Annotated in this window: 54 protein-coding genes, 2 tRNA genes and 1 other RNA gene (2 of these 57 running past the window's edge); 16 read left to right on the forward strand and 41 right to left on the reverse strand. The window is 39.1% G+C overall.

The genetic code is table 11. The features are described 5' to 3' along the window. From H3U73_RS04755 to H3U73_RS04840, 18 genes are all read right to left on the reverse strand, one after another. A protein-coding gene (locus H3U73_RS04755; RefSeq protein WP_144363217.1) for a hypothetical protein crosses the window boundary here: on the reverse strand, nucleotides 1–26 show its 5' portion. The gene continues 1,180 nt to the left of window position 1, outside the view; 26 of the gene's 1,206 nt are visible here — the first part of the coding sequence; it begins with the start codon at nucleotides 24–26; its stop codon lies beyond the left edge, outside the window. Further along, nucleotides 26–604: a phage tail protein gene (locus H3U73_RS04760; protein WP_084551588.1), complete on the reverse strand. Its 579-nt coding sequence runs from the start codon at nucleotides 602–604 to the stop codon at nucleotides 26–28. Before H3U73_RS04760 ends, H3U73_RS04755 begins: the two co-directional genes overlap by 1 nt. Further along, a complete protein-coding gene (locus tag H3U73_RS04765) occupies nucleotides 597–1,742 on the reverse strand; it encodes a baseplate J/gp47 family protein (protein WP_198190130.1) in 1,146 nt (381 codons plus the stop codon). Before H3U73_RS04765 ends, H3U73_RS04760 begins: the two co-directional genes overlap by 8 nt. 2 nt (nucleotides 1,743–1,744) lie before the next feature. Then, the gene (locus H3U73_RS04770) at nucleotides 1,745–2,110 is read right to left on the reverse strand and encodes a GPW/gp25 family protein (RefSeq protein ID WP_084551590.1); all 366 of its coding nucleotides are present in this window, start codon (nucleotides 2,108–2,110) and stop codon (nucleotides 1,745–1,747) included. Nucleotides 2,111–2,193: 83 nt separating this feature from the next. After that, the gene (locus tag H3U73_RS04775; RefSeq protein ID WP_084551591.1) at nucleotides 2,194–2,823 is read right to left on the reverse strand and encodes a phage baseplate assembly protein V; all 630 of its coding nucleotides are present in this window, start codon (nucleotides 2,821–2,823) and stop codon (nucleotides 2,194–2,196) included. Then, the gene (locus H3U73_RS04780) at nucleotides 2,807–3,904 is read right to left on the reverse strand and encodes a phage late control D family protein (RefSeq protein ID WP_084551592.1); all 1,098 of its coding nucleotides are present in this window, start codon (nucleotides 3,902–3,904) and stop codon (nucleotides 2,807–2,809) included. The genes H3U73_RS04775 and H3U73_RS04780 overlap by 17 nt, the downstream gene beginning before the upstream one ends. Next, nucleotides 3,892–4,113, reverse strand: a complete 222-nt coding sequence (locus tag H3U73_RS04785) for a tail protein X (protein WP_025330549.1) — start codon at nucleotides 4,111–4,113, stop codon at nucleotides 3,892–3,894. Before H3U73_RS04785 ends, H3U73_RS04780 begins: the two co-directional genes overlap by 13 nt. A gap of 2 nt (nucleotides 4,114–4,115) precedes the next feature. Beyond that, nucleotides 4,116–5,012, reverse strand: a complete 897-nt coding sequence (locus H3U73_RS04790) for a phage tail protein (RefSeq protein WP_084551593.1) — start codon at nucleotides 5,010–5,012, stop codon at nucleotides 4,116–4,118. Beyond that, nucleotides 5,012–7,537 carry a phage tail tape measure protein gene (locus tag H3U73_RS04795; protein WP_198190131.1) on the reverse strand — a complete coding sequence of 842 codons (2,526 nt, stop codon included), beginning with the start codon at nucleotides 7,535–7,537 and terminating at the stop codon, nucleotides 5,012–5,014. The genes H3U73_RS04790 and H3U73_RS04795 overlap by 1 nt, the downstream gene beginning before the upstream one ends. A gap of 166 nt (nucleotides 7,538–7,703) precedes the next feature. After that, on the reverse strand, nucleotides 7,704–7,910 hold the full coding sequence (locus H3U73_RS04800) for a GpE family phage tail protein (protein WP_080690445.1): 207 nt from the start codon (nucleotides 7,908–7,910) through the stop codon (nucleotides 7,704–7,706). Next, nucleotides 7,852–8,136 (reverse strand): phage tail assembly protein, encoded by a 285-nt coding sequence (locus tag H3U73_RS04805; RefSeq protein WP_025330546.1) that lies wholly within the window; start codon nucleotides 8,134–8,136, stop codon nucleotides 7,852–7,854. Before H3U73_RS04805 ends, H3U73_RS04800 begins: the two co-directional genes overlap by 59 nt. Nucleotides 8,137–8,257: 121 nt before the next feature. Continuing rightward, the gene (locus H3U73_RS04810) at nucleotides 8,258–8,773 is read right to left on the reverse strand and encodes a phage major tail tube protein (RefSeq protein ID WP_025330545.1); all 516 of its coding nucleotides are present in this window, start codon (nucleotides 8,771–8,773) and stop codon (nucleotides 8,258–8,260) included. A 9-nt stretch (nucleotides 8,774–8,782) separates the two neighbouring features. Next, nucleotides 8,783–10,186, reverse strand: coding sequence for a phage tail sheath subtilisin-like domain-containing protein (locus tag H3U73_RS04815; RefSeq protein ID WP_198190132.1), 1,404 nt, complete (start codon nucleotides 10,184–10,186; stop codon nucleotides 8,783–8,785). Between the two features lie 8 nt (nucleotides 10,187–10,194). After that, nucleotides 10,195–10,701, reverse strand: a complete 507-nt coding sequence (locus H3U73_RS04820; RefSeq protein WP_172397401.1) for a Gp37 family protein — start codon at nucleotides 10,699–10,701, stop codon at nucleotides 10,195–10,197. Nucleotides 10,702–10,964: 263 nt separating this feature from the next. Further along, a tRNA-Ser gene (locus H3U73_RS04825) sits at nucleotides 10,965–11,055 on the reverse strand. 68 nt (nucleotides 11,056–11,123) lie between these two features. After that, a complete protein-coding gene (locus H3U73_RS04830) occupies nucleotides 11,124–11,579 on the reverse strand; it encodes a DUF441 domain-containing protein (RefSeq protein WP_037475441.1) in 456 nt (151 codons plus the stop codon). Between the two features lie 111 nt (nucleotides 11,580–11,690). After that, complete coding sequence (locus H3U73_RS04835; RefSeq protein ID WP_198190133.1) at nucleotides 11,691–12,188, reverse strand: DUF1841 family protein; 498 nt, start codon at nucleotides 12,186–12,188, stop codon at nucleotides 11,691–11,693. Between the two features lie 815 nt (nucleotides 12,189–13,003). Next, nucleotides 13,004–13,228 carry a BPSL0067 family protein gene (locus H3U73_RS04840; protein ID WP_198190134.1) on the reverse strand — a complete coding sequence of 75 codons (225 nt, stop codon included), beginning with the start codon at nucleotides 13,226–13,228 and terminating at the stop codon, nucleotides 13,004–13,006. A gap of 133 nt (nucleotides 13,229–13,361) precedes the next feature. On the opposite strand from H3U73_RS04840, the gene ssrA reads away from it, so the two are divergent. After that, nucleotides 13,362–13,722: a transfer-messenger RNA gene (gene ssrA, locus H3U73_RS04845) on the forward strand. A gap of 471 nt (nucleotides 13,723–14,193) precedes the next feature. Here the strand turns inward: ssrA and H3U73_RS04850 are convergent. The 4 genes from H3U73_RS04850 to H3U73_RS04865 form a co-directional block, all read right to left on the reverse strand. Further along, the gene (locus H3U73_RS04850; protein WP_198190135.1) at nucleotides 14,194–14,628 is read right to left on the reverse strand and encodes a M15 family metallopeptidase; all 435 of its coding nucleotides are present in this window, start codon (nucleotides 14,626–14,628) and stop codon (nucleotides 14,194–14,196) included. 45 nt (nucleotides 14,629–14,673) lie between these two features. Next, nucleotides 14,674–15,015 carry a hypothetical protein gene (locus tag H3U73_RS04855; RefSeq protein ID WP_084549714.1) on the reverse strand — a complete coding sequence of 114 codons (342 nt, stop codon included), beginning with the start codon at nucleotides 15,013–15,015 and terminating at the stop codon, nucleotides 14,674–14,676. Nucleotides 15,016–15,018: 3 nt separating this feature from the next. Then, the gene (locus H3U73_RS04860; RefSeq protein ID WP_078474179.1) at nucleotides 15,019–15,507 is read right to left on the reverse strand and encodes a hypothetical protein; all 489 of its coding nucleotides are present in this window, start codon (nucleotides 15,505–15,507) and stop codon (nucleotides 15,019–15,021) included. Between the two features lie 298 nt (nucleotides 15,508–15,805). Further along, a complete protein-coding gene (locus H3U73_RS04865; RefSeq protein WP_084549712.1) occupies nucleotides 15,806–16,708 on the reverse strand; it encodes a phage antirepressor N-terminal domain-containing protein in 903 nt (300 codons plus the stop codon). A 362-nt stretch (nucleotides 16,709–17,070) separates the two neighbouring features. Between H3U73_RS04865 and H3U73_RS04870 the strand changes: the two genes are divergently transcribed. Further along, the gene (locus tag H3U73_RS04870; protein WP_198190136.1) at nucleotides 17,071–17,661 is read left to right on the forward strand and encodes a LexA family transcriptional regulator; all 591 of its coding nucleotides are present in this window, start codon (nucleotides 17,071–17,073) and stop codon (nucleotides 17,659–17,661) included. A 490-nt stretch (nucleotides 17,662–18,151) separates the two neighbouring features. Here H3U73_RS04870 and H3U73_RS04875 read toward each other — a convergent pair whose 3' ends face one another. After that, nucleotides 18,152–18,580: a hypothetical protein gene (locus tag H3U73_RS04875; protein ID WP_198190137.1), complete on the reverse strand. Its 429-nt coding sequence runs from the start codon at nucleotides 18,578–18,580 to the stop codon at nucleotides 18,152–18,154. A gap of 381 nt (nucleotides 18,581–18,961) precedes the next feature. On the opposite strand from H3U73_RS04875, the gene H3U73_RS04880 reads away from it, so the two are divergent. From H3U73_RS04880 to H3U73_RS04900, 5 genes are all read left to right on the forward strand, one after another. Then, the gene (locus tag H3U73_RS04880; protein ID WP_198190138.1) at nucleotides 18,962–19,579 is read left to right on the forward strand and encodes a LexA family transcriptional regulator; all 618 of its coding nucleotides are present in this window, start codon (nucleotides 18,962–18,964) and stop codon (nucleotides 19,577–19,579) included. 646 nt (nucleotides 19,580–20,225) lie between these two features. Beyond that, the gene (locus H3U73_RS04885) at nucleotides 20,226–20,903 is read left to right on the forward strand and encodes a S24 family peptidase (RefSeq protein ID WP_198190139.1); all 678 of its coding nucleotides are present in this window, start codon (nucleotides 20,226–20,228) and stop codon (nucleotides 20,901–20,903) included. Nucleotides 20,904–21,348: 445 nt separating this feature from the next. Then, entirely contained in the window at nucleotides 21,349–21,570 is a 222-nt protein-coding gene (locus H3U73_RS04890) for a hypothetical protein (RefSeq protein WP_078474571.1), read from the forward strand. Nucleotides 21,571–21,952: 382 nt separating this feature from the next. Next, nucleotides 21,953–22,216, forward strand: a complete 264-nt coding sequence (locus H3U73_RS04895) for a hypothetical protein (RefSeq protein ID WP_198190140.1) — start codon at nucleotides 21,953–21,955, stop codon at nucleotides 22,214–22,216. 350 nt (nucleotides 22,217–22,566) lie between these two features. Beyond that, the gene (locus H3U73_RS04900) at nucleotides 22,567–23,301 is read left to right on the forward strand and encodes a hypothetical protein (protein WP_198190141.1); all 735 of its coding nucleotides are present in this window, start codon (nucleotides 22,567–22,569) and stop codon (nucleotides 23,299–23,301) included. Nucleotides 23,302–23,470: 169 nt separating this feature from the next. Here H3U73_RS04900 and argH read toward each other — a convergent pair whose 3' ends face one another. Next, nucleotides 23,471–24,853 (reverse strand): argininosuccinate lyase, encoded by a 1,383-nt coding sequence (gene argH / locus H3U73_RS04905; RefSeq protein ID WP_084552748.1) that lies wholly within the window; start codon nucleotides 24,851–24,853, stop codon nucleotides 23,471–23,473. A gap of 123 nt (nucleotides 24,854–24,976) precedes the next feature. Next, nucleotides 24,977–26,092: a tRNA guanosine(34) transglycosylase Tgt gene (gene tgt, locus H3U73_RS04910; protein ID WP_084550784.1), complete on the reverse strand. Its 1,116-nt coding sequence runs from the start codon at nucleotides 26,090–26,092 to the stop codon at nucleotides 24,977–24,979. Nucleotides 26,093–26,332: 240 nt separating this feature from the next. Here tgt and thrS point away from each other — a divergent pair, with 240 nt between their 5' ends. The 9 genes from thrS (at nucleotide 26,333) to H3U73_RS04955 (ending at nucleotide 34,429) form a co-directional block, all read left to right on the forward strand. Further along, nucleotides 26,333–28,240: a threonine--tRNA ligase gene (gene thrS / locus H3U73_RS04915; RefSeq protein WP_078474576.1), complete on the forward strand. Its 1,908-nt coding sequence runs from the start codon at nucleotides 26,333–26,335 to the stop codon at nucleotides 28,238–28,240. Nucleotides 28,241–28,262: 22 nt separating this feature from the next. After that, nucleotides 28,263–28,781: a translation initiation factor IF-3 gene (infC, locus tag H3U73_RS04920; RefSeq protein WP_110414147.1), complete on the forward strand. Its 519-nt coding sequence runs from the start codon at nucleotides 28,263–28,265 to the stop codon at nucleotides 28,779–28,781. Between the two features lie 287 nt (nucleotides 28,782–29,068). Next, on the forward strand, nucleotides 29,069–29,266 hold the full coding sequence (gene rpmI / locus H3U73_RS04925) for a 50S ribosomal protein L35 (RefSeq protein ID WP_025330522.1): 198 nt from the start codon (nucleotides 29,069–29,071) through the stop codon (nucleotides 29,264–29,266). 12 nt (nucleotides 29,267–29,278) lie between these two features. Further along, nucleotides 29,279–29,635, forward strand: coding sequence for a 50S ribosomal protein L20 (gene rplT / locus H3U73_RS04930; protein ID WP_025330521.1), 357 nt, complete (start codon nucleotides 29,279–29,281; stop codon nucleotides 29,633–29,635). Between the two features lie 277 nt (nucleotides 29,636–29,912). Further along, entirely contained in the window at nucleotides 29,913–30,902 is a 990-nt protein-coding gene (gene pheS, locus H3U73_RS04935; protein ID WP_078474578.1) for a phenylalanine--tRNA ligase subunit alpha, read from the forward strand. Nucleotides 30,903–31,244: 342 nt separating this feature from the next. After that, nucleotides 31,245–33,602, forward strand: a complete 2,358-nt coding sequence (gene pheT, locus H3U73_RS04940) for a phenylalanine--tRNA ligase subunit beta (protein ID WP_084550787.1) — start codon at nucleotides 31,245–31,247, stop codon at nucleotides 33,600–33,602. Nucleotides 33,603–33,704: 102 nt separating this feature from the next. Continuing rightward, nucleotides 33,705–34,007: an integration host factor subunit alpha gene (locus H3U73_RS04945; protein WP_084550790.1), complete on the forward strand. Its 303-nt coding sequence runs from the start codon at nucleotides 33,705–33,707 to the stop codon at nucleotides 34,005–34,007. After that, nucleotides 33,991–34,317, forward strand: coding sequence for a hypothetical protein (locus tag H3U73_RS04950; protein WP_078474580.1), 327 nt, complete (start codon nucleotides 33,991–33,993; stop codon nucleotides 34,315–34,317). Before H3U73_RS04945 ends, H3U73_RS04950 begins: the two co-directional genes overlap by 17 nt. Nucleotides 34,318–34,352: 35 nt before the next feature. Further along, nucleotides 34,353–34,429 (forward strand) — tRNA-Pro (locus tag H3U73_RS04955). Between the two features lie 78 nt (nucleotides 34,430–34,507). On the opposite strand, the gene tssE is transcribed toward H3U73_RS04955, so the two are convergent. From tssE to narH, 16 genes are all read right to left on the reverse strand, one after another. Continuing rightward, nucleotides 34,508–34,915, reverse strand: coding sequence for a type VI secretion system baseplate subunit TssE (tssE, locus tag H3U73_RS04960; RefSeq protein ID WP_084550793.1), 408 nt, complete (start codon nucleotides 34,913–34,915; stop codon nucleotides 34,508–34,510). A gap of 112 nt (nucleotides 34,916–35,027) precedes the next feature. Beyond that, nucleotides 35,028–35,768: a type VI secretion system lipoprotein TssJ gene (gene tssJ, locus H3U73_RS04965; RefSeq protein ID WP_078474582.1), complete on the reverse strand. Its 741-nt coding sequence runs from the start codon at nucleotides 35,766–35,768 to the stop codon at nucleotides 35,028–35,030. Then, entirely contained in the window at nucleotides 35,769–36,731 is a 963-nt protein-coding gene (locus H3U73_RS04970) for a type VI secretion system baseplate subunit TssG (RefSeq protein WP_084585984.1), read from the reverse strand. Further along, the gene (gene tssF / locus H3U73_RS04975) at nucleotides 36,728–38,488 is read right to left on the reverse strand and encodes a type VI secretion system baseplate subunit TssF (protein ID WP_100153020.1); all 1,761 of its coding nucleotides are present in this window, start codon (nucleotides 38,486–38,488) and stop codon (nucleotides 36,728–36,730) included. Before tssF ends, H3U73_RS04970 begins: the two co-directional genes overlap by 4 nt. A 9-nt stretch (nucleotides 38,489–38,497) precedes the next feature. Next, on the reverse strand, nucleotides 38,498–40,075 hold the full coding sequence (locus tag H3U73_RS04980) for a TssA family type VI secretion system protein (RefSeq protein WP_198190142.1): 1,578 nt from the start codon (nucleotides 40,073–40,075) through the stop codon (nucleotides 38,498–38,500). Next, entirely contained in the window at nucleotides 40,065–43,307 is a 3,243-nt protein-coding gene (locus H3U73_RS04985) for an ImcF-related family protein (protein WP_084550807.1), read from the reverse strand. The genes H3U73_RS04980 and H3U73_RS04985 overlap by 11 nt, the downstream gene beginning before the upstream one ends. Nucleotides 43,308–43,328: 21 nt before the next feature. Then, on the reverse strand, nucleotides 43,329–44,450 hold the full coding sequence (locus H3U73_RS04990; RefSeq protein ID WP_084550810.1) for a hypothetical protein: 1,122 nt from the start codon (nucleotides 44,448–44,450) through the stop codon (nucleotides 43,329–43,331). Further along, on the reverse strand, nucleotides 44,437–45,075 hold the full coding sequence (locus H3U73_RS04995; RefSeq protein ID WP_025330509.1) for a tetratricopeptide repeat protein: 639 nt from the start codon (nucleotides 45,073–45,075) through the stop codon (nucleotides 44,437–44,439). The genes H3U73_RS04990 and H3U73_RS04995 overlap by 14 nt, the downstream gene beginning before the upstream one ends. A gap of 13 nt (nucleotides 45,076–45,088) precedes the next feature. Further along, nucleotides 45,089–45,862 (reverse strand): DUF4123 domain-containing protein, encoded by a 774-nt coding sequence (locus H3U73_RS05000; protein ID WP_078474588.1) that lies wholly within the window; start codon nucleotides 45,860–45,862, stop codon nucleotides 45,089–45,091. A gap of 3 nt (nucleotides 45,863–45,865) precedes the next feature. Continuing rightward, a complete protein-coding gene (locus H3U73_RS05005; protein ID WP_084585988.1) occupies nucleotides 45,866–48,295 on the reverse strand; it encodes a type VI secretion system Vgr family protein in 2,430 nt (809 codons plus the stop codon). A gap of 536 nt (nucleotides 48,296–48,831) precedes the next feature. Further along, nucleotides 48,832–53,235 carry a DUF2235 domain-containing protein gene (locus H3U73_RS05010; protein ID WP_198190143.1) on the reverse strand — a complete coding sequence of 1,468 codons (4,404 nt, stop codon included), beginning with the start codon at nucleotides 53,233–53,235 and terminating at the stop codon, nucleotides 48,832–48,834. Between the two features lie 23 nt (nucleotides 53,236–53,258). Further along, a complete protein-coding gene (locus tag H3U73_RS05015; protein ID WP_198190144.1) occupies nucleotides 53,259–54,014 on the reverse strand; it encodes a DUF3304 domain-containing protein in 756 nt (251 codons plus the stop codon). Between the two features lie 131 nt (nucleotides 54,015–54,145). After that, nucleotides 54,146–54,898, reverse strand: a complete 753-nt coding sequence (locus H3U73_RS05020) for a DUF3304 domain-containing protein (RefSeq protein WP_198190145.1) — start codon at nucleotides 54,896–54,898, stop codon at nucleotides 54,146–54,148. Nucleotides 54,899–55,449: 551 nt separating this feature from the next. Then, nucleotides 55,450–56,139: a respiratory nitrate reductase subunit gamma gene (gene narI / locus H3U73_RS05025; protein WP_110414138.1), complete on the reverse strand. Its 690-nt coding sequence runs from the start codon at nucleotides 56,137–56,139 to the stop codon at nucleotides 55,450–55,452. Between the two features lie 12 nt (nucleotides 56,140–56,151). Beyond that, a complete protein-coding gene (gene narJ, locus H3U73_RS05030) occupies nucleotides 56,152–56,787 on the reverse strand; it encodes a nitrate reductase molybdenum cofactor assembly chaperone (protein WP_037488732.1) in 636 nt (211 codons plus the stop codon). Nucleotides 56,788–56,796: 9 nt separating this feature from the next. After that, nucleotides 56,797–57,671, reverse strand: partial view of a nitrate reductase subunit beta gene (gene narH / locus H3U73_RS05035; RefSeq protein ID WP_198190146.1) — the 3' portion only. It continues 679 nt past the right edge of the window; the window shows 875 of its 1,554 coding nt (coding positions 680–1,554); the start codon falls outside the window, past its right edge — the gene reads right to left on this strand; it ends in the stop codon at nucleotides 56,797–56,799.

Consider the following 57,671-nt stretch of genomic DNA (forward strand, 5'->3'; position numbering starts at 1 on the left):
AACGAAGATTCTTTTAAATTTGCCATTAAGCAGTTCCTTTGTTAAATGAGCCATCCCGCTGTGCCTTTCCGTTATGCTGTAGTGGTACAGCAGTATAATCGAGACTGGAAAGCACACAGCGTGCCGGAGCAAAAGCAGCCAGAGTTTGACGTAATAAAGCTGCCTGTTGATTGGTAATCGGGTGATTCAGTAAAATACGGTAATGCGCCCAGTAACTATTATGTCCGTGTACATAGATACCATCGCGCTGAATATTACCGTTGTGCCGCTGGTGATTGAGCCCTTCAATAATCGTTATTTCACCAAAGCCAAGGCGGCGGACAATCTCCCGTAACGACCAGGGTGTTCCCTTGTTACGGTGAAGCTCGTATGCACCTTTAATCAATTGCCTTTTAGCTTGATCGCTTTCTGCCAGCCAGTATCCGTTTACTCCGAGAATACAATGGCTTTCAGCCAGAAGTTCAAGATGATCGGTCAATACCAGTTCTACTAGCCGAGGCATAAGCTGTGGTGTAGACACCAAATCAAGACGTAATCCCAGAGCAGCCAGTGCCCGCATCCGCTGATCACGCTCAATTACTGCTGCATAGGTCAGCTTAGCCATCCACTGCCTCCTCAGCTATGCTCAGGATCAGATCAGTACAGTGTGCCCATGTATCAGCAGCAACCTTAGTCAGCACTAAATCCGGTGTAGCAACGTTATAAACACCATCAACTTTTAATAATGACTGTATAACTAACGGGACTACATCTACTCCGAGTCGTTGCTCCTGACTAATCTGATATTGCTGCCAGGCAGCTCGAACTGCTGCAAGTACAGCTCTTGCGTCAGTGCCTATATACAAAGTTAATATTGCATTTACCTGATAAGTAAACGTTTTCGGAGCCCGTACAATCACCTGATCACATAGTGGGCGTACCCGCTCATCAGACAAAGCTGACTGAACCTGATTAACTAGTTCTGCTGAAGGCAAGCCGGTTTTTGTAAGCAAATTCACTGCAACAACACCTCCCAAGGGTTTACCTTGTTTATCAGTATCATTGGTTACAAAAACATCAATGATGTCCTGACTAACTTGTCTGGCAAAATATTCATAGGCTCCTACAGGTCCGGCAACTGAAAATGATTCAGGAGCAAGCAGAATACGTACCCGATAAGCATCATCGCTTTCAACATCTACTCCGCCACTTGATGTCGTGACATTGCTGACCTTAATTTCAGTAATATCGGTCAAATGATCAGCTAAAGTGTTTATCTGGCCTGGTGACCAGCCATTTCCTATGATTCCCGTTGCCTGACAGACAGCATTGAGCTCAATGCTGGGAGTGGTTGCGGTAAGCATACCTGCTGCTGTAGTAGTAAATATCAGCGAATCCACTGTAACTCTGGTTTCTTTCGGGATCACAATCTGCTCTTTACCTTTTAGTACAGCCTGAAAGCGCAGTGTTGTTTGTGCCGGCTGGGCCTGTAATCGCGGAGTGTTAACATCATCACCACATAAATCCAGCATCAGGCCGGTAGCAAAACGAACATGCTGCTGCCTGTAGGCTTCATTTATCTGTTGACGGGTTAATGCCTCACGATAGGCGTAAGTATTAATCAGTAAGCGTTCAATATGCGCCGGCTGTAGTGTTTTGCCCGTACGATTCTGATAATCATTTATGGTATCGGCCAGAATCGTTGCCAGATCGTCCTCAACTATTTTTACATCTGTTCGTGAAAGCTTAGTTAAATCTGTCATTTTTATACCAACCCAATATTTGTTTGATAAATTTCACCGGCTACCTCTTCTGCGATCCGCCAATGAACAGTTATCGTCAGTTCAGGTGCGTGACCAGTAAAAGAGACCTGCTCCACTACCACACGCTTTTCCCAGGTTTGAATAGCGAGAATCACTTCACGCGTTACTCCCGGAATAAAGACATCTTCTGGTGTATCCAGATAGTCCAGATGGTCTGAACCAAAAGTCGGCCGGGTTACATCTGTCCCTTTACGGGTTATTAAAATATTCAAAATACATTGATTAATATCATCAATACCGGTAACAATATCGCAGCCACTATCCAGTGGCGCTAGCTGCCAGTGGCGGGTACGCGGTGTTATGGTCATAGCGGTTTTCCAAAAATAAAAAATCCCTGTCAGAATGAACAGGGATATAAAAAATAAGAATTAGCAGAGCGTTTCGCTGATTATCAGTTTGGTTTGCCCGTATTTCCACCTGAAGTCAGATCAGGATGAGTATGACTCTTAAGACTTTTACCATCGGCTACCACATCTCCGTTTTCAACCTTAATTGTGCCGGTTATTGAGGCTGCCGTACCACCACCGCCGGAACCGGCCATTCCGCCCTGATAGGTCAGTTGCCCCTGTACCAGTAAGCTGCCGGTAGCAGTAGTAGTAGGTGCATCAAGAGTAATATCACCTGCTTTAACCAGTACCGTATCTGCTTCTACAATTACTGCTCCACCAGTCTGAACACATACTTCACCACTATTGCGATTATGGCTGATCACCGTACCATTGCTGAATTTTTTCATCCAGACATTATTATTATTTACCGGTGTACTATCTGTCTGATTGTATAAGGCACCCAAAACCACACCATTTTCTCCCCGTGCATCCAGAATACAGGCGACCAGCTCTCCTCTGTCAGGCAGTGAATAAAAACTGTTTCCGCCTGCAGCAGCAGTCAGCATTGGCAGCCAGTCAGTCTGAATATTTTCTAATGCCGGTAAACTGACTTTAAGCATATGCCGTCCGGCATCTATGGATTCAACAATACCAAACTGTAAAGTCGCACCAAATTCATACAGTTTCTGCATGCGTATCACCATCTGCGTCATCAGCAATATATTCAATCATATTTATTTCCAAAGACGTTACATAACCTGAACTGCGGCTCAAATTATGGCTTGCCTGCTTAATCTGGTAATTTCCCGACATTTTGCCATAACCCCTCAGACGAATAATCTGACCGGCTACCAGCTTGACATTACCAAAAAGATCCAGACTGCCGGTTACCTGACATTTGCGTGCATCGGCCAATGCAGCATCTGCACGTGCAGCTAATTGCTGCTGTGATTCCCCTTTATTAGCCACAATTTTCAGCTGGTCACCGCTTGCACCCTGTTTACTTTGCGGGCGTAACGGCTGTCCTTTACGCTTAACCGTACGTACTTGTTTAGCCTTAGGGTCGTAGCCCGAAGCAACCACTTCATTAGGAACGCCTTTGATCTGATCGCGAAAACTGGCTGACTCAATATCTTCTGGCAGCAACTCCAGTACCGGTTCCTGTGCAGTTAATTCCGTATTAGCAATAAAAGCCAGAGTCTTATCAACAATTTTAAAAGTATAGCCAAACTGTTTTGCTAGTCGCGCCAGAAATTCAACATCACTTTCCTGATACTGTGTGATACGTTCAATTTCCAGCTTGGCAATCGGATTTTTAACCACCAGTTGTAATCGTGCAGCTACTGTCTGTACAATTTTTTCCAGAGTGGTTTTTTCATACGCCTTAGGCTGTAAAGTCCGGCTGGCCGAAGTAATTCCAGTTGAAAGTGCTTTCAGAGTAATCACATTTGGTTTAAATGCATAATCGATATCCGCAATCTCAAAATTACCAAGATTCACCAGACCGGTAAACTGATCACCGAGAGAAAATGACAGCAAATCACCCTGTTCAGGATACCAGTTACGCAACCATCTGCCATCTGTATCTTCAAACGACACAGACAGCTCATCTGATTGTTCGCCCAGATAATCCGTATAACTAATGCTGATAAGATAAGGTTTAATTGCTAATGTAATGTCTTTTTTTTCATATCCGATAATAAAATCCGGCATAGTAACCGGATGTGTTTTGCTTAAGCCGGATAATCCTTTTAGCATATTTACCGCATCCATGGTGGCATATCCTCCTGAGCAGCATGAGTATCAGACCGGATAACTGGAATCAGTACAGTCAGATTTGCCGTAAATTGTTCAGCCAGCGCTAAATGCGGGTTGGCCGCAATCAGCCTGTCAATCATCGTGGCATCACCATAGTATTTATGTGCAATCAAATCCCAGCGATCTCCTTCACTGGTCTGATATTGCAAGACTGAATCAACCATAATCAGACCTCATCTTTTCTTGCTGCCAGCCATGCCGTCAATGACTGGGTACCTGCAGTCGCATTTCCAATACTGTCTTCTACCGTTGCTAACACTTGTTCACTGGTATTCAGCCAGTCGCCCCACTCTCCGCTATCGTAACCGGTTTGTATTAAATTAATACATGTTTGCAGCTGACAGGCTGCCTGACCCGTGTAAGACAGAAAATCTGCTGCACCGGCCAGATTTCCGAACCATGCACCAATCTCAGGTAAAGTATTCAGTTTATCCAGAGTCTGACCACCTATAGACAATACATCTGCAATCAACCCCATCCAGCCGGCAGTATTATGCTGAACAGTACGCGCGCGCGTAATCAGGTTCTGAATATCAGTAATATTCTGTTCAACAGAATGATAAATACGCACACCAGTCTGAACCGCTGCGGAAACTTTATTAACCGCGCCTTTAACCGACTCCGGTAAAAGAGCAAGCAGCGGATTCTGTCCGGTCATGATTCCCGGTGTTGGTAACGGATTATTAGGATCACCAACAAATTCAAGCAATTCAACGCTAATTTCGCGCGCCGCCGTACGCCCTTTAGCATCCTGGATCAGAGTTGTACTGCTTAATTGCTGTATCACAAACCAGCCCGCAAACCGCCCGGAACCGAACACCAGCGCCAGCGCCTGCTGTGCTTCTTTAGCACTAATCAGCGCATTATAGGCACTATCCGGATTAGCCAGTTTCCAATGCAGCAGCATACCAAAACGTATCGTAGTCAAATCATTACCGGTAGCCTGCAGGCGCGGTCGCCCGGCCAGTACATCATGTTTGGCAAAAACAGCACTGTGCGTTTCTTCATAACTGGTGAAACTATCCAGCACTTCAAAGCGAATATCCCCTAGCATTGCATACATCAGTAACTCCTCAACTCTTTTGCCTGCATCATGCGCCGGTACATCTGTTCAAATTCACGCTGGCTCAGTGCAAGCGCCTGCTGAATGACTGAACGGTCAGCATTACCATTAACCTGAATTGTTGGATTAAAATTAATGGTCACAGCACCTGAATCATGTCCGGCCGGATAACGGTTCTGTGAAAACTCTACTGCATTTAGCTGCATTTTTTCATTTAACTGTGCAGTCAGCTTTCCAGAACCGGCTTTAAATTTCTGCTGTAAACGCTCAGCTACCTGACCTATCGCCGAAACAGGTTTATCCGCCCCGAGATCAACTCCCAGATGCATTCCCTCCATCAGCGAGCTGCCGATACTTTTAAATACCCGGCTGGGGGAATTAATACCCAATACTGATTTAGCCTTATTAATAATTTTACTGGCAAACTCACCTACAGCATTAACAGCTTTACTGATACCTTCAGTAAAGCTTCGGACCAGACCATCAATAATATTGCGCCCGAATTCACTGAATTTAGCAGGTAATTCTCTGAAAAAATTCATACCGGCTTCAAATTTGGTCTTAACCGTATCCCATAAACCAATAAAGAATTTCTTGATTGGCTGCCAATATTTATAAATCAACAAGGCGGCCATACCAATGGCCAGCGCAACCCAGCCTATCGGTGACATCAAGAAAGCCCGGCCTACTGCCATAATTCCCTGACGCAGCAAATTAAGTACAAACCTGCCTTTACCTAAAACACTAAACCCCTTCCCCAAATTCGAAAAAACCGAAAACAGAGGTCTCACCGCCTTAGAAATCAGACCAAAAGACTGCACAATTTTTCTGATGGGAGCCATTACTGCACGACCAATTGCACCAAATGCTTTTTGCAATAAACCTAATGCAGCGCGACCTTTACTAAAAACAGCAAACTTTTTTCCAATGCCGGACAGCTTACTGCCAAAAGACATCAGTTTCTGACGCAATGAACCTGCAGATTTTCCTACTGAGGAAATTGCAGTTCGAAGACGCTTAAATACAGAACCACTTTGCTTAAGCTCACGTGCCACCTGAAAACGGGCAAAAATAGTACGCAGAACAGCCAGCGGACCGGTAACCATAGTAATCGCATAACGAACAGTCAGTAATACCATCCGTAAGCCTGCCATTCCAATACCAAAAGCCACTACAGATTTAATCAGTGTCGGATGTTTCTGAATAAAAGGCAATACAGTATTAAGCAGCACATCTTTAGCCACCTGAGCGAAAGTATTAATCTCCGGTGCCAGAATAGCACCAAAAGCATTCCCGACTTCAGCAACCGAATCTTGCAGATTTTCCATACTGACAGCCAGCGTATTTGTCTGCAGTTCTGCTCGCTGATCAAGAGAAGGCTGCTGATTTATTTTAGTTTGCATGGCCTGATAACCGGTATGGCCACCTTTAGCAGCGGCTGAAGCAACTTGTCCGCCCTTCCCGCCAAACACAGCATCCATCATATTCAGTGCAGCGCGTTCACCATACTTAGTTTTAACAGCTTTAAAGTTCGTTTCCAGCTCACTAATAACCACACGCATGTCTTTAAGTGAACCGTCTTTATTAAATAAATCAAACTTTACACCGGATTTCTGCATCATCTGGCGCATTTCCGCATTCATAGCTGACGTAGCCAGATGCATAGCTTTAGGTCCCTGCGCCAGCTTATTCAGAAATTCTTCCATCCCATCTGCGGCCACAGCTTTACTGATACCGCCTTGTATTGCCATACCTTCTAAAGCATATATTTTTTGCTGGTTCTGTAAACCGGTCAGATGAAGCCTTTGCAGAGGAGAGGCCATTGCACTTTGAAATTTTTCTATATCTTCCAAACTCATTCCGGTCGAATAAGCCATTTTCTGTACAGCGTCCAGACCGGCTGATAATTCAGTATCTTTCAGCTTATAAGTCTGCATCAGCCCTTTGGCAACAGAAATATCCTCAATTTTTTTACCGAATAATGCATTAAAACTGGCTATTGACTTCATACCTCCCTGCAGTAGCGAATCATCAGACATATTAGCCATCTTCATATTAGTGGCAAGACTGGTAAAATCATTTTTATTTCCCCGCTGCTCAAGGCTTAGCTGTGCTGTTCGGGCATTAATCTGATCAAATCCGCCTGATCTGCCATCATTTTGCATCATAGCCTGCTTCAGCCCGGTTTCAGATGTTTCGCGCTCCATATAAATTTTTACAGACTTTTCAGCTGGTTTCATCAAAGCTTGCAGCGTGCTCTTAGTTTTGCTTAATTCACTACCGATTTTAGTGCGCTGCTCCAGAACCTTATTTTGTCTTTCAATTGCCTGAGTTAATTTATCCTGAGCATTACCCGCTTTAGCCGTCGCTGCTGAAAAACTATCAATAGAGCGAATTTGTCCATGTAAACCTTGTAAAGCTTTCCCCATCTCCTCAACATGCCGGGTCGCTGTACTGATAGCAAAGCCAAAAGCCTTTACAGAACGGTGCACCTCACCAAAATCAGAAACGAATCCATTATCCATAACGGCACCAATATATTTTTCTCCAATTACCTAAACTGTATTGGAATCTACTTATTTATATTATTTGTTGTTTCGATTACTGTGACTGTCAACTTATTATCGCTTCATAACCACGCTTATAAGCTTACAACAAGTTAACAGCACAGTTACTTCAGACAGCAACCAGTTATAGTTTGCTGTATTTGGCTTTAATCTGCCGGTTAGCCTGTTGCTGCCATTGCAAAATTTCCTCCAGAGACATTTCATCAATATCTGCCGGAGAAAAACCAAACCACCACGCTAAATCCGCAGCTGCCTGATAAAAACTATCCCAATCAGTGAGTACCCAGACAAAACTGACGCACCTGCGTGTAGTCCTCCCATGACAACTCATCAAAATCTTCACTTTGCAGACCAGATGCCATAGCCAGACACTGAGCTTCCTGTAATACTGCATTATCAGGATACTGTTCTGCAGCACGTTTAAAATCTTTAACCCGTACCCGGCGCAATGTCAGCTCCGTTATCGCACCACTTGGTGTTTGCAGTGGTTCCGCCAGTTTAATTACTTTGCCTGTACCCAATTGTTCTTGCAGATTTTGCGCTTCAGTTTGTGCCATATTTATTCCTCGATTAATCAATAATTACTGAATCAATTCAGCATATAAAAATACTTCAACCATAAAAAAGCTCACTCCGGTAATCAGAGTGAGCATTCAAATACATTAATACAAATAAAAATTACATACCAATATTTGCACGCATCTGCGCCAGCATATCCACACCATTCACCCGGTACTGATTGGTAAATGCGTTGTAATACAACACTTCACGACCAGCTACTGTCTGATGAATTTCAGTAGCCTGAAAAGTACTGGCGAATTCAGCTTTTTCTTTCGGTTTATAAGTTCCCAACGGATTTTTGCTGAAAGTTGCCATTACCGTCACAACCATCGGAACCTCAGCTGCAAGTCCGGAAGCATTAAATGCCTGCACATTAGCCCGAACCATTAGCTGACAAGCTTTGAAAGGGTTATATACTTTTGTAAACACATCCGGATAGAAGCTATTCCAGGTGATTTCCCCTTCAAGTGCCTCAATCCCGCTAGGCAGTTTTACTGAGCCCACCAGACCCAGACCTTTAGTTTCTGTCTGACCAACAGAAATATCCGGTAATTTAAACTGACTGGCACGGCCTAACTGACTATTACCATTAACATAAACATTGGCATTATAAATTGCATTAAATTCTGTCATAACTGTTTCCTAAGCGGCAGACTGGTTACTAATCAAATTAGCCAGATAAGTACGGGTCATCACACTGGTATTAGTGATACGTTCTGCAGGCAGTTTAGGCGTATAGTCATACTTAATTGGTACCTGCCCTTTACTGAAAGCATCAGCCAGATCATAGTCATAATCCAGGCTGACACTAAAACCAACAATACTCTTCAGCGTACCCAGATAGGTGCGCACCGTACCCAGAAGGCTGTCAATCAGCGCATCATCAATCGGCAAATCAATATACTGTAATTGAGCACGGCGAATTGATTCATTAATCAAATCACCTGTACGCTGTGCAGTTTCAAAGTTTTTAATATGTGTTACTGTCGGGAAACAGGCCAGACGGTTACCCCATAAGCGGAAACCAGTACCATAACTGTTAAATACCGTCGTAATACCCTTTTCATTCAGACGATTGGTTTCTGCCTGCGGATCATCAATACGTGCAGTCAGCGAAACCTCCATACCCGTTACACCGGACAGTTCACGATTGGAAATACTGAACCAATAACCCTGTTCAACATCAGTTCGCATCCGTAAACCGGCCGCATGAGTAGCCAGACTTTCCAGCTCACCACTGGTACCGGTAACATAGGGATAAAATAATTGCGCCCGATCCGAAGACGTCTGGAAATTAATATTACCGAGTGAACCGCGCCCCTGAACAGCCTGAGTAAGCGTTGTTCCTTTCGGCGCAGCAATATAGGCAATAGCCTCAAGCTTATCAGCCAGAGTAACCATTGCTGCCGCCACAGTCGCTTCCGCATCAAACTGAGGCACAATAATAATTTTTGCATCTGCTCCCAGCCGGGTAAAACCTTCCGTAAGCAGTTCCATCCCTTTGCGTTTACCGGTAGCTGCCTCGTAACCGCCGATAATATCCTTTGAAGTTACCTTACTTGGATCAAGATAAGTATAACTAATAGATACATCTGAACGCATTTGAACAAAAGTCAGCTCACCTGTTTCATTATTCAAAGTATAGTCAGTACCCTCTGATAATGTCTGATTACCAGCCAGAACTGTATAACCTGCCTGTACAGCCGGATGTGCTGTTTTCGCAGTCAGCGTATCACCGTCAATAACCAGTAACTCAGAATCAACGACCGTTTTATGTTTATCCGGATCCAGTACATTCACCACATAAGCAACACCAGACTGATAACGAGTCCAGATATTGGCCGCATCAGGTAAAGTGAAACCTGCACCAGTCAGCAAACCGAACTGACTGAAATCTTTAACAGTCTGACATACAGTTAACTCATTAACCGGACCAGACATACCAGTACCGACAATTGCAGTAATTGCCCCGTCTACGGTATAGACAGGGCTGCTGCCACCATCAATACGAATTGTTTCAACACCATGCAAATAGGCTGCTGCCATGATGATTTTTACTCCTTCGAAATTACAGAATGTGAAATAGCTCTGGCCTTAATCTCACCACGAGTTGGTATAGACTTGACCAAATTTTGCTGATTAATCACCGGACGCTGCTCCACCTGAAGTGTCTCGGTGCGAGCGCGTAACCGGTATTGCCAGACCCCTTCGGCCTCACCCAGAAAGCGCTCACTCAACAATCGGATTTGCTGGCAATGTTCAGGCTGGAATCCCACTAATGCCAGACGTAAAGAATCGAGTAAATCCAGAACACCGTTTTCTCCATCCAAAGCACGTGCAAAAACAATAAAACGCAATTGCAAATGCCTCTCCTGTACAATCAGATCCGTACTGCGCGGCTTTTTAAATTTACTGCGCTGATAACCGATTAAGACCGTACCCAGCGAATGAACAAACTGATAATTCTTTAAACTATTAGGCATCAGTTGTACTGAATATTTCGGCAATGCATGCTGAAGATGTGTCTGCACATCATTTAAAACAGAACGGGTTAAATTCATCCAGTACTCTCCATACATTCCGGCAGGCACAAAAAAAACCTCACAATCAAAATTGTGAGGGAAATAAATATTGCGACTAAACAGTTTACAGCTTAAACCTGCCAGCAAAAAATCAATAAAATATTTACAAAATCAAATTGTCATCTTTAACAAAGATGACATTCAGAATATGAATATACAAAAAAGTATAAACATTAAAATGACAAAAGCATTTTAAATAACGGCTATAAAAAAAGCTGCATTCGCAGCTTTTAATCATAATTTGGCGGAGAGGAAGGGATTCGAACCCTCGATACGCTATTCACGTATACACGCTTTCCAGGCGTGCGACTTCAACCACTCATCCACCTCTCCGTGAGAATGGAATTGCGCGCATTATAACGAGAGCGTATCTTTCTGGCAAGAACTTCGCAATCCGGCTACTATAAAATCAGCGATAACAATCCTGCCGCAATCAGAGGTCCGACCGGTACTCCGCGTAAAAAAGCCACACCAATAATGGTGCCAATCATTAAACCAGTGACAATGGTCGGATTAACCTGCATCAAATGAACACCGCGTCCCCCCAACCATGCCACCACTATACCTACCACTACCGCAGCCATGGTTTTCCAACTGGTTACCAAAGCTGCAATTTGTGCGGGCTGAACCTTACCAGTAATTAAAGGAGCCAGTACCCCTATCATAAGTAACATAATACCCAGTTGCACACCGTATTTTTCCAGTACAGGCGCATATTTAAGCAAAGGCGTTTGCTGCACCAGCAAAATAATCAGTGCAGAAATGGTTACAGAAGGGTTATGCCCGATAATACCCAAAGCCACAAACAATAATAGCAGCAAAGCATTTGCATTACTTGCCCAGAAAGACATATTCATCCCCTGATTTAAGATTATTGAAAATAAATACCCGTATCAATCCCATTGCAACAATATGGGTAACTGATACAAATGTACAAAACAATAAACCATAATCAAAGTCTGAGCAATTCATGCTTGTATATCAGAAATTTTTCCGACTTCATGAGGGTTTAAACGTGCCTCCTCTTCCTGCCCCAATCCGACCAGACTGCGTAAACGTGTCATATAATCATTAACATCCAACCCCTGACCATACCGTTGCGCCAGCCATAAAGTTTCAGCCAGAACTTCTATCATATCGTGTTCCGCTTTCACCCAGTCGCCTGCATATTGCTGACACAAACGCTGATGAATAGCAGCAATCCCGAAAGGCTGATCTATCGCTACCTGCTCCTGTACAGACAAATGTAAAGATAAATGCAGAAACGGATTAGTTTCTCCTTCTTCAGGCCGCCATACCCGGGTTAAATACTGCTCGATATTTTCCAGATAAGATGCATATTCAGTGTGTGCAGCAATAATTCTTAACGCTTTTTGTTGCAACGCATCCAGCAACTGCGGCTGCTGACGTTTACGCCATACATCCGCAAAAAAATGACGTACATCATTAGTATTGACATCATACATAACAGCACTCATTGCAGACAAAATAATGCAAATTATAAAACAATGACCTTATTACTGATAATTTATTACTTCTATCGCAATCAGTTTCTTCTTAATAATCCTTATTTCTGTAACAGCACATATTTTCAAAATGGATTAATAACCGGTCATCAATAACTATTCATTAAATTGTATATCAATCAAAATAAAGAAAAATTAGCTGATGTATACAGTAATTACTGCTAGCCTTACCGCAGCTGAAATAATAAACAAATCATAGATTTTTTTATTTTCTTATAAGCCTGACTCATCCTATCAATTGGCATTATCAGATTGCCAGTACCGTAACTTTATAAAAAGCTGGCAAATAACTTACGATATAAGTTAACTGTTTGCACTAAATGGCTATGGCATACATTTTACCTGTACTGGTAACTTTGTTTTTTCACAATAAGTTGCTTCCTTCGCATTAAGAACAACGTAATGAAGGGTATTCTCATACGTACAAACTAATGAAGGTTCCCTTAATGTATCTAAATCCCATATTTCTTTATTTTTTTATACTCAGGTACTAATGATACATCCATACATACTGGACCATCATATACCATGACATCAATAAGTTTATGAACATCATGTCCGTCAGAAAAAGATGACGGGCAGGCTACAACAGGAGGCTAGGCAAAGCAATTAAATGAAACTAGTCCAAGAAAATAGACTGAAAATAATATCGCATTTTTTGTTTATTCAATAATATAAAATTGATCCCCGTCATTAGAAGGATAGCCCCAGCCACTAAATTCGATCGGGCGAGTATGTAAAGGTACGCTATTCCATTAATCATAAACATTAATAGCGGTAGCTGTTTGACTAATATAAATTGCAGCATGACCTTTAAATTTACCGTTACTATTAAATGTTGCTATAGCAGTACCAAGTTTAATACTAGTGTACCCTTTGACTCTAGCGCCTTTTTTCCAAATAGAAGTATGAGGTGCTTTTGCAAAATATTTTACCATAGCAACACATTCATGCATGTGATTCTCAAACTCAAATTCCATGCTCTTTAAACTCATCAATTGATAATAATTTATCATTTTCTTCGGAAGTGAAGATTATTTTTCTGGGAAAAGAACCGATATCATAGATAACTATGCAAAATCACCAAAAAAAAGTATAATTGCCAGACCATCTGGGGGCGACCTTGGTTTCGACGGGGGTTGCAAAGCAGATGCGTGCATACCGGGGTCTCAGATTCCCGTTAAACACTGAATTTATATAGTCGCAAACGACGAAACTTACGCTTTAGCCGCTTAAGGCTAAACGTTGCAGCGGTTCGCCAATGGGCCGTGTGAGGCAACTCACCGCAACGACATTTACATTGGCTGGTTTAATGTCGTGTTGTCTGACATTAAACAAGATTTATGGCAACTGGTTTACAAACAGCCTGTCTGTCGGCGGTTTGTGAATAAGATTCGAAGTTGGCAAGACTAAGTATGTAGATCGCTCTGTAGAGGACTTTCGGACGGGGGTTCGATTCCCCCCGCCTCCACCAGTCTTTCTATTTTTATTTCAAATTCTTTCTTATTTCTAAATATCTGTATATTACAATCTGTCAAAAATTATACACATAAAATTTTATTTCTTTAAAATGCAAAAAAGCTCCCTTGCGGGAACTTGTGCAATCAGCTGTTTAAGGTTAAGCATACCTGTTAATTTTTAATAATTATAACATATTTTATGATTTAGTCAATAATAATTTTTAATTAATTAAAAATTATTATTGGTAATATTAACAAAATAAATTATATAACTAATTTTGTTAGACTTTTATCCAATAAACTAATAAGCAAAATTATATTATTAAACAAAAATAGACTTACTGTTACCAGAAAAATATATTGTTTTATAATTATTTTTATATACAAAAGACTTTAATCAACTGATTTAATTTGATCTTTTTAGATTTAAAAAAGCAAAAAAATTAATTAAATCAGATAAGTTTTCGCTATAATTATAAAAATATTTATAAAATTTCAAAATGAGGATAATCCTTACTGGTTTTCCAGTCTCCGCCCCAGATTATCTTCACTCCAAGTTCAGCAGCCGCTTGCTTCATTGCCAGCGCAATAATTCGGAATTTGTTCAAATCAGTCCAGTCAACAGGATATGGAACCAGATCCACAGCTTTGCCTGTAACATGCTTACTGGCATAAGGATTATTTAACCAGGTCACCTTACTTAAATTTGGCTGAGCATATTTTACCGGTATTCCTTTCTGGCTGCATTGTTGTGCGGTTCGCCCCTTACCATAATTAATACAGCATTGCTCACGCGAACGCACCCCTTCAGTTACCATAAAATCCTGATTTGTTATCTGTATAGCCCGCTTTACCACGTTGGTCAGGCTACAATTGACTCCATACAAACGCTGTAAGGATCGGTTACTTAATTTATACATATTTATCACTCAAAAAAAGCAGCCCAAAGGCTGCTTGATTTATATTTATTCTTTTGTTGATTTATCATTACCAACAAACTCTTCTGCTTTTTTACTAACAATATTCATTATGCGTTGTGCCAGTTTCGGTGCAGCAGCTTTAAATGCATCAAGAAACGATGTAGTTGACATTCCTGCAAATACACCAACTCCGGCAAAAAGCCATGGATGATTCTGTGGAAAAAAATAATCAGTTATTGCCGCAGCAAAAATCATTCCCAACAAGACAAATAAAATTGTCATAAACCAACCATAGCGTTTGTAATCTGTAACCAGTAAAGAACCAGCCAGCCCACCTACCAGCGCAAATAAAATACAGACGGAAAAAGCATCTTTTAAAAACTCCATACTTTATCGTCCTTTATATTTAGAATCTTCAATCCGTTTAGCGTAGTTGATCAAATTTCTCCCCGCCAGAGCACATACCACAGCCAGCACAGGATAAGTTGTCATTCCAGTTGTTAATGGTGGATAAGAGGCCCAGAAAGTAGCTGAAATTACAGCCCATATTAGTGCTGAAAAAATCAGCAAATATCCAGACAATACACTGCACCGATTAGACTTAAATATTGCAATAACCAGCTGTGTTAAAGCCACACCTATCAGTAACACAGACAGAGTTAAAGGATGCAATAGCAAAAAACCTTTATACAGTTTCAGATGAAAAACTTCGCTGCCACCCAAAATAAATATACCAGCAAAACCTATCATAACCAGCGCACTGGTAACAGTAATCACTCTTGTACCTGTATCAAACAACCATCTTTGTAATTTATCTGGTAAAAATCTTAAATCTAACAGTGAATAAAGTAATTGAAATACCAATTCCACATTTTTCATAAATCTTCCATCAAATCCTCAAAAACAAAAAACCGGCTGAAAGCCGGCTTTAATACCAATAGTTTATAAATATCTATTTATAATCATAAATATAAATAAATATCTTCCAATATATTTTTAATCTTTTATGAAATTTAAAATACAATTTAATAATATAAAACTATATTTTATATTCATAATCCTGATTTAAATCGTTTGTAATATTGCGAAATATCTTTAACAAATTAGCCATACCTTTAATTTTATAAAGCATGGCTAAAACTCAGTGAAAATTAAAATACTTCTTCAGCCTGAATGTTTACATCAATTTAGCCAGGTATTCCCGTGCTGATTCCTTGGCAGGAGAATCCGGTATTTTTTCGAATAAAGGTAAGAAAGCTTTATGACATTTATTAAAAATGCTATCCATACCATAGCCAAATTCATGAATTTGAGATTCATATTTACTACCCAGAATACGGAAAGCAGGTAATAAATGTTCATACATCAAACGCATTTTCTGAGAACAAACAAATGATTCATATAAATTTACCAGACTTTGTACCGAAACAAAAATTTCGTCTGAACAATTTTTTGTAACTTCCTTACTGTTAAAATTAACTTTTTTAACAGCGACCCGGCTTAAAAGGCAAATTACATCAATAAATTTAGATGACGGAACTTTTTCATAGCTGACACCATAACGTGTGCGTACAGCCTGCCATAATGTCATAGCCAGTTCAGTCTGTTTTTCAGGCTCTACAGACATTACCAGCTGTTTGTGCAAAGTCTTAATCATGGTAATCTGTGCCGGCAACAATCCGGAAGCGCCATTCTCTTTAACTAATCCAGGTCGGCCACGCTTTTTAGCTACTCTTGATTTACGCCAATGTGAATGAATGGCTTGAGAACACTCATTCTGATACACCCCAACCAATTCCTTCAAACTGTCTTTTACTTTTTTCGGATTAATGCTTTGCAACCAGTTTGTCAGTTTTTTTAACGGAATAACCAGAATTTTTTTTGTGCCGCTTTTGATTGGTATAGATAAAAATCCACAACCATATTTTTGATAGCAGCCTTTTAATTTACGATGCTGGGTTGACCAATCCAGTCCAATCCCCTGCACCACGGATTTCATGCAAACGTAAATAGTATTTTTGACCTTGACAGTGGCCAAACTACTCCCATGAAAAGAAACAAATGTGATATTATTATCCATTCAAAACTCCTTAAATTAGTCTTGGGTTTTGTTTATCTAATACCTCATAGGTGGCAGCCTTTGAGGTATTTTCCTTTTTAAAAATAAATTCTATGTATCTAAATTTAATTTATTCAATTTTAACCTTATACAAATTAACCAATACTTAATAAAATATATTTACAAAAGCTATATAATAAGTTGAATAGCTGTTTTAACTCTATGTAAGTTTAAGGTAATATAACCTTAATTGGTTATCAAAATAACCATATATGGCTATATTAAAATTTATAAAAGATAATTACAAGCACTTTATGGTCTTTTAGTGCCATATTTTATCATTCATTATCATTTTTCCACTATTAATCAATTATGCTTATATTATGAAATTTGCTAATCAACTAAAAAATGCCAGACTGGCTGCGGGACTTTCCCAAAAAGAACTGGCTCAAAAAGCCTGTATTACCCCGTCTTTAATATCCAGATATGAGCTGGGCAAAGTTATACCCAGGGTAGATACAATGAATAAAATTATGAAAATACTTGATTTTCACAATATTGAATCATTAGCGCCTTCTAAAGATAATCAAAATAGTTATTTAACTATACCACCTTTATTTCAACAAACTGCAAATTCAGAGAATACTCATATTACTATTTTAAAAACTGATATAACTGCCCATAAATTTCATATGGATAATCTGTTCTATGTCATCATGAGTGGTAATTCAATGCAAAATCTTTTAAATGATGGAGATAAACTCATAGTTGATACTTCGCAGAAAAAATTAATAGATGGAAAAATCTATGCTTTTAATCAAGGTAATTTATTCAGAATCAAAATTCTGCAAAACCTACCTGAACAGCAAATACGTATTAAAAGCTATAATTCCTATGAATATCCAGATGAAACTGTAACATTAAAAGATATCGAATTAATCGGCCAAATCATTTACAGAGGAGGCTTTTTATAAACTCTTTAATTACAACCTCAATATCAATAATAAATGCTTTCATCAGATATTAAGTCGAGTGCCAGAAATGTGCATTTGACTTAATATATAAATATAAGATTCTAAAAATATTAACAAGTAAATTTTTATAATTTACTAATAAATTGAAAATTTCAACATTTATATACCATACACTCTAAAATACAGGAATTTAATCTATTTAAAAATATTTAATTTCAATTTATTAATATATAAATGTAAAATTAAAATTGAATACAAAAATGATTAATTAAATAATAATTTAAAATTAAAATATAAACTGAGCTATAAACCTGCTTTAATTTTACTCATTCAATAATGAAATATAAAATTTATCTTAATAGTAAAAGGAAGTGAAAAACACTATCTCAAGACGCAAAAAAGCTCCCTTTCGGGAACTTTAATCATCAGCTGTTTAAGGTTAAGCATACCTATAAAATATAAATGTATTATAATCTTTGTAATATAATTGTCAAGAAGAAAACCGAAAATATTTTTCAAAATCTGGTTGTGTTTTCATTTCTTGCCAAAAAAGCCACAAACTTTGTTCAATTGACTCATTCCAGTCCTTACTGGAATAACGTCTACGCTGATTACGTTTGATTGTATTTTGATTCTGGCGTTTATATAAGGGACTTAATTTACAGTACTTACTGGATAATAAAGCAAAAGCTTCACAATTCTTGTAAAACAGATTTCTCATAGATGCTTTTACCATATCATACACTTCTGGCTGATAAGTAGGATAAAGTGTCTGCTGAACATTTTTTTCAGATGTCTGTGCCTGATATTTCCACTCTATACTTCGGCAATGTCCTTTTTTGATTGTATCTCTCATGCAATATTCATAAGCACGCAATACATTTTCCGCCAGATCTACTTCAAATTTATAGTCTTTCATAGATATACCTTAATTTAATAAATATGCTAATTAATTAAATTTTATAATAAATGTTTTAATCTATTATATATTTTTAATTAGGCATTAGTATTTAAAATATATACTCAGATTAAATATTGGTTAAAATTTTTTTTTGCAAAATCATTTGATTCCTTTTTTATATTATAAATATTCCTTATAAATTAGATTATGCATTTGTATTATCATATAATTTAATAAATAAATCTTTGCTTATGCCTTACATAAAATTGATTATGATTAATAAAAACCGTAATTATCTATCAAAATTGTCATAATAATAAGTCAATAACTAATAAAATGCAAATCATTGCCTAATTATGAAACCACTAAATAAGATTAGGTAAAAACTAAGGGTTAATTATGTATACTGGTAAAAAATTAGGTGAGGCTATTAAGTCGGCGATTGAACTCAAAGGCGTCCGCAAAGCGGACGTAGCTCGTGCATTTGGAATCAAGCCACCTTCAGTAACGAGTTGGATCCAGACTGGTCGTGTAGATAAAACACATATTGACAAGCTGGTTTCATATTTTGCCGATGTTGTTCAACCTGAGCATTTTGGTATTGGTTCATTTGAAACTAACGAAATTTTGTTTAATGGTTATAAAGTGCCTTTACTATCATGGATAGATGCTACCAAACAGCTGGACAAAAATGCTTTAACAGAAAGCAATATTATCTGGGTACCGACACTACGCAAACCCGGCAATCATGCATTTGCACTTGAAATTAAAGGTGACAGCATGGAACCTGAATTTACCGCAGGCGACAGAATTATTGTTGATCCAGAGCATTCTGTAAAAAATGGCTGTTTTGTTATTGTGCGTGAAAATGACAACGAGGCCATGTTTAAACAGTATATCAGTGAGGGTAGCTATCATTATTTGAAACCACTTAATAATCGCTACCCGATTATAAAAATGTCTGATAATTTTTATATTTGCGGGGTTGTCATAGAAAAATTTAAAATATATGTCTAAGAATTTGACTTGTTTATTGCTAGTTTATGAATACTTATAGCATTAAATAAACATAAAAAAATATTTATTACTTGCTTAGATATTTTGGAATTAGGGGAATTATCCCCTATCATTCTGAAAAAATCAAGATTAGTTAAAATGAATTTTATTCATATCAATTCATATTTTCTACAAATTAGTTTAATATAATTCAGCATAATGCATAAAATTAATTCCGTTTTATTATGTGTTAATAAATTTTAATCTTATAATAAATATTTAAAATCAAAATATTATTTTTATAACAAAATAGATGAACCATTATCATTTAAGAATTGAATTATTTATAGCAAATTAGTGCAGCGCTTTTTATTGGTAACTATGACCATACTAGCTCTGATTAACTCTTACTACTCTACTGATTAATATATCGCTCTAAATATTAATAGTAGCATATAGCATAGTTGTTACTGTTTTTAATAAAAATTTTATAAAATTATAATAAAACCAATATTTTATAACAATGTAAGACATAGTTCAACCGTTTATTTTTGATTAATTGTAAACAAATCTTTATATACAATTATATTAAATAAATAATAAAATTAAGCTATTGAAGCATTATCACAAATGTGATAAATTTTGACTTTTATTCAGAAAGTGATCCATGACCACATTCGGCGAACGTCTGGCTAAGCTTCGTGAGGGTAAAAATCTTTCACAAGCTAAATTAGCAAAAATGGCAGGCGTTCCACAAAGTACAATAGCTCAAATTGAAACAGGTAGAAATAAAAGCACAAAAAAAATCATAGAACTTGCAGAGGTTCTTGATACCACACCGAATTACTTATTAAACGGTGTAAAGGACTTAAGCGTTGTTCCGTCATCCTCTGAAATTGGTAGTTATTCTGACAAATATATTAGTAACAGTATTGGGGCATATGTGAAGATTCCATATTATGATATTAGTTTATCTGCAGGTATGGGTAACGCAACCTGGATAGTTCGTGATACTCATGACAAATTGCTTTTCAGAGAAAGCTGGTTACAAAGAAAGGGGCTTGATGAGTCATCTCTTAAAGCAATGTATGTCCGTGGCGAATCTATGGAGCCATTACTTTATGACATGGATACAATTTTGTTAAACATAAATGATCTGGAAATTGTAGATGGCGGTGTATATGCAATAATCTATAAAAACAGATTATATATAAAAGAATTACGCAACACAGAAAATGGTATAGATATTATTAGCTATCATCGTGACTATGAAACTATGCATGTTACACAGGAAACATATGATCAATTCAAAGTGCTTGGTAAGATGGTCTGGCGAGGAGGTTAAAAGTCTAAATTCATACCGCTATCCAATAGCGGTTTTTTTTACGTCATTCAATCACAAAATTAATCTTTAATACATATAATAATCAAATAATTATAATATTTACACTTAAATTATCACAAAAATGATTGCAAATATTTAATTACAATTGTAATATATACACATGGAAAAAGTTAAGAAACCAATGGCTTTAACATTAAACAAAACTTTAAAAAGGAAGAAATTTATGACGGAACTAATTACTTTTTTTCATAAACTTAGTTTAAATAACTTTCGTATATTTTTTATTTGTTAATTATTTTTCTAAATAGAGTTTAGCCAAAACAGAATTAAAGTGAGTTTAAAAACTACAGCATATTTGTCGCATATAAGTATGTTTCAGTTTTTAGAACTAGGTAATAGCAAATTTTTATTATTACCACTTAATCATATTTTCAAGGAGCTAATTATGTTGGAAATTGTCAAACCTTCAAGCGAGAGAATTACATATCCGGTAGCTCGCAGAGATCCGGAATATGGATTTATTGTTTTGTTTTTTTCTGAAAGCCATGGAGTAGTTATTTCTACAACTGAAGAAAATGAGTACAACATCGGTGACACATCTCTTAGTTGGTTATCTTGTAAAAATAGTGATGATTGGGAACCAATCGATATAACCATTTCTGGCTAAAACCAACAGCTATAAGTACTGAGAACATAATAAAAATAGATTTGAATAAAATTAATACACTTAACATATTTTGATTAAAGACATAAATAAAAATTTAAATAAATACATAAAAATATTAATTTATTTATTAATAAAAGCATGATGAAATAGTATATTTGCCAAAATACATAAGCAGGTCTACAAAGGAGAAACATTGATTAATTATTGATTATCATGCAGGTCAATTTTTTGACTAACTTTATCAGTATCAGGTTCTTTTAATCATCTGAAAAAAATGTGATAGTCTGTATTTAATAAAGAGAAACATGAGGAAATCAAACAAGGAAAAAAATAAGAAAAAAGTTATGAACAGTAAAGAATATAATCTTATAAGCGCTGTTATATGAGAGACATAGCAATGATTAACAATAAAATAACTTTACTATATTTTACAGACAAGGAACTGATTAACTATGTATGGCAAAATAGTGAAAAATTTACCAACACCTGTTTAGAAACAGAACTTTGTAAACGCTTGGATAATCGTCTGAATTGGATAAATCCGCTGCTATTACAGCAATATGGCTATGCAGATTGTAGTGCTTTAACAGCAGATCTGGATATGCTTGCCCGACTACGCAATTACTTTTACTCTAAAATTGAATAATAAAATAAACAAAAAAATTTTATGAATACAATCATTGTATCAGCTGCTAAAATTTCTTATGACTTAATCTTAAATCTTTATGAAATAAATCTAACTGATTAAGTGAGTACAAATTTATCTTAAATTAGTTTTCTATTCAAAATAAGATAATATTTTATTAAACACTCCTTATCTATTAAAAATACCTCATAAGGAATCAATACATTTGATATGAACAATGCTATCCATGATATAAGACTAATTACTGTTGATCTTAAATATAATAATAAATTATATAAGCAAAATTTATATAAATAATGATAATATGTTTTATTAATTGTCAGAATTCTTTTTAATTTAAAGGAATTTCTATGTGGCTGAAATTTAAAAAATGTTTTTTAATATTCGCAGTTGTAGAAATAGTTACTTCATGTAGCCATATAATTGAAAACTCACTAGATACAAAATCATCTACTCATGCATCAGATACCATACCTGACAATAAACGGATGATAAATAACAAGGATATTCAACCACCAATTTCACAGGAAACCATATCTGATATCTCTGTATCAGATTTATTAAAAAATTTACCCGATTATACATCTGATAGCTACGCCGCCGATCGAGGTGTCTTCAAAAAAGTAAATATTTATGACAGTTATGCAGCAATTAATCCCAATGCTTTCAAAAAGGTAAATGTTGACAAGTACGGCAAAAGGCTAAAGGCAAAATATCAGCTCAAGCTGAATACAGATAATATTGCAAGTTTGAAACATAATACTACATATCTTGATAACCTGAATATTTCTACGATATTAAAAGAAAGGTTATACAAAGCATATCCTGATAGTAAATATAAACCTGAGTTAGACGCTGCTGTAAAGAATATAGCTGCTTCATTATCTGATAGAAATAATTTTTTTATAAATAACTCAGATCAATTCGAATATCAATTTCTTCCAATGGTAAGCGATTTCTATTTTGATTCAAACGGAAAATTCATTAGTATAAGCTATCGTATTAAGATTCAAATAGAAATCAAAAATATAAACAAACCAATAAAAATAATTGTACCAATAGTATTCAGAGCCAAAAAAATATAATTATCTGAATTAATACTTTAAGCCGGTATGCACTGCATACCGGCTGTTTGATCCTGACAAATTATTCAGAGGAGATAATCTGAATTTAAATCCAATAATATAAATCAGACAAAAATATCTGACCCGTTTTTTAATATCCTCATAACCAGCTAAGCTGGTTTAACAAACGCTAAACCGCCTGCAAATACTGACGCCAGCGAGCAACCTGTGCGCGTACCTGAACCGGCGCAGTACCGCCAATATGATTACGGGCAAGAAGACTGCCCTCAGGAGAAAGTACCTGATAAACGTCTTCTTCTATCAAGCCGGAGAAAGACTGTAATATATCCAGCGGTAACTCACTTAATTCCCGTTGCTGCTCTTCTGCCAGTCGGACAGCACGTGCAACGACCTCATGACTATCGCGAAAAGGTAAACCTTTTTTAACCAGATAATCAGCCAGGTCTGTTGCTGTTGCAAAACCTTGCAAAACTGCCGCACGCATATTTGCAGGTTTAACGCTAACACCTCGCATCATCTCTGCGTAAATACGCAAAGTATCTGTCAAAGTATCAACTGTATCAAAAAGCGGCTCCTTATCTTCCTGATTATCTTTGTTGTATGCCAGTGGCTGTGATTTCATTAAAGTAATCAGCCCCATCAGATGTCCTACAACTCTTGCGCTTTTTCCACGTACAAGCTCAGGTACATCAGGATTCTTTTTCTGCGGCATGATACTGGAACCAGTACAGAACCGGTCGGCAATGTCAATAAAGCCAAAACGCGGACTCATCCAGTAAATTAATTCTTCACTCAGACGGGAAAGATGTACCATCAGAATGGATGCTGCAGCAGTAAACTCAATGGCAAAATCGCGATCAGACACTGCATCCAGAGAATTCTGGCAAATTTCTTCAAAACCAAGTAATTGAGCAGTTATCTCGCGTTGAATAGGAAATGTCGTTCCGGCCAGAGCAGCCGCACCCAATGGCATACGGTTTACACGATGACGACAGTCCAGCATCCGTTCACTATCACGCCCCAGCATTTCCACATATGCCAGCATATGGTGGCCGAAGCTTACAGGCTGAGCTACCTGCATATGAGTAAAGCCCGGCATCACCACCTCTGCATTTTTATCGGCCAGATCAACCAAAGCAGATTGTAAATCTTTAATTAACAGAACAATACTGTCTATTTCATCACGCAGCCACAAACGAATATCTGTAGCAACCTGGTCATTACGACTACGTCCAGTATGTAAACGTTTACCGGCATCCCCTACTTTCTGAGTCAGTAAATGTTCTACATTCATATGAACATCTTCCAGATCTACTGACCAGTCAATTTTACCGGCAGCAATTTCTGCCAGGATTTCCTGCATACCGGTTTTAATTGCTGCAAGATCTTCTGCACTAAGCACGCCAGACTGATGCAGCATCTGTGCATGCGCCAGAGAACCCTGAATATCACATTGTGCCAAACGTTTATCAAAAGTTATTGATGCTGTGTACTGTTTAACCAGTTCACTTACCGGTTCATGAAAACGGCCTGACCAGGCTTTTTCACTCATACTTGCTCTCCACTATAACTCAACAATATTCAAAAAATTTACTAACTGCAGATTATAACCACTAGCCTGACATCATTTGCCTCTATCATATAAAGACAATAGTCGCTACCGTGCTTTTTCTGATCACAATACACCCCGGGCACGCTCAGCATGAAAGCGTGTTTGAAAATCTTCGAATTTACCAGCTTCAATAGCCAGACGCATTTCTGCAGTCAGTATCTGATAATAGCGCAAATTATGTATCGTATTTAACTGTGCACCCAAAATCTCACCCACACGCTGTAAATGATGCAGATAAGCCCTGCTGAAATTGCGACATGTGTAACAGTCACAGCTTTCGTCCAGCGGACGCTGGTCATGCCGGTATATGGCATTTCGGATTTTTACATCACCAAAACGGGTAAACAGCCAGCCATTACGCGCATTGCGGGTAGGCATAACACAATCAAACATATCAATGCCGCATGCCACACCGTATACCAAATCTTCAGGTGTACCTACTCCCATCAGATAATGTGGTTTATGTGCCGGAAGTTTAGGTCCGATAGCACGCAAAATACGGTACATTTCAGGTTTTGGCTCACCCACAGACAGCCCGCCTACAGATAATCCGGGAAAACCGATTTCCTCCAGTCCGGCCAGTGATTGTTCGCGCAGATCCTCGTACATTCCACCCTGAACAATACCGAATAAAGCATTCGGATTATTCAGGCGTTCAAACTCATTTTTACTGCGTTCAGCCCAGCGCAAACTCATTTGCAGGGATTTTTCGGCTTCTCTGACATCTACATTTCCGTCAGGACACTCATCCAGCTGCATGACAATATCTGAATTGAGTACCGTCTGAATCTGCATAGAAATTTCAGGAGACAAAAACAGCTTGTCGCCATTAATGGGACTGCGGAAAGTACAGCCTTCTTCTGTTAACTTACGCATTTGTGCCAGTGAAAATACTTGAAAACCACCGGAGTCTGTCAGTATTGGCCGGTTCCAGCCAATAAAATCATGTAACCCGCCAAAATCACGGATAACATCGAGTCCGGGTCTGAGCCACAGATGAAAAGTATTGCCCAGAATAATCTGTGCCTTGATTTCTTCCAGATTACGCGGCGACATAGCCTTAACTGAACCGTATGTTCCTACCGGCATAAATACTGGTGTTTCCACCGTACCATGATTCAACTCCAGAGTACCACGACGCGCAAAGCCATCCGTGCGCTTTAAAGAAAATTTCAGCATATTAAATAATTCAGAGGCAAAAATTATGACAGAATATATTATTATAGCCTAAAGCACCACATTTCGCCGACCAAGCATTGCCAAGCAAAATCCAAATCGCTAAAATAAATTATTTGACAGAAGCAAAAGTGCATTTAAGTAACTTTGGCTTCTATTTACCCTTATAAATATAATCAAAAGCAGCCATTTGATTTTCTCACTTGTATCAAGCGAGTCTGGTCTGTTGTTTGTGGAGTATGCATGCTGAACATCACCCTGCCTGACGGTTCTGTCCGTCAGTTTGAAGCGCCATTAAGCATAGCTGACATTGCCGCTTCCATAGGTGCAGGCTTAGCCAAAGCCGCAATTGCCGGTAAAATTAACGGTAAACTGGTAGATACATGTGATCAGGTAACAGAAGATGCACAAGTCAGCATTATTACAGCCAAAGATAAAGAAGGTGTCGAAATCATTCGTCACTCCTGTGCACATCTGGTTGGTCATGCTGTAAAACAATTGTATCCGGAAGCCAAAATGGTTATCGGGCCGGTAATTGAAGACGGCTTTTATTATGACATCTGGTACGAGCGCCCATTTACACCTGAAGATATTGCTGCAATTGAAACTCGCATGAAAGAATTGATTGCACAAAATTATGATGTAATTAAAAAAGTTACCCCTCGCGAAGAGGTAATTAATGTATTTAAGCAGCGTCATGAAGATTATAAGCTGCGCCTGATTGAAGATATGCCCGATGAAAAAGCTATGGGTCTGTATTACCATCAGGAATATGTAGACATGTGTCGCGGACCTCATGTCCCTAATACTCGCTTCCTCAAGAATTTCAAACTGACCAAGCTTTCAGGTGCCTACTGGCGCGGCGATGCTAAAAATGAACAGCTGCAACGTATTTACGGCACAGCCTGGGCCAGTAAAGAAGATCTGAATGCTTACATCCAGCGTATTGAGGAAGCAGAGAAACGCGATCACCGCAAACTGGCAAAACAAATGGATTTATTCCATTTGCAGGATGAAGCACCGGGTATGGTATTCTGGCATCCCAAAGGCTGGTCACTGTGGCAGGTTATTGAACAGCATATGCGTCGCGAGCTGTCTGCTGCCGGCTATCAGGAAATCAAAACACCCATGATTATGGATCGCACATTATGGGAAAAATCCGGTCACTGGGATAACTACAAAGAAAACATGTTTATTACTGAATCAGAAAAACGTGTTTATGCTGTAAAACCCATGAACTGCCCTGGTCACATCCAGATTTTTAATCAGGGGCTGCGCTCATATCGTGATTTACCGCTGCGTCTCGCTGAATTTGGTTCTTGCCATCGTAATGAACCATCTGGTGCCCTGCATGGCCTGATGCGCGTACGCGGCTTTACTCAGGATGATGCGCATATATTCTGTACCGAAGATCAGATTGTCAGTGAAGCAAAAGCATTCAATGAGCTGGTAATGCGTATTTACCGTCAGTTCGAATTCAATGATGTAGCGGTTAAATTATCCTTGCGTCCGGAAAAGCGCGCTGGCTCTGACGCCATCTGGGACAAAGCTGAACAAGGACTGCGTGATGCACTGACAGCCTGTGGTGTAACCTGGGAAGAACTGCCCGGAGAAGGCGCTTTCTACGGACCTAAAGTAGAGTACCATATTAAGGATGCATTAGGTCGCTCATGGCAATGCGGTACCATTCAGCTGGATTTCGTTCTTCCGGAACGTCTGGGTGCAGAATATGTAACAGAAGAAAACGGACGAGCCCGTCCGGTAATGCTGCATCGCGCCATTCTGGGTTCACTGGAACGCTTTATCGGCATCCTGATTGAACATCATGCAGGTGCATTTCCACTGTGGCTGGCACCTGTACAAATGGTAATCATGAATATTACTGAATCACAAACCGAATATTGTCAGCAACTTGCCACGCGATTAACCGCAGAAGGATTCCGCGTGCATTTAGACTTGCGTAATGAGAAAATTGGATACAAAATCCGAGATAACAGTACGCAACGCCTACCCTATCAACTAGTTATAGGCGAGAAAGAAAAACAGGACAACAAGGTTGCCGTTCGCAAACGCGGCGGTGAAGATCTTGGTCAGATGGATATTGAAACATTCATTAGCCAGCTGAAACAAGAAGCCTTGTCTCTTCATTAAACCGTGAATAAGGAGTACGACCATCGCTCAAGAACGCGAAGCACGCATCAACGGTGAAATCACCATTAAAGAAGTGCGTTTGATTGGTCCAACTGGCGAACAGTTGGGTGTAGTATCGACTCAGCAAGCCCTGAAACTGGCCGAAGAGCACGATGTGGATCTGGTGGAAATTGCCCCCACAGCCAAACCGCCCGTCTGCAAATTAATGGATTTCGGTAAATTCAAATACGAGCAATCCAAAAAACGCGACGAGCAACGCAAAAAGCAGAAACAGGTACAGGTTAAGGAAATTAAATTCCGGCCTGGTACCGATGAAGGTGACTATCAGATTAAATTGCGTAACATTGTTCGCTTTTTGACTGACGGTGATAAAGTAAAAGTTACCTTACGTTTCCGCGGACGCGAAATGGCACATCAGCATCTGGGCGCAGAACTACTCAAGCGTATTCAGGCTGATTTAATCGAAATTGGTACCGTTGAGCAGTTTCCAAAAATGGAAGGTCGCCAGATGGTAATGATTATTGCAACGAAGAAAAAATAATCATTAACCGGAATTTCAGCCTGTCTTAAAAAAGTCTCATTTTATCTCAGTAAAATGAGACTTTTCATTTTATTAAAAACACAAATAATAACTTAACAAATTCGGGTGTGCCTGGCTATAAGTTATTATCGCTATATTGTCTTAGCAGTACAGGTATATTATAATCCGCTTCTTGTGCATCGCCGCTGTGCATGAATCAAATTTTAAGCGGCAAAAACCGTGGTGTGCGGGTTAAAGTGCTGAATTCAGCCACCCCTCGCCTGATCAAACAACAATGGAGTTTTCCCATGCCGAAAATGAAATCCAAATCAAGCGCGAAAAAACGCTTTAAAGTATTGGGTAACGGTGGTGTAAAACGCGCTCATGCGTTCAAACGTCACATTCTGACGAAAAAAACCACCAAAAACAAACGTCAATTGCGTGGCACCTCTATGGTGAATGAACGCGATATGGCTTCTGTTCATAAAATGTTACCCTACGCTTAAGGAGTTTAAATTATGCCTCGCGTAAAACGTGGTGTTACCGCTCGTGCACGTCATAAAAAAGTTTTAGCGTTAGCCAAAGGCTATCGTGGTCGTCGTAAAAACGTCTATCGCATTGCCAAACAGGCAGTAATGAAAGCCGGTCAGTATGCTTATCGTGACCGTCGTCAGCGTAAACGTCAGTTCCGTCAGTTGTGGATCGTTCGTATTAATGCAGCAGCCCGTCAGAATGGTTTGTCTTACAGCAAATTCATGAATGGCCTGAAAAAAGCTGCCATTGTTATTGACCGCAAAGTACTGGCTGATCTGGCTGTATTCGATCAGGCTGCATTTGCTCAATTGGCAGCACAGGCAAAAGCTGCTTTGGCCTAACAGACAAAAAGCTTAGCAAAAAGGAAACTTCGGTTTCCTTTTTTTGTATTTCTGCTTTAGTAAAAAAATTTCCATCATTGTTCCATCAATATTTAGCATTGTTGAACAGATGAATTTCGCGCTAAAATAATCTTTTAGTACATATTTTATTATAAATTGTTATATAGCTCATTTAAGATCTGATATACGGTAATCGATAAAATACAGCTGCCATATTCAGCAAAACTAAAGAGCATCAAAACATATTTTCATTATATTTTAAGTAAAGAATCTTGTTATGGAAAATGCCAACCGCATCGTTGCCGAAGGCATCGCTGCTGTTAATTCAGCCATTGATTTACCTGCATTAGAATTAGTAAAAGCCCGCTATCTCGGTAAAACAGGTGAACTGAATGCTTTATTAAAAACATTGGGTAAAATGTCGCCAGAAGAACGCAAAACAACTGGCGCACATATCAATGAGTGTAAAAACCAATTTCAGGATGCATACAACCGACAACGTGATGCATTAAATGAGGCAAAACTTCAGCAGCAACTGGCGGCAGAAGCGCTGGATGTCACCCTGCCCGGACGCGGACAAAATCTCGGGGGTTTGCATCCGGTTACCCTTACTTTGCAGCGTATAGTAGAACTGTTTCATAGCATGGGTTTTACTGTAGCAGACGGACCGGAAATAGAAGATGATTTTCATAACTTTCAGGCTTTAAATATTCCGCCAAATCATCCGGCTCGTGCTATGCAGGACACTTTTTATGTAGAAAATGGTAACGTACTGCGCACCCATACATCTCCTATCCAGATTCGTTACATGCTGGATAAAAAAGAGCCTCCGATTCGCATTATTGCTCCCGGACGTGTATACCGCGTCGATTCAGATGCAACACATTCTCCCATGTTCCATCAGGCTGAAGGATTATGGATAGAAGAAGGCGTTACTATGGCCGATCTGAAAGCAGTCTTTACAGACTTTATTCGCCGTTTCTTTGAGCGCGATGATTTACAGGTACGTTTTCGCCCTTCCTTCTTCCCGTTTACAGAACCTTCAGCAGAAATTGACATCATGGGTGAACGCGGCTGGCTGGAGGTAGGCGGCTGCGGCATGGTACACCCCAATGTATTAAAAAATGTCAATATAGATGCAGAAAAATATACAGGTTTTGCCTTTGGCATCGGTCTGGATCGCTTTGCCATGCTTCGCTATGGCATTAATGATTTACGCCTGTTTTTTGATAATGACCTGAATTTTCTTAAACAATTTCAGGATTAAGATTACTGATCATGTAACTGACAGGTAATACTGAGCGGACTAAATCCCGTAAATATAGCGATTAAATAGTTAGATTTTACATTCAGCCAGTTATCAATTACTGATTGTACAGAATACCGGACACCGCATTAAAAATGAATTTCTCAGATTTAACCTACCGGAAACTGCCAGAAAATTATTTAGTCCAATTAAGTAACCTGAACTAATTTCATTAATCAAAGATATCAATTCCAAAAGTAAAAAAAAGCGTCTGTAAGGCTTTATAATCGTGTCACTGAGCATGCCTGAATCAGCCTCCGAACTTTTGGATTAAACCGAAACAGAATATATACTGGAAGCATCATGCAATTTTCTCAAAATTGGTTATATTCATGGATTAACCCTGAATTATCTGCACAAGAGCTGGCACATTTATTAACCATGGCCGGACTGGAAGTAGAAGAAACCACCCTGGCTGCCCCTCCATTTCATGGGGTGGTCATCGCCGAAGTTAAATCTGTAATCAAACATCCGGATGCAGACCGTCTCAATATTACACAGGTTGATGCCGGTACAGGAGAACTGATACAAATCGTTTGCGGTGCTCCTAATGTACAACCGGGAATCAAAGTACCCTGTGCATTAGCCGGAGCCGTCTTACCGGGTGATTTCAAGATCAAACCAACAAAAATGCGCGGACAAGTCTCTAACGGAATGCTGTGTTCTGCCAAAGAATTAGGTTTACAAGATGAAGTAAACGGCTTACTGATTCTGCCTGCCGATGCACCAGTCAGCAATAATATCCGCGATTATCTCAATCTGGATGATGCTCTGCAAACCTTAAAAATCACACCTAACAGAGCAGACTGCCTGAGTATAAAAGGCATAGCACGTGAGGTGGGCGCTTTAACCCAGAAACCACAAAATCCAATAGAGATTGTTACTAATCCATCAACACTGGATGCCAGCCAGCCTGTCACCATCGAAGCACCGGAAGACTGTGGCCGTTTTATCAGCCGGATAATTCGCGGAATTAATATTAATGCTGTAACGCCTGCATGGTTAAAACAGCGGCTCGAACGCAGTGGTCTGCGTAGCATTAATCCTCTGGTTGATATAGGTAACTATGTCATGCTTGAGCTGGGCCAGCCAATGCATATGTTTGACGAAGATAAAATCTCCGGCAAACTGATCGTGCGGCGTGCCCATGAAGGTGAAACACTGGAATGTCTCAATGATAAAACCGTAACTCTAAGCAGTAACACACTGGTAGTAGCTGATGAAAAACAGGTTCTGAGTATTGCCGGATTAATGGGTGGTGTTGACAGCTCAGTAACAGACAGTACGCGTAATGTTGTGATTGAAAGCGCATGGTTTACCCCGGATATCATTGCCGGAAAAGCACGGCAGTATGGATTCGGTTCAGATTCATCATTCCGTTTTGAACGCGGAGTAGACTTTAATTTACAACAACAAGCCATTGAACGGGCAACTACGCTGATAAAGGAAATCTGTGGCGGTGAAATTGGTGCAATTACAGAAGCAACCGGTAATCTGCCTGCAGTTAAACAGGTAAAAGTACGTACAGCAAGAGTAGCAAAAGTATTAGGCGTTGCCATTGATTCAGCCAGAATTGCCATTATCCTGCAGCATTTAGGACTGGAGCCACAAGCTTGTGAAGATGGCTTTATTGTTACCTCACCCAGCTTCCGTTTTGATATTGAAATCGAAGCCGACTTGATAGAAGAAATTGGCCGCGTGTATGGTTATGAAAATATTCCCAATGATCATACCAATGGCAAATTGAATATGGTAGCTTTGCCGGAAACACAAAAGCCACTGTTTAGTGTTTACCATCAACTGGCTAATAGCGGCTATCAGGAAGTAGTCAGCTACGCATTTGTAGAAGAAGCATGGGAACGCGATCTGGCCGGTAATACTGATCCGATTCGTTTACTAAATCCGATAGCCAGTCAGCTCAGCGTTATGCGCTCTACTCTGTTTGGCGGCCTGATTGAAATATTACACAATAATCTGAACCGTAAACAAAACAGAGTACGATTATTTGAAGTAGCACGTGTATTTCATAAACAAAACCAGCAATATACACAAACCACAAAAATTGCCGGTCTGGCTTATGGTTCTGTCTTTCCTGAGCAATGGGCAGTACCCACTCGCAACACCGATTTCTATGATGTCAAAAACGATGTTGCAGGCCTGTTAAGTGCGCATAAAGTAAATTATCGCGCGGCACAGCATCCTGCACTCCATCCAGGCAGAACCGCTGAAATTATCATTGATAATAAAGTAGTTGGTGTTATTGGTGAATTGCATCCGCGCTGGACACAAAAATACGACCTGCCCTTGTCGCCTATTTTATTTGAGCTTGATTTAAGTGCTGTTCTGGCACAAGCCAGGATTACTTATCAGCCAGTATCTAAATTCCAACCGGTACGGCGTGATCTGGCCTTTATCATCTCCGAACAAACTACTGCTGAAGAGCTGATCAATGTGTTGTCTACTGTGAAACATCCAGCCATTCAGGAAATATCTGTTTTTGATGTTTATCGCGGTAAAGGTATGGCGGAAAATACGAAAAGTCTGGCGGTCAAAATTATTTTACAAAGTACAGAACAAACCTTAACTGATGAAGAAGTTGAAGAAATAATGACAAAACTCATTGATACAGCAGCCACAATTGGTGCACAATTACGTACTTAAAAAATTCAAACTGGGCAATTTGCCTAGTTAAAAATTTACATACTTGAAAACAAAAACTAATTTAGGGATAATAATGCCCTCTTTAATGAAAGAAATTCTGATATGACGCTGACAAAAGCTGAACTTGCTGATATTCTAGTTGAAAAAGTTGCCGGCATGAGCAAACATGATGCCAAAGAAATTGTTGAACTATTCTTTGAAGAAATTCGCTGTACTCTTGAAAAGGGCGAACAAATTAAAATTTCCGGCTTTGGTAATTTCCAGTTGCGTGATAAACCGCAACGTCCGGGACGTAATCCAAAAACTGGGGAAGAAGTACCTATTTCTGCCAGACGCGTTGTTACTTTCCACGCATCACAAAAATTAAAAGGTATGGTTGATCACTATAATGGAAAACAAGCCTAAGCAGTTGTTACCCATACCAGCACAGCGGTATTTTACTCTCGAAGAGCTATGCCGCCTTGCAGACATCAGTGCCGAGCAATTCTCTGTCTGGCAACAGACACATGGCATTATTGTAGGCTATGGCGGTAAGCACTATACCCGTGCTGATGTGATTAAAGTCAGACAATTGCGCGACAGCTTTACACCATATATAGACCCATTTACACGTAATCAGGTAGATGCTGATGGTAATCCCGTCATTAATGCACTGGAAACCCGTCAGCAAATTGAAAAAGTAGTAGATAACCTGAATAGTGTACTTGCTAAGTAATACGATTACTTTTATAATCGCTTCCTTTACAAAGTCGGAGTGTGGCGCAGTCTGGTAGCGCACTTGCATGGGGTGCAAGGGGTCGAAGGTTCGAATCCTTTCACTCCGACCAAAATAAATAAAAATACAGCCAGTCGGCTGTATTTTTATTTTAACAATTTCACATATCGTTCGATACTGAATAAATTTATTATCGAAATACTCTAACCGCCTCATCACCATCAAATGTAGTAGAAAACCGGATATAACCAACCTCTTTTAATTGACATAATAATTCATAGGCAATAATAAAATCCGAAGATTTATTTTCAACCATCTGAATTTGCAAAGCCTGTACACGCGGTTCATATTTTAATAAAGTTAAAGTGATATATTTCTGCAATACAGACAGGCTGGAGGGTAAATGACGATAAATAATGCTTAAATCAGGTAACCCGTAATCAGGTATATGTTTCACACTTCCTCGACGCGTATTTAATATGCGCTCGATATTATTCATAACACTATAAATATAGCGTTCTTTAGGATCCAGACTATCAAACGGAACATCTCCAGAAAAATTTAAAGTAATTTTTTCCAATAAAGACGCATCAATCATAATAAATTTATTTACGCTTTCATAATATGAAATAATTATTTAGGTTTATTTAATAAAAAACCATCAGAATATTTTACTATTAGTACATCAATTATTTATGACATACTACACACTACTTCTTGACATCAGGTAATATTTTTTGCACCTTCTTCCCTATATTTTCCTGAGCTTTTTGTTTACCCTGCTGTTGCAATTTATCCAGCTGTTCCTGCATAGCCTGCTGAGCTTTTTTGGCCAACTCCTCCTGTTTTTTCTTTTCTTTTGATGCTTTTTTCTCCGCTTTCTCTGTTTTTTTCTGTGCTTTCTCTGCTTTTTTTTGCTGCTTAAGTAAATCCTTAACCTGTTTTTTAGATTTTAACTGAGCCTGAGCACCGTCCACCAAAATATAATTATTTCTAAATAATTTTAAATTATCTATAGGAATTAGTATTTTCCATGTTTTATTATCAGACTCTGGTTTATTAAAGAAAAACACTAATCCAAGATATTGTGTTTTACTATCTATATCTCCTTTTATATTCTGTGTATCAAAAGGATAAATCATACGTATATCTTTTTTTACCAGTTCGTCAGCAAGAGCATTGTCTGAATTAGTAAGTAAATCATAATAACTTGCCTGATTAAATAGATTATCACTATTTAACTGAAAGATTGCCATTCTGAAAGTATTTTGCTGTGAATTATCGGTCTGATTTAAAAGATGCGCAGAAACCACCCTGAAATCATAATGATAATGTTTTAACTCAACTGCATCTTTACCTACCTTGCGTGCATCCTCATAGCCTTGTTGCAATAATCCACAACCAGATAATCCTGCTAGTAAAATTAATACAGCCAAGAAACGAAAATTCATCTATAACACTCCAAGAAAAATCGAAAATAGCATACCGGTTTCTGGCTGACCAGCAGTAACACCAGCTCTGAGTTGCTGGGGATTACTACCATTTAATTGTGCCTGTGGTAATAAGTCGGCATTGATTTTCGCTACCAGCTCTACATCCAGAGTACATCCCACATATTTCCTGATTAAGGTCTTCAAAACCGTTCTCAAAGGCTGGTCTTCATAAAGTAAATTTAATATTGCATAATCATTAAGTTGTACAGATACTCTTATTCGGCTGTTGGCATCGTACAAAAAGCGGCCCAGCACTGCTGTATCAAAAGCTATTCCCTCACCTATGGATCGTTGCGGTACAGGATATCTAACAGCAATAAACTCATCTATAACTACTTCACTGGCGGCAGGAAGTACATAATGAACAATTTCTTTTAAACCAAAAATATTTTTATTTTTTTTATTTAAATTTTTTATAACACCAAGGTAATAACGCGGGTCAATATCTAATTTGCTCTTACCGTGAATTAATGTCAGAAATGCCCGAGAAAGACTATCTGAAGCATCAGGTTGAAACTGAAATTCATAATGAAAACGTTTCCATATCTGATAAAATATAGTCATCATACGGTGATGGAACATATCCAGAAAAGCTACTAGATTTTCCATACCATCTTTTTTTTCAGCACCTTCTGCTATCAACCAGTTTGGCATGACACCGTCAGTACCGATTAATCCCATGAAAGTAGTAAAGACTACTGGTAGCTTGTAATCATATACAGATTCAGGCAAAGCATGCTTTAATTCACTGGCAGGAAAACCAAGATAAGGCCATGCACAAAATTGCAGCGTCAGTTCACTATCACTCTGCAAATCAGGTACGCGTAAGTTAACCTGATGCGACTCCAGTAAATGACAAAACTGAAAAAAATTATAGGCTTCTGGCGCCAGCATTAATCGATTGAATAAACTGGCATTCATAAAATTTTTTCATCCACGCTTACTGGCCAGCTAAAAATCATTGCTTCTGGCTGCAATATGACATTTACCTTTATAGCCAGATTTAATTGTGCATAAGCTATTAAATAACAGTTCAGTACATAAGCAAATAAAGCAGCATCTGCTTCATTGATAAATCCGGTACTATCCAGTTCGATATCAATTACTAGGCATCTAATCATCATACCATGATGCATAATATGTTGAATTTCAGTTTGAACAGAGCTAATAGCTGCTATATTTTTTTCATTTGCTGCTGCTGTTGACCAGTTCAATAAGCGCAAGCTATTTTTCAGGGTGCCGGTATCTAAGGTAGCCAGATAATTATTACTCATCTCAAACAATAACTGCCATTGCTGATTTTTATAATCAGGCGGATAATGTAAAGCAGTAGGTATCATTACCATCTGAGCATTTTTTACGCCTAGCACAGGTGAATGCAGGCTTAGTATTTTATTATATTTAGTTATCTGACGAGGCAGATTACCATTAGCACCAAGAATACTGATAGAAAAAATCTCTTCTTCTCCGGATTGCATTTCACCACTAAAAGTAATGAAATTATCATATTTATTACCGATTCCCTGACGTGTACGGATATAATAATAAGGTCTGTCCTTTTCAAGAATACTTAGCTGACGTTTGCCGTGCTTAAACTCATTAAAGGGCAAATAATACTTTCTGTTACCACTTATCTGACTAAATGACTCCACTTCGGTAACCCCACACACAGTTACCTGATCTGGAACTGAAAACATAGGTGATAGCCTATACTCAGTATGCAAAGGAGAACGCACAACCGGTTCTGCCTCCAAATCAAACAGATTAATTACAGGTACACAAAACAATTTTAAATAATTGCGGTTAAATACCAGCTCCAGAGGAAAATCGCGATTTAAATGAAAATTTATCAATAATTCATGTTTATCATTATTGAAATCTTTTCCACTCAGATTATTTAATTGAAAAAAAAGAAACTTTTCTTTAAAGAGAAAATATTCCATCAATAAATTATGTTCATTTGCCTGATAGTTCTGCAACCATGTAACTGAATCATAATTAAAATTTGTTCGATGCAGTTTTATTTTATCGCTGATAATGTTTAAATTTTCATCAACAGTAATATGTGACAAATAATTTATTAAGTAATGATAAATACTCAGTCTGGTTTCTATTTCACCAACAAGATGAAATTTGAGGGAAAAATTATCCGGTAAGCGAATATTCTGACCCGCGTCTGTTTGACGTAGCTGCAAACGTAACTGAATAACTGATTGCCCGAGATCATTGTGAACAAGACGGAAATCATTTATTTCAACAGGATAAATATCAACTGATTGAGTTGTCCGGTACTCACACGATATACCTGTATCAGAATCAACAGCAGTCTGCAATATTAAACCTGCGGGAATATGCTGATCATTCGTATAAATCTCTTCATTTAACATTAATTGCACTATCGACATGGAGGCAATAGGCTGAAGATGATGTGGCCACAGCAATGCTAATGAGCTTTCAGTTAACTCAGGCATATCATCATCAATTTTTTGATACAATTTTGCAGTTAAAAAAGCAAATCCTTCAAATAGCCGCTCAACCATCGGATCCCGCTCAAGAGAATCCTGCATTTTTAAATACTGTGCTGCATCAGGATGAACCTCTGCAAAATCCTGTCCAGCCTCTTTCAGATAACGCATTTCCGCTTCATAATAACGCAGAATATTGTCTTTTTTTTCCATATTTTTCACTTACCTATACAATAATTGATGCGCCAGAAACGGATTGAGTAATACCAGCTCTTTTTTCAGCTCTTCAACTTGCCCAGCTATAAACTCTTTATTACTCCCCTTTACAGTAATAAATTTCTGCTGTAAAAGTTTTAATAACTCTTGTTTAATTTGGAATGTTAATTTTTTATTCCATTCAAATAAAGGTTGCTGTGAAAAAGGCTGATTAAGCTTTTCCAGCAAAGATATTGCAAATTCTGATTTGCCACTTTTAATAGCTAATCGGGCAAGTAAAAATTGTTTGTAATATAACTGCTCAAGCCCTTCATCAAATTGCACAGTAGACAGCCATTCCATAGTTTTATCAAAACCCTGCTCTGCCAGAATTACAAATGCCTGTGCGTCAATATCTTCGGTTGATGTAAGCTTATTATCGGAAGACAATTGCATTTCTTCTACATTTTGTTGCTGAAAACGTGCATGAACGGCAATCCAGTCTAAAGCCTCGCCGGAAGCAAAAGGATGATTATCATTAAATGATAATGTTTCGAGTCCGGGTACACGGTTAAGCAGAAAAGCCATATCACTGCACAGCATATCAGCCCATACATTTGCTTCAGGTGCCAAATGCTGCATTGCATTCCAGCTCAGATATTGCAAATCAAAATAAAAATGATTGGAAGCCTCCATAAAACCAGCATGGCATTGTTCTAATAATCCGCTCCACTCCTTACGCTGATACAATGTCTGTAAGCGGTTTATCAGTTCCTGTCTCGGAGGAGGAATTTTTGTCAGTCCGTCCTGATGCAAAGGTAACTGTTCAAGCATATCCCACCGGAACTGACGCAACAATCTGTATGATGCATAGGGTTTCTGCCCTTTATCGGCAATGAACTGCCCTACAGTTTTCATTGTCTGCATCAAATCCTGAAAAGAACGTAAAATTACTTCATCATTATCAGTACTATTACTCTGGTTTGAATTATTATCAGTAGTTACAGAATCAGCTTGATTAATAGCTGCCTGAGTTTCACCAACAGGCACAGGTAATAAGCTGAGCAAGCCATTGAGCTCATCTACTGTCGCTTCAAATTGTGCAGAAAAATTTTCCTGAATCAGCTCACATAATATGGTAATTACCTGATATTCGTTTGATGATAATGTACTTTGGCACAATAAAAATGCATCTTCCATTTTTGTGCCACCCAGCCAGCGAAGCATCGTTTTAATAAGGGTGATACGTTGGGGCTGAAAAATAGGCGTATATATTGCCTGCATTCCATATATTAATAATAAACCTTTAATCAGTCCCTGAAAGGCTTCACGACGAAACAATACATAAGTCAGATATACCGCTACGCGAATATCCTTACCTACGTTCTGGCAAAGATAATTGGCCGCGTCTTCAATTTTACCCAGCTGAATATCACTGACCTTTTCCAATTCCTGTCGGATATCCAGAAAAGAATCGTGATGTGTAACATCTTCCATCTCACCTTCCACAGGAACAAGAAGATATTCAATACTATCCCATAAAGGTTTTATATCTTCATAGATTTTCCGCTTCTGGAGAACTTTCAGTGCTGCACTAATTTGCATCTTGATCCACCTTGAAAACCTGTTGCGGCAAACTCGCCCCTTTTAACTTCAATAATGTAATCAGGTCGTTAGTTTGTAAATTCTTTAAATTCATTTCTACAACCCTATTTTTTATTGTCCACTTAAGATGATAAGTATCATCATCATTTTTGCGTGCCTGAGCCTTTTCAAGTAAACGCAAAATACTCAAATCACCAACTACTTCAAGCTGAGCAGTCTTATCTGTCACATCAGACCACTGAATTGAAGCCTTTTTATCGGTACTATCACTAACAGACCAATTCACTTTATGCCAGAAAGATTTTTCATTATAAAATTGAATTTTCTGTTTATTAAAATTAAATGTAATCTGTTTAACTTCGGGAGTTGGCAATGGCATTATTTCAAAAGAAGCGGTATTTGAGCCATCTGAAACAAATTCTAGTAACTGATTTAATTCATTTAAACCAGTTACAAACTGATCATCAATCTGAACCTGATCCATTACAGCAGGGTTAACAATCCACTGATTACCAACAAGATTCAAAATTTTATTTAAATATTGCTGATTAAACTGTGCAACAACACCCTTTTGCGGATCAATAAATTTCTGTAATTCAGGCAAAGAGACATCGAGATTGCTGGAAGGATTCAGTGGATAACGATTAGCAAAACGAGAATTCCATTGCGAAACCACCATCTGCTGCCACAATGCATTAATATTGTTTAAAGCCGGAAGCAAAATTGCTTTTTTAGCATCAGCAAAAGGATAAGTAAGTAAAGTGTGCCCGATATCCTGCCATTCCTCTCCCAGATTAGCTACTTGTAAGTTGATAGATTCTTCAGCTTTAGCCAGATTAGAACCATCATCACTATTCAAAATAGTATTGAAAGAAAGTTGTGAAGCAGAGGCCTGATTATTAGCTCCCTGAACTTTCTGTACTTCAAGATACATAGCCAGCAGATTTTCCTGATACTGATCCAGTTTACGGCTGGGTTGCTTATTCCTATCTTCAACTGTTTTAATCAAATCTACAATTGGTTCAAATTCCTGTAAAACTCCTTTGCCTTTTTCAGTCCGGTCTTCCGGATATCCGATACTGGCATTAAACTGAATGGCTGTTAGTAACTTAACAAGTACTGAATTCTTTTTATCTGAATATTTTTTCAAACGATCCATCTGTTTATTCAGACCAGTAACCGGTACCCACTGTATACCAGATAAAAATTTTGTCCATGCTTCAAAATAATCCTGCTTGTACAATGCCATTATCTGTTTACGGATATCCGTATTTTCGTTGCTTTGTTCAGACTCATTCAGCACCCATGAACCATTTTTAAAATGCTCAGGATTAAGTTTATCAATTTCCGGTTTAAACCATTCGTTCCATGCACGTGCAGTAAATGCACCATGCAATTTATTCTTATTTGTCCAGAATTGAGTGCTATCTTTGCCAGCCAGCTGCACTAAATCAATATCCCTATATTTTTCTAATGCAGAATCCAGCATATTCTGATAAATAACAACATCTTCCTGCTGCTGATTAACAATATTATTCAATACTCCCCGACTTTCTGCCACCAAAGCAGAATCTTCATTCAGAAACCAGCTTCGATGTTTCATCATATTCCGGGTATAAAATCTGAATATATTCTGAGCAGCATCGGCTTTTTGTAAGCCTTGTGTCCGATATAGGCGTGATAAATAATCACTTAGAAAAATATTATCCAGACGTTTAGGTCGACGTAACATTAAATATGCTTTCAGAGCATTAAAACCTTCGTCCAAAGCAACTGCATTACTGGTTTGTTCTGCAATTTTCTCTGTTTCCGCCGCATTTGTTTCAATTACGTTAGGTAAAGTCTGAAGCTGCTGTAAAGAACTCAGAACCAGAATAATCTGTTGATCAGCGGGTTTTATCAGCCATTTTTTTGCAGCCTTACCATAAGTTACAAATGCTTTATTCAGCAAAATATCATCATGATTGAATCCAAGACGACGGTAAAATGGTTTCGGAACATTATTTATCAATGCAATATGATGTTGTAAACTGAGTATAGAATTAATCGCATTGTTGCTGCCCGAAGATTTATTCACGCTGGTGATTTGGTTTCGGAATGACTGTGCCTGCCTGTAATTACTGGTAAAAGCATACAGAATCATTAAAAAGGTTACAGTACAGATTACCAGACCGGCTTTGGCCAGTCGCTGGGTAGCGGGCTGCAAAATCAATTTAGCAGGTTGCTGATTTAACTGCTCTGCCACCATCGCCCATGTTTCCCACCAGTTACTCTGTTTAGCCTGTATAGCCATACCAGTAAACCAGGGTTGCTGCTGTTCAGAATAATTTTCAGCCGGATTTAATTTAGTAATAGCAATGGAATCAATCAGAGACAAAAACTGTCTGTCCCGGCTTTTTAAAAAAGCCTGAATAAATAAATCCTCAGCTTTAATTTTGATATCTGAAACAATATTTTCTGTTGGCAATGACCAGGTAAAAACCTGATTAAGAGGAAATTTATTTAAATCAATCTCACTTTGAAATACATGGATAAACGGAATTTTCCAGTTTAACAGCTGATAAAATTTTTCCAGCCACACTGAAGTAGTATCGTGAGTAACCGGAGTTTTGTTACTTTTCATATCACGCAATATTATTAATCCATCAAAAGGACAATGATATTTGCCGCGAAAAGCCGGTATGGATTCAATTTCATCCACATCATTAATCAATACCAGATAAACATTGTCAACCTGTACCCACCCTGTACGCTGTAGCTGCTCACTCACGTCGCTGAAAGCATCCGGTTCACCATGTACTGCAAGAATATAACAGCGATTTAAAATAGATAAAGGATATTTCTGATCCAAATAATTCTGAAAAGCCACCAAATTCTGCTGTGCAGGACTTTCACGTGTATATTTCGAACGCTCAATAAAGCGGATTGTCCGTTCCTGCCCGTCAATAACCACAAAAATACGCCAGAATAATGGCAGTATAATGCAGAGAAATAAACCGGCCAGTGCCAGTATTATCAAATGAAATTTATGATTTTGCAGCCATTTTTTATCATAATACCAATATAAAAATGCAGTTAATCCGCAGATAAGTATCAACCAGAGGAAACTGCATAATAACCATAATTTGAGAATTTTAGGGCGCTGGGTAATTTTCTGATTCACCTGCGCTAATTTGGATAATTGGCTATTTACACGTGAACTGAATTGTCTTAACGGGTTCCACCTTAACATAAACGCGCCTGTAATTGAATTTTACTTAACCTGGGAAGCAGGTATTATCTTTTCTTTATGATTAAATAGTACTACATAGGAATGTTTATGCGCCTGATAAACTGCCAGCAGCAATTGCATCCAGTCACTCGTATACTGTAATTTTTGAAAAAAATCCGGTTTATCTATACTATACGGCAAGATTTCATAATCTTTTGCAGTTAAATCTTCAGTCAATTCTTTTATTTCCGGCTGAGTTACTTCTTGTGCATGGCTTTCAATCTGGAAACCAGAAACTTTTTCAGTCATGGCTGTAAAAAAATAATCCTGATCCATACGCCACATTTGTGTATCAAAAGCTCGCTGTATTTTTGCTATTTTTCCTTTTCGGGCAAAAATCATTGCCAGATACAATTCAAACTCAGGCTGACACTCAAACCCGAGTAATAGAATTTTTTGATAAAGTTCTTCCTGAAAACGGTCAATAATCCAGTTTAAATCCTCAAACTTAACATAATAATCCGGTACCGCCGGACAATATCCGCCTTCAGCAATAACAAGCTCCCTAAATACCAGCCAGCTTTCTCTGTCTGCTGCCCATAGCCATAAATACTGTGTATATTGTTCAGTAAAATATTCTTTTGAAGATAATATCTGAACCAGTTGTGATAAAACAATATGCAAACGGTCAGAATAAACAGAAGAATTGCTCTGAACCGGTATTTCCATACTCATTGATTCAAATACAGATTTCTGCCGCTCTTCTGGAGACAGTCCTAGATATGTATAAAAATCGGAAGCATGATTTAACTGGCCGCAGTGCAATATTACCTCTTCCAGTACCATATATTCCGACCAGTACTTTTGATTATTCAAAATTTTTTCATTATAAACAAACTGATTATTACGCTGGTAAATTAACCATAACTGATACCAGATACAGCGCACCAGCAGAAGTAAAGTTACTATTACAACTGCCGGCATTACAGATATCATCCACTTTTGCCAGTGTACTGTGATTTCCAGTCCGAAATGGGTAATAATTGAATCTGCATATTTTTTATTAATACCTATTGCCAAAGCATATAAGGCCAGCCACGCAAGCCAGCGAACTGGTCTTGGCGGCAGCCATGTAGTCTGACGTTGTATACTATTCGTAATCATGCCAGCCTAAATAATCTAACATAATATCCATAGGCGGTTTTTTACTCTTTACCTGATGCAGGGCTTTAAAAACCACTTTACCCTGCTCAATTTCCGCTTTGGTCATTTTGGTTTCAACTACAGCAAGATTATGCGGTGCTTCTCTGTCTTTAAGAATCGCAGCACTGGCAAACAAAGCCCATGCAACAGAAATATTTTTGGGTAGAATTTCGCCATTAAGGGCCATCACCCCCAGATTGTTCATGGATTTGCCGTCACCTCTGTTCAGACCATTAAAATAATAGCCCATCGCCTTACCCCAATCCTTTTTTACACCTAATCCGCGCTCATACAATACGGCGAGATTACCATTGGCTTTTACATTGCCTTTTTTTACAGCCTGTTCATAATATTTTGCTGCGGTAGCATAATCCTGCGGTACACCCAAACCCATTTCATACAGCGTACCCAAACTGTTATATGCCCGTGCATCATCATTTTCATTAATGGCTTTCTGAAATAAAACTAAGGCTTTATCATATTGCCGGTTTTGAGCAGCAGCAGCGGCATCATCATATGTACCCGCCCAGGCCATTTGTATCAAAGCAAAGCATAAACAAAATGCTGTCAATATACGTCGTAACATCTTTCAGCCTTTCCTATATAATTTTCTGCAAATTATTCCTAAAAAACTGAACACGTTCTTCCTGGCTTAAAATCAATCTGGTATCAGCTTCCGCAGCAAGGACATATAGCTGGTTAATTAACATCCTTTCACCGCCATACTCATCTGCATCCAAAGCAATACCATAATTACGCCGGTAATTATATGCATCAGCCCATAACAACAAAGTATCATACTGTTTTTCAGTAAAAACAAAACCATTTACATCAAATTCATTCTGATCACACTGCGGATAATCGGCCTGATAAATTACCCACTCTCCGGAATCATCAACAAAAAACCAGCGCAACATATATTGATGCAGCCAGTTTTTTTGTGAATTTGTTAACACCATGTTAACCGGATCAAACATATCTGGTGCATAAAATCGAAGTAATCCCTCTTTTTTACCCCATTTCACTTGCATGGCACGGCGAAGATGAACTTCTAAGGTACCAAAAGGATAGTTGCTGTTGAAAGCCAGCAAGCGATTATTCATATGAGTAATTTCACATATTTTTTCCAGTATTTCCCGATGGTTTTCATTCCTGATATCAAGTGCCAGCAACAGCGGCCCTTCTTCCTTGATATGAGATTCGGGTGTTTGCTCAAATAGCAGAGAATACTGCAATGCCGGCTGCCAGTTTTCTATGGCAGCCAGAAGAGGATAGTCACAAGTACATAAATCGATAATCAGAAAAAGAGTTTTCTCATCAGTCTCATTAGTAAAATTGATAAATTGTGCCAGCACGTCACGATAAGTATTCATTGATTATCTCTCTACAATGCCAACACCTTGCGCACGTGCCTTGCGCAAGCACTCAAGACAAACTGAACCAGGTAATTCCGGTAACGGGAAATTACCGCCCTGTGGCCCCTGAAACTGATGATTACCTTTATATTCAATCGGACCGGGGCTATACAGGCTGATTTTTCCACCTTTAATTTCTATATAAGCACCACCGCTGGCCAGCTTGATACCGCTTTTTGCATTAACCAGTACCTCATCACCCACAGACTGAACAGAGATTTTTTTCGCCGCAGTAATTTCCACTGCGCTACCATGTGAAGCCAGACGCGCAGTTTTCTTGCCGGCTACCAGATTTAAATCTTCTGTCTGAGCCAGTACCTGTACAGATTTGACAGCAGTTTGTGTAATGTTTTCGCCGGCACCGGTAAATACATCTTTACCCGCCTGCTGATGAATATCCTGACCAACACTGTTAAGAATAGATTTTGGTGAAACCTGCGCCATTCCGGCGACTGCACTGGTTAAAATAACCGGTTTTTCCAGATAAGCACAGTTTTCACCTAAATCAGATAATGTCTCTAGTCTGGGTTTGATTGAAGTATGCTTGGCTGTCACGTCGGCAAGATGACTGGCCTGACTGAGTGCACCTTCAATTTCTTTGATTGCTACCGTACGATCCATTTGCATGCCGTTGGCGGCAGCCTGATTTTCAGTAGTCAGATATAATGCTCGTGCAGAACGCAAAGCTCCCCAGCCATCAGTTCGCAGCTCAAAACCTTCTCCACGCTTATCCCGTCCGCTGTCTACCAGATGCCCCAGATTAAGCTGGGTTTTATGGTACTCAGTAGCCATTTTGATATGTTCATGACCGCTGAGGTCTTCCATGCGGATTTTATTATTTGCCCAGGTACGAATTACATTACGGGTACGCCATGTATTCGGAACATGATCCGGCTGAGTGCTGGTATGTAAAACGCCAATAATATACGGCCGGTCGGGATCACCGTTCTGAAAAGCCAGCTGTACTTCTGTACCTACATGCAGCGGAAAATGCTGCCCGTACTGCCCGCCCGCATAAGGCTTAGCCAGACGAATGGGTCTGCTTTCACCACCCGGCTGCCAGCCATCCATATCCAGATTAAACTTAACGATATAACGGCCCATCTCGTCAACCCATGCATACGGCCCCTGGCCGGCATCACAGATGGTTCCCGGTATTGTTCCGTCTATAATCGGGTGTTTAATCGGCTCCGGACGCCACTGGCTGTCTGAGGGTATAGCGGAGAATGAATTAATGTAATCTTCATCGCGCGCACCAGAATGATGAACACTGACCAGCAGCCACTGACGAATATTGCCTACTCTGGCATCAGAGGAAAATCCCATGGTAAAACCGGGAGCAAAGCTCTGAACATTACTTTTACCAGTGGCCAGAATATGGCGGGATACAGAATGCTCATGCAGAATTCGGGCATATTCCTGCGCCTGCCCGCTATCTTTATGATGAAAAAATCCGTAGATATAGGGCTGACCAAATGCAGCAGGCTGCTGCTCATTAAAACCGGCTTTGCCTAGCAGACTGTTATTGGCATCTCGGTAGTTATAATCCTTAATCTGTACACTTTCATACTGAGCTTTATAGCTTACATGAAATTCGGAAACAGAATATTTTGCTGTCAGCCCCTGCATTAACTGCTGTTTCAGATTATCCCTGATACCTTGTGCCGTAGCATTCACATCAAATGAAAGCTGTGCTTCCAGTTTGCTCTCCAGCCCGTCCAGATCACTTTCTAAACCAGCATCCGGTTTGAATGGTAACGCCTGCTGCCGCAGCTGGATATAATGGCTTACATCATCAGATACGGAAATTACCTCATTGGAAGCCGTTTGTGTAAAGGTAAACCATAATCCTTCACGAGCCAGTACACGCTTAATAAATGCATAATCGGTTTCCCGATACTGCATGCGATGTTCATAGCGCGGTAACGAACGGGATGATTTAAGCAGAAAATCTTCACTGGCAAAACCATGATGACGCAGAATTTTCTCAACAATACTCAGTGCCGTCTCATTCTGAAACAGCCTTGTGGTAGTAATACGGTTCAGTAAAGCCAGGCGGGGCACAATAGTAAATCGATAGCAGGTTTCATCAGCACTGGTTGCTATCTGTTCCGCACTCTGAATAACACCATGCCAGCGCCGGTTGTCAGAATCATCAAGCTGCTGCCGGGATACCTGCATCACTCCGCTCCAGTCAATATCCGGAGCCATCTCAAACATTACACGCTGATGAATAAAATTTTCCAGAGGTAAGTCAGCAGCCATATGCGTTGCTTCAAGCTGTAACACGTAATAATCATCCAGCTTTTCTTCCAGATTGAATCTTCGCACCGAAAACTGGTCAAAATTAGCCAGATTTGCGTTCAGTTTCAGATAATAACGCTGTTGCATTTAATCACCCTTTATTAAACCTTTATACATGACTGACAGTTCTGCTTCCGTATCAGCCGATATAGTGCTGATACGGAAAAATATTCCCGCATACAGGTTGCTGGCTACAAAATTTAAAAAATCAATACAATTGAAAATATATATTTACTCAATTTATATACAGTCCAGTCTGCCGTATACTGCCAACTATATTCCCGCATAAAATTTAAAAGCAAAACAAAAATATAATATCAGATCCAATCTACACTTGTTCACAGATTCGGTTAGTTTTCACAGCAGCCAGCCAAATCCGATTTGAATCTGAAATTACTTTTCAGGATTATAAGATGTAAATATTTTTGAAATTTACATATAACTGATTTAATAATTTTAACACAAAAATACTTATTTTATATATAAATCAACTTTTCAGTTATTTGTGCAACACTATTCATCATTTTTGCTTTTTATGATTCAAAACCAAATCAGATAATATACTTTCACCTTTGCACAGTTTTATCAGACCGGCAGAGAAATAATCATGCCGGTCGTAAGCCTCAGACAAGCCAGCTTTCCAGCACTTTGGCCATTAGCTGCAAACGGTATTTCGGTAATGATTGCAGTTCAGCCGGAACATTTCCGCTGCGCAGTTGCTGTACCAGCTGAATAATTTCTGTCTGGCTGCGGTTAGCAATATTTTCCGGTAAGAATTCATTCAGCTCCAGATCCGACATTCCCATACTGTTTAGTGTAGTTTTGCTGATGTTATTTACTGCCTGGTCAGCAATATCACCCTGCGCATTTCGGTAAAAGACCTGTGCAAGCGTCTGCGGATCATTGACGCCATTGTGCATAAGCGATACGGTAGCCTGAGTCTGCTGCAGCAGATTTTGCTGATATTGAGCAATCTGATTACTCAGATAATCTGCCATAGATTGCGGATTAATATCCGCCAGTTGCTGTTGCGCCGGTAATACATTTACCGGACTGCCATTCGGAACCGTTATATTTCCGGCTTGTATGGCATTTTGAGCTCCATTTAAAGCCTGACGGGCTTTATCCAGATTACTGAGATTGTTCAGATTTAATCCATTCACCAGTTGCGGATCAAGCTGTTTGAGTAATTCCTGAGCATGCTCCAGCGCACTGGCGTCCCCGCTACTACCCGACGATTCCAGTAATGATTGCAGCTGATTAATATTTTTATCAATTTTGCTAATCATTGTATTTAGCTGTTGTTCAAGCTGAGCGGCTGTTTCGGCACCGCCAGCCTCGGCCTCATTGGCTTGTGCTTCGTTTGCCTTAGCCATTGCTGCTGCCTGACTTTGTGTTAATTCAGCTTGTTTCTTTTGTTTTTCAGCTTCGGCAGCTGCTTTAAGCGCAGCCTTTTGTTCCTCCAGCAGCTGGCGAATCTGCTGCAGATTTTTTATTGTTTCATCGCCATATTTTGCTATTTCCTGAGTAATCTTATCTGCAAAATCACGTCCGTTCCATTCAGTTAGTTTTTCATGGGCTTCTTTTATCTTCTGAATTGATTGCTGCGAATTCTGATACAGATTATAAATATTTTTAATATTTTTACCGTTAAGTATAATTTTTCCGGTATCAGGATTAACTGCAATCGCATCAAATCCGTTAATCAGTGCTTCAAATGCTTTGCGTTCATTTTCTGTTACAAAAAATTCAGGATTATTAAGCCCTAACAAAATATAGGCCGGATTACCATAGCGGATAGACATATAAGCACTGCGAGCAAGACCGGCGATACCAATAAGATTATTCTGCAACATTAGCGGTGTAATCTGTTTATTAGACGTTGAACCACTGAATACAAGCCGGTGTGCAAAATAACTGGTAAATGGTTCACGGTCATTCAATATTGAATGCATGTATTTGGCACGCGAATCATGAATCTGTTCGTCAAACAGCGTAACTATTTTTCCGAATGTTTTGGAATACTGCTCCGGTGTTTTTTTAATTTTATCCATTAATACCGTTACATCACGCTTATCTTTGCTATTAAGTCGCTCCCAGACACTGGATAAAATTGCCAGAGCATTATCCTTACCGGATACCTTTTCCGGCTTTTTGCCAGTCTTATCTTTTGCGGCTTCCGCTTTTTTCTTATCCTTATTAATTTTATCTTTTACTCTGTCTAATATAATGCCTGTAGCTACAGCACCAATATCCAGATTTTCAAACAGCCCGTCAAAAATAGAACCAGACTTATCTTTTTTATTTGGTGGTGCTATCGGCGGTGTTGCTCCTGTTGCTACCGGATCACCTTCAAATCCATCATCCTGGGAAGGAGGCGGAGGCGGAGCTTTTTTTTCATTTTTTGCCGGATCTCCAAAATAAAGCTTATCGCCTTCTTCATGTATATCTTTAAACTCAGCTGCCTCATCGACATTATTGAGCATATAAATACTGCCGGCAAAAGTTTTCATTAAGAATCCTAATGACAGGAAAGATTCAAAACGAAATTCATGCAGATAATCTGCTTTGAATTCTTTGGCACTTTCCAGCATATCCCAACCATCATTCACCGGATCATAATTTTTATTAATCATGCCATTTAAAAAATCATCGCGTTTTTCTGCCGGTATGTCTCCCAAACCGGCCTGTTGCCATAATTTATCATCATCTGCAATTGAATCAGATGATGCCGGCACTAAACCACCGGATGCATTAGAAAGTTTTTCATTTGCCTCTTTGCGCCCCTGAGCAATGATTTTTTCCCGTGCGCTAACCTGTTCAGCATCTTCTTTTTCTCCGGCAGATCCTTTTTTGCGTGTAATGGACAGCCCCAGAAATGTAGCATAGCCATCTATTCCGTCTTTAACCCAGCGCAGAATCCGCCAGGCTGTAATATGATGAACCTGCTTCTGCAAACTCTTCGTGATATTGTCGAGAACAGTTGTTTCCAGCCAGGCATTAAACCGCTCTACCATTTCAGACTCTATATCAAATTCATCAATAGTTTTTTTATCCATTATTTCATAATTTTGTAACTTAAACTTAGGAGTTTTTTTCATTTGAGCTTTTAATAAAGGATGTATATCCATTACTTTTAATGGCATACCATGTTGCCAGCAACGTGCATACATATCATGCAAAGTTATCTGAGCTACTACATGTCCCATACCAAAGTTACTTTTAAACTGTGCACCAGGAGGATAGCCGCCGCCTATATCCGCATGTACACCAGGATAAGTATATTCACGAAACTCAGCGCCGCCACCACGCGGATAACCGCCGTCAATACAGATACTTTCAACGGAAAAACTTCTACGCTGTTCATGCCCGGCCACAAAGTGATAGCAGCTTTTTACAAAACGTGCAGCCGCTGCCTGTTCCAAAGACATGGTGCCATGCGCCCAGCCGAAATGACCACTAATCAAGGAAGTTAGCGGAGACATACCTACATTGGCTACCGTATCGAACAAACCAGCCATTTCTATATAGATCGGGATACCTCTAAGCTTGAGATAGATAAATTCAGGTTTAGGTTCAGTCTTCTTATCATCCTTGCGATTGGCATTGATATTGCCAGACTGATTCAGACTGGCCGTGGTATTGGCACCGTTAACCGGACCGCTGTTGTTTGAATTTTTATTCGTACCATTATTATTGTTTTGCTGATTACCCGTATTATTGCCCGGGGCTTTAGGCGGCGCTGACTGCGACCCTTGTCCCGGCTTGGCTCCGTTCTGTGTTGTATTCGGTTTAACGCCACTGCTAGCCGCTTTTTCCTCTTCTATCGCCTGCTTTTGAGCCTCTGCCTTTGCTTCCGGATATTTACGATAGTACTCGCGTAATTCTTTTCGTTGCTGGCGACGTTGTTCCATCAATTTTTCCAGCTGTTTTTTTGCATCAGCATTCTCCGGACGCTCCAGCAAGTATTCCAGCAGCCAGTTAATAAAAGTACGCCCCTCAGCCGCTCCGCGTGAAAAACCGATTACATACAGTTTAATTGCCTGTGGTAATGGCTGATTACTGTTGGCAAAAACCAGCGAGTCTATATACTCATCAAGCTGGTTTTTACGGCCAATTTTTGAATCCATGCCTTTAATCATTTTTTGCGCTGTTGTTAATAATAAAGGCTTTTCATTAAAAACTTTACATAGACCTAATGTGGCGCATAAGCGTGTCAGTGCCCAGTTAATCCGCGACTGCCCATAGCGTGCAAACATTTCACCACTGAAACCCGGATCTAAATCACCAATTTCTTCAAAGCGCGTTCCTACACCCTGAATATAATGCCGGAACCAGCCATTTTCGATCATATCTGGATCCATATTATTTTCATCTGGCGTACCACCGGCGCCCATACAGGCATGGAATAAACGGGCTACATTACTGGTACGAGGATAGGTGTACGCAGCAATCATTTTGGCTTGCGGTGCTGCTTTATCCTGTTTTTTCAGCTCCTCTTCTGAAGGTGCTTGGGCACCGCTGACTACTTTATCCGCCTTTTCATGATTATTGGTACCATCAAAGAAAAAGCTGATTTTAATGATTTTCTGGCACGGCTTGTCCTCTTTAGGACCTTTATAAAAGCAATCACCTCTATTTTCCTGAATTACCTCAATTGAAGCCGGCAGGCGCCCGCCCGGCTCAGTTGGAAAAACCTGTGGCTTATGCATAACCGGCCAGTCAAAATCAACATCTTTCAATGGTGGTAGCTCATCCAGTACCCCCTGAACTGCATCTATGCCTTTTTGAGCTATCTCACCTATACCTGTGCCAATCTCTCCTATTTTTTTACCGGCTTTATTAATTACTTTTCCGATAGCACTGGGTTTATCATTCGGGTCGTCGGTATTGACTTCGGGACGGTTTAAACCAAATATATCTTCTATCATATGCCCCAAATTAAATTGCTTATCGATACTTGAAGATTTAGAGCTGCTATTGGCTTTTGGTTTACTATCATCAGGCTGTTTTGCATTATCAGTCATAATAATCTCCCTTATTAATAAAATTATTGTGCTTTACTGCCACTTACCGGTAATTTACCTTCTGCTTCCAGTTGCTTGATATAACGCGGTAAGATTACCTGCGGAATATTTTTACGTTCCGCTTTCACTGCATCCATTCTGGCTTTGTTGCGGCGATAATCTGCCATCGATTTAACACTTGGGCGTGGCGTACACAATTTCTGGCTTTCGGCAAACAATTTCCAGTGTACCGGATTACGCCCTTCTTCTATTGTTCCATATGTGATAAATAACTGATTACATGGCAGGAAATGTACTGTGATATTAGCTACTTTTCCAAAATCATCACCGGCTGATGGTGGTGGTGGCGGTAAGGGTATTTCTGCTGAATAATATTCATCATATTGATCAATTATTCGTTTTTCTTCCTTATCAACATTTACACCCGCCTTGTTTAACATACGAGGTTTCCATCCAGGATATGGCAATATTTCCCATGTAATTTTCATAGTCATACCCGGTATCCATTTTGCCCTTAGCGCCGCTGCACCACAGGTCGAACCACCTCCATAACGTTTTTTACCAACCAAATAATCATCTATTCCCGGTGTGTCAGGGATACAACCTCCGCCAATACTACCCCCACTCATATTTTCATAATTGTATTCAATTGCTTCTACCGGTGCGGCATACATGCGGTTTTTACCTGAGGTTATGCCGACAAAAGGTTCAAAATGATTGGTACAACCCATTAATTCGATTGCTGCCAGTATCGCCAGCCATGCCCATGTTTTTTTCATCTCTTCTGCCTTTCTTGTATTTATATATTTGTAGTTATTGCTGACTTTTTAAAATTCTATCTACCTATATCCTATTATTATCAATATGATTTAACTTTGTTTATTGTCAATATTTATTTGATTATGAATCTTTATTTAGAAGTAGCTACCGGTAATTTACCTTCTGCTTCCAGTTGCTTGATATAACGCGGTAAGATTACCTGCGGAATATTTTCACGTTCCGCTTTCACTGCATCCATTCTGGCTTTGTTACGGCGATAATCTGCCATCGATTTAACAACTGGGCGTGGCGTACATAGTTTCTGGCTTTCGGCAAACAGTTTGTAATGCATTGGTGTATTACGACCTTCTTCTATCGTCCCATAAGTAATAAATAACTGATTACAAGCAAGAAAATGTACCGTGATATTATCTACTTTACCAAAATCATCTCCGGCTGATGGTGGTGGTGGTGGTAAAGGTATTTCTGCTGAATAATATTCATCATATTGATGAATAATATCAGCTTCTGCACGATCAACATTTACTCCGGCTGTATTTAAAATTCTCGCTTGCCATCCCGGATAAGGTAATACTTCCCAATAAATCTTCATGGTCATACCCGGTGTCCATTTTGCTCTTAATGCTGCTGCGCCACAGGTAGCTCCTCCTCCATAGCGTCTTTTACCAACTTCATAATCATCAACACCTGGTGTACCCGGAATACATCCTCCTCCGATACTACCCCCGTTCATATTTTCATAATTGTATTCATAGGCTTCAACAGGTGCTGCATAGGTACGGTTTTTACCTGAGGTTATGCCGACAAAAGGTTCGAAATGATTGGAACAACCCATTAATTCGATTGCTGCCAGTATCGCCAGCCATGCCCATGTTTTTTTCATCACCCTAACCTTTTTGATATTTATAGTTATTGTTGAATTGTACAAATTTTATCTATCAATATCCTATTATTATAAAAATGAATTAACTTTGTTTTTCGTCAATATTTACTTTATTAATCTTTATTTATGTGTCGTTACCGGCAATTTCTTCAAGCTGCCAGATATATCGCAGTAAAATTACTTGCCAAATATTTTTACGCTGTGTTTTCAATGCATCCGTTCTGGCTTTATTGCGGCGATAATCTGCTATTAATTTAATGACTGGGTGTAGCTGACACCGATATTCACGTTGCTGAAATTATATGGTTAAATGATTCTTTTGCGAGTAAGTTTATTTCAGGCGAAAATGTTGATTTAGTAATTCTATCCAACAGTTTAAAAATATAGGTAAATTTTAACAATAGTAAGAAGACTGGAAAAACCAAAGATTTTCTGAAAATGAAATTTAAGCTGTAGAGGCAAATTAGCAGGTTAAATTTTAGATTGATTTTTAAATTATAAAAAAGGCAGTACTGAATACCAGTACTGCCTTTTTCTTTTTTAGAAACTATTTAATAACGTCTGCTTCTGACCAGCTGTGCTTTACGCTTCAGATAGACTAAAGTACCAAATCCGCTCCAGATATGCACCAAACGGGTAAATGGAAAGATTACAAATACACTCATACCCATAAATAGGTGTAATTTAAAAATCGGGCTGACATGCGCAATAATATCTGCTGCACCGCCTCTGAATGTCACAATATGCTGAGCCCACTGCATGAGACTAATCATTTCTGCTCCGTCCAGATGATGAGCGGAAACATGGATAGTACCCAGCCCCAGACAAAGCGTAATCAGCAACCAGATTAATACCAGTTTGTCGCGCCAGCTACTGTTGGCCAGCAAACGTGTACAGCTGAAACGCCGGTAAATAAGCATTAATAATCCGATTAAAGCAAGGGTACCCATTATTCCGCCGGCAATCATTGCTGTCAGTTGTTTGGCTTCATGAGTGACACCAAGTGTATCCCAAACTACTACAGGCGTAAGCAAACCGACCAGATGTCCGAAAAACAGTCCGAGTACACCAATATGAAACAAAATATTGCCAACTCGCAGCAGACGCGGATAAAGCAACTGGCTTGATTCAGATTTCCATGAATACTGATTTGTATCAAAACGAATCAAACTGCCCAGAAAAAAAATACTGGCGGCAATATAAGGAAAAATGCCGAAAATAAATTGATTAAGGTAATACATGCTGTCTCCCGGCTAACTGAATTTTTTATTGCGGAAAAATTGCACTTCCTGCACAGACGGCTGATTTAATAACGGTTCCAGTCCTTCTGCTGTTGGTCCGAATTTTTCCAGAGCTTCGTCCATATTGCGTACTGGTGCAGCCTGTAATGGCTGCGGTTTAACTGGAGATAAAGCGACAACTGCATCCATAACCGGTGCATATACTGATTTACTCTGATGCAGGTTGTCAGCTATATAGCCAATCACATGTACTGCATCAGCAAGTAAATTTTTGGCTTCATCTTCGGCAACATGAGACAAAAATTCTAAAAATAAAGGCAAATAATCCGGCAATTCATTATCGGCAGGTTCAAAGCCGTGTTTCTGATATTCTGCCAGTAAATCGACCATCGCCTGACCACGGATGCGATCTTCTCCATGCAGATGTTCAAACATGTGTAAAGCATGTTTGCGACTGCGATCAAAAGTAGCTACATATACTTCTTGAAGATCGATTTCATCATGCGTGCGTAAATGTTCAAAAAATGGCTGTAATACTGAAATCTGATTAGCAGATAACTGATCAGCCAGAATTGAATGCAATTCATCCGTATGGTCTAACCATTCCTGCCTTGGATAGCTTAGTAAAATGGATAAAATTTTATACATTTGTCTGTCCTATGAGGCCGACTGACGATTATTTTTCTTACGCAGACTATGAAAAATAATCGGTGAAGCTTTACGTGTACCAAACAGGCTTTCTTTACTGTGGCCGTTATGACAGCCATCTCCAAAAGAAAATCCGCAACTGGCTTTTTCCTCAAAAGTATTGCTGACCAGTTCTTTATGTGCACTTGGAATGACAAATCTGTCTTCATAATTGGCAATTGCCATTACTTGATACATTTCTTCAATTTGCGCAGCACTCAAACGATGACCGGACAATTCCTGTAATGCCTGCTCTTCAGAATAAATATTTTTGCTGCGCATGTATTTACGCATATCAATCATGGTTTGCAGCGCATTAATAATTGGTTCGGTTTTACCGGCAGTCAGCAGATTGGCCAGATACTCAATCGGAATTCGCATATCTTTTATTTCCGGAATCAGGCCATTCTGACCAATAACACCAGATTCAACCGCAGACTGAATTGGTGATAACGGCGGAATATACCAAACCATCGGTAAAGTACGATATTCTGGATGCAACGGAAATGCCACTTTCCATTCAACCGCCATTTTATAAACTGGTGAATTCTGAGCAGCCTGTATCCAGTCTGCCGGAATTCCCTGAGCCAGTGCTTCTTTGGCAATTTCAGGATCATTCGGGTCAAGAAAAATATCCAGTTGCTGTTCGTATAAATCCTGAGGATTTTCTATCGCAGCACTCTCACTGATCCGGTCTGCATCATAAAGGAGTACACCAAGATAACGTATTCTGCCAACACAGGTTTCTGAACAAATTGTCGGTTGACCGCCTTCAATGCGCGGATAACAGAAAATACATTTTTCCGCTTTGCCTGCCACCCAGTTGTAGTAAATCTTTTTATAAG

Origin of the sequence: Snodgrassella sp. W8124, from assembly GCF_016100875.1 — a bacterium.
GTDB lineage: Bacteria > Pseudomonadota > Gammaproteobacteria > Burkholderiales > Neisseriaceae > Snodgrassella > Snodgrassella alvi.

What these genes read in the sequence shown, in the direction of transcription:
- H3U73_RS04860 (WP_078474179.1), bottom strand. Translation starts at nt 15,507, where the DNA reads ATGAAAAATGTGGAATTGGTATTTCAATTACTTTATTCACTGTTAGAT.
- H3U73_RS04820 (WP_172397401.1), bottom strand. Translation starts at nt 10,701, where the DNA reads ATGAATTTAACCCGTTCTGTTTTAAATGATGTGCAGACACATCTTCAG.
- H3U73_RS05020 (WP_198190145.1), bottom strand. Translation starts at nt 54,898, where the DNA reads ATGAAAAAAACATGGGCATGGCTGGCGATACTGGCAGCAATCGAATTA.
- H3U73_RS04810 (WP_025330545.1), bottom strand. Translation starts at nt 8,773, where the DNA reads ATGACAGAATTTAATGCAATTTATAATGCCAATGTTTATGTTAATGGT.
- H3U73_RS04800 (WP_080690445.1), bottom strand. Translation starts at nt 7,910, where the DNA reads ATGAGTTGTCATGGGAGGACTACACGCAGGTGCGTCAGTTTTGTCTGG.
- tssF (WP_100153020.1), bottom strand. Translation starts at nt 38,488, where the DNA reads ATGGAAAAAAAAGACAATATTCTGCGTTATTATGAAGCGGAAATGCGT.
- H3U73_RS05015 (WP_198190144.1), bottom strand. Translation starts at nt 54,014, where the DNA reads ATGAAAAAAACATGGGCATGGCTGGCGATACTGGCAGCAATCGAATTA.
- H3U73_RS04870 (WP_198190136.1), top strand. Translation starts at nt 17,071, where the DNA reads ATGAAATTTGCTAATCAACTAAAAAATGCCAGACTGGCTGCGGGACTT.
- H3U73_RS04835 (WP_198190133.1), bottom strand. Translation starts at nt 12,188, where the DNA reads ATGTATGATGTCAATACTAATGATGTACGTCATTTTTTTGCGGATGTA.
- H3U73_RS04900 (WP_198190141.1), top strand. Translation starts at nt 22,567, where the DNA reads ATGTGGCTGAAATTTAAAAAATGTTTTTTAATATTCGCAGTTGTAGAA.
- H3U73_RS05000 (WP_078474588.1), bottom strand. Translation starts at nt 45,862, where the DNA reads ATGAATACTTATCGTGACGTGCTGGCACAATTTATCAATTTTACTAAT.
- H3U73_RS04985 (WP_084550807.1), bottom strand. Translation starts at nt 43,307, where the DNA reads ATGTTAAGGTGGAACCCGTTAAGACAATTCAGTTCACGTGTAAATAGC.
- narI (WP_110414138.1), bottom strand. Translation starts at nt 56,139, where the DNA reads ATGTATTACCTTAATCAATTTATTTTCGGCATTTTTCCTTATATTGCC.
- H3U73_RS05005 (WP_084585988.1), bottom strand. Translation starts at nt 48,295, where the DNA reads ATGCAACAGCGTTATTATCTGAAACTGAACGCAAATCTGGCTAATTTT.
- rpmI (WP_025330522.1), top strand. Translation starts at nt 29,069, where the DNA reads ATGCCGAAAATGAAATCCAAATCAAGCGCGAAAAAACGCTTTAAAGTA.
- H3U73_RS04970 (WP_084585984.1), bottom strand. Translation starts at nt 36,731, where the DNA reads ATGAATGCCAGTTTATTCAATCGATTAATGCTGGCGCCAGAAGCCTAT.
- H3U73_RS04980 (WP_198190142.1), bottom strand. Translation starts at nt 40,075, where the DNA reads ATGCAAATTAGTGCAGCACTGAAAGTTCTCCAGAAGCGGAAAATCTAT.
- H3U73_RS04850 (WP_198190135.1), bottom strand. Translation starts at nt 14,628, where the DNA reads ATGTATAAATTAAGTAACCGATCCTTACAGCGTTTGTATGGAGTCAAT.
- H3U73_RS04765 (WP_198190130.1), bottom strand. Translation starts at nt 1,742, where the DNA reads ATGACAGATTTAACTAAGCTTTCACGAACAGATGTAAAAATAGTTGAG.
- tssJ (WP_078474582.1), bottom strand. Translation starts at nt 35,768, where the DNA reads ATGAATTTTCGTTTCTTGGCTGTATTAATTTTACTAGCAGGATTATCT.
- H3U73_RS04780 (WP_084551592.1), bottom strand. Translation starts at nt 3,904, where the DNA reads ATGGATGCGGTAAATATGCTAAAAGGATTATCCGGCTTAAGCAAAACA.
- H3U73_RS04830 (WP_037475441.1), bottom strand. Translation starts at nt 11,579, where the DNA reads ATGAATATGTCTTTCTGGGCAAGTAATGCAAATGCTTTGCTGCTATTA.
- H3U73_RS05010 (WP_198190143.1), bottom strand. Translation starts at nt 53,235, where the DNA reads ATGACTGATAATGCAAAACAGCCTGATGATAGTAAACCAAAAGCCAAT.
- H3U73_RS04840 (WP_198190134.1), bottom strand. Translation starts at nt 13,228, where the DNA reads ATGGAATTTGAGTTTGAGAATCACATGCATGAATGTGTTGCTATGGTA.
- H3U73_RS04855 (WP_084549714.1), bottom strand. Translation starts at nt 15,015, where the DNA reads ATGGAGTTTTTAAAAGATGCTTTTTCCGTCTGTATTTTATTTGCGCTG.
- H3U73_RS04890 (WP_078474571.1), top strand. Translation starts at nt 21,349, where the DNA reads ATGTTGGAAATTGTCAAACCTTCAAGCGAGAGAATTACATATCCGGTA.
- H3U73_RS04785 (WP_025330549.1), bottom strand. Translation starts at nt 4,113, where the DNA reads ATGGTTGATTCAGTCTTGCAATATCAGACCAGTGAAGGAGATCGCTGG.
- H3U73_RS04760 (WP_084551588.1), bottom strand. Translation starts at nt 604, where the DNA reads ATGGCTAAGCTGACCTATGCAGCAGTAATTGAGCGTGATCAGCGGATG.
- argH (WP_084552748.1), bottom strand. Translation starts at nt 24,853, where the DNA reads ATGAGTGAAAAAGCCTGGTCAGGCCGTTTTCATGAACCGGTAAGTGAA.
- H3U73_RS04795 (WP_198190131.1), bottom strand. Translation starts at nt 7,537, where the DNA reads ATGGATAATGGATTCGTTTCTGATTTTGGTGAGGTGCACCGTTCTGTA.
- H3U73_RS04875 (WP_198190137.1), bottom strand. Translation starts at nt 18,580, where the DNA reads ATGAAAGACTATAAATTTGAAGTAGATCTGGCGGAAAATGTATTGCGT.
- H3U73_RS04880 (WP_198190138.1), top strand. Translation starts at nt 18,962, where the DNA reads ATGTATACTGGTAAAAAATTAGGTGAGGCTATTAAGTCGGCGATTGAA.
- H3U73_RS04885 (WP_198190139.1), top strand. Translation starts at nt 20,226, where the DNA reads ATGACCACATTCGGCGAACGTCTGGCTAAGCTTCGTGAGGGTAAAAAT.
- rplT (WP_025330521.1), top strand. Translation starts at nt 29,279, where the DNA reads ATGCCTCGCGTAAAACGTGGTGTTACCGCTCGTGCACGTCATAAAAAA.
- H3U73_RS04990 (WP_084550810.1), bottom strand. Translation starts at nt 44,450, where the DNA reads ATGATTACGAATAGTATACAACGTCAGACTACATGGCTGCCGCCAAGA.
- H3U73_RS04945 (WP_084550790.1), top strand. Translation starts at nt 33,705, where the DNA reads ATGACGCTGACAAAAGCTGAACTTGCTGATATTCTAGTTGAAAAAGTT.
- thrS (WP_078474576.1), top strand. Translation starts at nt 26,333, where the DNA reads ATGCTGAACATCACCCTGCCTGACGGTTCTGTCCGTCAGTTTGAAGCG.
- H3U73_RS04865 (WP_084549712.1), bottom strand. Translation starts at nt 16,708, where the DNA reads ATGGATAATAATATCACATTTGTTTCTTTTCATGGGAGTAGTTTGGCC.
- narJ (WP_037488732.1), bottom strand. Translation starts at nt 56,787, where the DNA reads ATGTATAAAATTTTATCCATTTTACTAAGCTATCCAAGGCAGGAATGG.
- H3U73_RS04815 (WP_198190132.1), bottom strand. Translation starts at nt 10,186, where the DNA reads ATGGCAGCAGCCTATTTGCATGGTGTTGAAACAATTCGTATTGATGGT.
- pheT (WP_084550787.1), top strand. Translation starts at nt 31,245, where the DNA reads ATGCAATTTTCTCAAAATTGGTTATATTCATGGATTAACCCTGAATTA.
- H3U73_RS04895 (WP_198190140.1), top strand. Translation starts at nt 21,953, where the DNA reads ATGAGAGACATAGCAATGATTAACAATAAAATAACTTTACTATATTTT.
- H3U73_RS04770 (WP_084551590.1), bottom strand. Translation starts at nt 2,110, where the DNA reads ATGACCATAACACCGCGTACCCGCCACTGGCAGCTAGCGCCACTGGAT.
- pheS (WP_078474578.1), top strand. Translation starts at nt 29,913, where the DNA reads ATGGAAAATGCCAACCGCATCGTTGCCGAAGGCATCGCTGCTGTTAAT.
- H3U73_RS04950 (WP_078474580.1), top strand. Translation starts at nt 33,991, where the DNA reads ATGGAAAACAAGCCTAAGCAGTTGTTACCCATACCAGCACAGCGGTAT.
- H3U73_RS04805 (WP_025330546.1), bottom strand. Translation starts at nt 8,136, where the DNA reads ATGGCACAAACTGAAGCGCAAAATCTGCAAGAACAATTGGGTACAGGC.
- H3U73_RS04790 (WP_084551593.1), bottom strand. Translation starts at nt 5,012, where the DNA reads ATGTATGCAATGCTAGGGGATATTCGCTTTGAAGTGCTGGATAGTTTC.
- H3U73_RS04775 (WP_084551591.1), bottom strand. Translation starts at nt 2,823, where the DNA reads ATGCAGAAACTGTATGAATTTGGTGCGACTTTACAGTTTGGTATTGTT.
- tssE (WP_084550793.1), bottom strand. Translation starts at nt 34,915, where the DNA reads ATGATTGATGCGTCTTTATTGGAAAAAATTACTTTAAATTTTTCTGGA.
- H3U73_RS04995 (WP_025330509.1), bottom strand. Translation starts at nt 45,075, where the DNA reads ATGTTACGACGTATATTGACAGCATTTTGTTTATGCTTTGCTTTGATA.
- tgt (WP_084550784.1), bottom strand. Translation starts at nt 26,092, where the DNA reads ATGCTGAAATTTTCTTTAAAGCGCACGGATGGCTTTGCGCGTCGTGGT.